A 57,671-nucleotide genomic window follows, 5' to 3' on the forward strand; every position below is an offset into this window, starting at 1 on the left:
AATCGCTTATTTAGACGTGCCATCGAGCGAATAAAAGACAAATCCGTAGCACTGGAGAAGAACAATTCTTCCACCAGTACTACGGATTATTTGTCAATATGCTTAAGTTAATGACATTGGAATCTCTTCCCCCACCCTCCTAGCCTCCTACGCTGGCGCATCAGTTAACACCCATGTTAAATCTGCCGTATAGCTTTGTGCTTCCAATCCGGCACGCGGTACGTGAAGCTTCACATTTTCATTTTGACCGTCTTTCCCTTCAAAGACTGCCGCAAAACCACCAGCACCTTGTCCTTTTTTCGCCAACATTACATCTTGATATTCATCACTCAATTCAAAGAAATCATTTGCCATTTCGGGCGCTACTGATTCATTGTCTTTTGTCACGACTTTTCCATTGGCTAACGACATTTTTGCTCCAGTTAGCTCTTTGCCATTTTCACCAACAAATGGAGAGATAGTTACACCAAGTGTCCAACCTTTTGCTCCACCTCGAGTATCGTTTACCTGCACGTGTGGCTTTTGATTCATTGCAAAGTAATCCGTATCTCCCTGTCTAATTTCTTGTTGACCAAATGTGATATTTGATGCAAACGGAATAGATAGAGCTCCGGTACCTCCTGTACTTGGATCATCATCATGAGTATCATCTGGAACAATTGGGTCCACATCTTCTCCTGAACCTGCAGTGAATGTTACATCTGTTTTGTTCGTATTTTCTGTAAGGTCAGCGGCAAAAACAGCCGTACTTGTCGCACTTAATGCTAATAACCCTAGTGCGGCAGTTGTAACTATTGCTTTCTTCATTTTATAATTCCTCCTAAATAATAATTAGTCTAATTCGACTAAATCAATTCTCGCATGGCCCCCTTACTATTTCTAGTTCGATAATTTTCCTAAATCTGGAAAAAAATTAAAAATACTCCTTTCATCAAATTAAAAAAGGCGCATCGACTTTTACGTCCATGCGTCTTTTTGATTGGCTATGTCATAGATAACTTTCCCTAATTGTCGCCAGTTTCTTTCGGTAGGGATGTTTTTCATTAATACTAGTGGTGTATTACCCGTATTGAAATAATAATTAGAAACGACTAAATCTACTTCCGAGGCGTTTGTTTTATAATCGTAAAATGCAAAGGTATATGTATGACCAAAGTGTACGTTGATTTTGTTCATCAACCATAAGCGATGTGTGTGATGCAGATCGTCTTGTACTAGTATTTTAAGCGGTTCATCTCGGCTCAAAAACAACCCATAATAGTCCAAAACAAAATAGTAATTTAAAAATAGCTGCTCCCAATTCTCTAAAATGTTGGAAATACTTTTATCTGCCATTTGATTCAATGTTTGATGAAAAGCTTCTATTATGTGATAGTGCTTTGGCTTCTCCACTTGAACCTCTTTCCTATAAGAACGATTGAAGAAGAGATCGGTATTTCCATAAAAAAGTAAACTTCTCTCGTGAAAAGCAATAAAATTAAACAATAGTTCTTGATCCTTTACGGCCAATTCAAAATTAAATGCCTGTTTCAAAGCAAGAGCTAGATTCTCCACTGCACGATAAGAATCGGTAGCAGCCTTTTGGTGTGCTGCGGCGTAGCTGTTCTCGTAGCATTTATTCCCATCAATAATACCGAAGGAGTAGATGACTTGGTAAAGAAAATACAGCTCATCGTTCTTTAATGCCATATCAGTCTTAAATTGCCAGTTTTTCAGTTGTTCAAATGAGGATCTAAGTCGATGACCGTTCTAACACTAGCCTTAATTGATATGTCGGCAATTTTGCTTCTTTCCATTATTATTGCCAACCAGTAAGAAAATATACGTTTCTGCAACGGTTCTAAAGAAATTCGATAGTCCTTTTCAAATCTTTCTATGTATGATTCTATTTTGTCCAGATTTGTAGAGAATGGCCAATTACCAAAATTTTCTCGTGTTGAATGCCAATAAAAGTAGTAATAAAAGCAGCGTATCCTTTCTTCCTTCGCCTGTAAATGGAGCTTATAGGGCTGAAATCCAATGCGATAACGCTGAAAAAACGGATCAAGCAATTTTGCATAACGAAAAACGGTCGATACGCTCGTATATTGCTTTTCTGAAAAATCCTTTAACGATTTTCCAGGATGCTGGAACATAAAATCAATCAGCTGATAATTATACGAAGCTTTATAAAAATGAAGATAAATCGCATAGATTGGAAAGTCTTCTTCCTTTTTGACGTAAAAACGTTTGTTTTCCTCATTCAACAGACAAATTCTTCCATCATAGATTTCAAACAATCCTGATAATTCTTCAATATAATGCAAGACAGATTTATTTGTAACTTTAAGCAAGCTTTTCAATTCTTTTATAGTGGACCAATCATTTTTTTCCAGTAAATGATCAAGTAAAACCACTTTTTTTACAGATGTTTTGGTTAAAAATGTTTGCATTTCTTCTAACTCCTAACCCTTTTTCCTTATCGCTTAATGACCAGCCAAAGAATAGACTCCCCTCAGATTCGAAGGAAGTCTGTTCTAATTATTACCAATCACTTATGAGATAATGCTTTTGTTTTATATAAATAAAGGAGGATGCCTAAAGTAAACACAACTAAGACAATTGTTGTTGACAGTGCTGCCTCCGCTCCAAACTGTCCTCCAGTTAGCAGCGAGTCACCTCCATGAATGATCGTTCTAAAGTATCCCGAATCGGTTGTTCCACTAACAGGAATTCCTAATAAAGCTCCCTGCACCCAATTCCAAGTAATATGAGCACCAATCGCCGTAAACAAGCTTCCAGTTAAATACATAAGCACGCCAAAAAAACACCCAGCAAGAAAAACATTCACTAAAGCTAATATGCTTACATTAGGATTTAACGCATGTACCAAAGCAAAAAGAAGTCCAGAGCCAAATAAAGCGATAATTGGACCAAATTTCATTAATCGATGTTGAATAAACCCACGGAAAAGTAACTCTTCACTCGTACCGACAGCTACGAAAATCACAAAATTAACGAGTAAATTATACAAATTCTGATCTCCTGTTTTCAACTGATAAAGCCCTGGTAAGTAGAGTGTTCCTGTAATTATCAGAAATGCACCGGTCCCTATCAACAGACCATAAAACAACTGACGTCCATCACCCTTAGCCCAGCTTATTCCATAAGTACTAAGTGTCGTACTCTCGACTTTACTAGCAAAATAAAACCCCAACAAGCAAACAAAAATATGCACCAATGTCCCCACCAAGGCACTTACTAAAAGCATATTCTTTGGAAATAGTCCGGCAGCTACGTTATTGCTTATCATACCTAATACGAAGCCAATTAGAGCGATAATTACTGCTATCCCATTCAAAAAATATTCTTTTACCATCTTAAATCCCCCTTTGCACTGTGCATATTAACATTTTTCACGATTTTCAGCCAGATTTATACTTTTTAAGCTAAAAATTAGTAATCTATCAAACGAGTCTTTTTCTCTCATATATCAGTTGGTCTACCCTTTCACTTCACGACAGCAGCCTAGCATATTTTTTATCTCGTATTTTATTGATAAAGGTCACCACTCGAATCCAATCGGAAAGATACTGTTTTTCGCCCCATTGAAAAAGATAGGGCAACTCGCGAGGGAAATACTTGGTTAAATCAATTGCATAATCGGAAATAACAACATCAGGATTTTGGCGGATACCGACAATGATAACCGGACGCGGACTGATTCGCACCAGTGTTTGTTTTTGCAGCTGCTCCTCTAGTCCTCTCCCCTTAGACTCAATTGCTACCCGAATTGGTAGATCGCGATCCATCAATACATGATACAGTAATTGCGAAACATAGTATTTAAAGGAATTTGAATTAAGTGTCTTCGTCCATTTTTCATCTGGGGCATCTACACTGTGGGCAATTCTTTCTAAAAGGTCAAAAAGGTAAAGATACTGTTCCTCAACCTCAGAAATAGTCATATAATCGCCAAAGGAATCGATTTGTTTGCCTAATCCAAATGTTAATAAAAACGAAAAAATGTAAGTGGTATTAATAAAGATGAAGCGTTTCTCATCCTGTCCGAAACGATATCGTAAATTTTCCTCAATTCGTAAGATACAATCATCGACCAAACGCCGATAATCACTTAAAAAAGCCGGTGATTGCAACTGAATCTGCTGCAATGTTTCTTGAGAATAGCTCTGTCCTACAGTAAACATATAGTAGATATACAGGAACTCATCATCAGGCAACTCCTTTTCAAAAAGTAGGTTAGCTTCAAAAAAAGGAACCAGTATCTCTTTTTCGAATAGTTCTTTAGACATAAAAGGATTATAAAACTTCCGCACCGTTTCTGGAATTGATTGAATCAAATATCCTTGCTTGATACGCATAACAGTCACCGCTAAAAAATTGATAAAACGTTCTTTGTCTGCATGTCTGAGAAAAGGAAAATATTCAGTTAATCGCTGATAAATCTCAGTTGCACTTTTTTGAACAATCGGTGGTCGATTGCTATCGATTTCGTCATAAATATGCCAGTAAAAACTATGAAAAAAATAACGAATGCGAAATTCATCACCTACTAAATATCCGTTCTTTTTTAAATTCAAACCGATCTGGTATTGAGCCAAAATGGGACTAAACTCACCAATTTGACGTTGAACCGTTCGACGACTAAGAAACTGGCTTTGACTGAAGGACTCCAATGACTTGAATTTCTGATGAAAAATCGCGTCCCAAATAATGAAGGGAAGTGTTGACTTAGTTAGATCCACGCGAATTTTATTTAGCAGAAATCTCTCTGAGAATACTATTTTAGCTTCCTTATTTTCTCGTTCGATCAAAAATTCAGGGTAGCTTTGTTGAATGGCTTCTATCTGATCCAATACTTGTTTTAACATCGAATATGAAATACTCAGCTCATCTGTTAGTTCCTTATAGCTGAAAACAGAGTTGTATGATCGATAACAATACGTGAAAAACTTCTGTACTAGCTGATCCTGTCCCTTTATAAAAGAATCTAGCACCTGAAAGCCTCCTTTGTTCTTTATTAATTTAAAAATATAACAACTTTTTTCTTGTCTAAATAAATCATTCAAGATTATTTAGACAAAAAAAGCAGTAAAAATTTTCGAAGGATAAAATCCGAAGATTTTTTACTGCTCTAATTGAAGTCTAAAAAATGATGACCTATGTTTTGACATTCCATCGACACATTCATTTTTATACATGGGTCATCACGCTTAATTTGTAAAAGAGGTCTTTTTTGAAACAATCTTTTTCAAGCAATAGCCGTTTCCCCAAGAGGTTTGCAACTGAGTCTCGTCTAAGCCATGCTCTGCCATTTTCTTCTTAAGCGACTTGATAATACCGGACAGACGACTTTCCTTCGCTCTTGAAGGTGTAGATTCCCATAGGAAATAGCACATTTCCGTTCGAGAAATACACTTTCCTATTGATTGCTTCAGCAAACGAAATACTCGATATTCTTGCTTTGTTAAGCGATAGTCGAAATTTTCCAAATCGAAATCTTTTTCATTTACCAGTGAAGGTTTGCTTTTTTGCTCCAATGGCTTTCGGACTGCCATCTGCTCGCGTAATTCTTCAAAGCTCACTTCCTGAGAAACAAATTGTTCGATTCCTCGTTTCCCCCACTGCTCACGAGTCTCTTCATCTAAATCTGTAATTGTTTTACGGATAAGTCTGCAACGAAATAGTTTCAATGTTTCTAGACAAGTTGCTACTTCCTGATCTGAAATCGTTTCGCTCAGAATAACTGTGTCAAAATAATCAAGCTCACTAGAAAATTCCTCTTTATCTGTGCTTTGCAAATCCAAAAGTACCTGATTACTGCACAACACCTCATACCCTAAATCATTCAGTTTCTTTACAAAATCCTGTTCGTATGAATAACTTTTTGTTAAAAGTAAAACTGTCATTAAATCCTCTCATTTCATGTTTTCTTAAATGCTCTTTTTTGTAACTTTTAATACAACAATTCCCAATAAAGTCAATAGCATTAAAACGCCCAAAGTGATCCAACCGCTGCTGTTTTGACTTCCTGTGCTTGGTAAGCGTTTAGAAGTCGTAGATGTGCTTCTCGTTGTAATTTGATGAGTCATCGCACTCTTCTTCGTTTTTTCTACCTCTGGCTCTGTTATTGGCGTATTTTCTTTGGTAACCTCTTTTACATTTGGTTGTTTGTTTTTTACGGAAAACTCAATTGGTGTGGCATCTAATTGATACCCTTTTGGTGCCTTAGTTTCGATCAGCTTATAGCTTCCATCAATCAATCCTTTAATAACTATCGTTCCATCCTTACCAGTAACGATCATTTCATGACCCTTCACTACCTTATCTTCACTAGTCATCAATTTGAATTCTGCATTTGCCAATCTCTTGCCAGTTTCACTATCTGTCTTTTTCAATAACAGTTCACCCGGTGGAATTTCTTTTTCAGGAGTAAAATGATTTGTGAAAATCGGCTGTCTTCCGGCTTCAACACCCTCGTAAACAACGGAAGTCTCAAGCTTTCCAGCTTTCTCCTCAACAGTCACAATCACATTGTACGTTGTCTCATCGTAGGTAATTCCTATTGCTTTTTCGGCTGGGATTACTTCAGAAATCGTATACTCGTAAGTTCCTGTTTTTCCATACTCGATCGTTTCAAATGTAATCTTTCCATCGGCTACATTTGTTTGGGTTTCATCCACCCCTTCGCCTTTCAATCGGAAACTAAACTCTTCAGCTTTTAGCTCTCGGCCTGTTAATTCCTTCTGAGCTTCTAAACGAATACTTCCCGGTGTCACTGCATAGGTGTTCTTGAATGTTGGAACTTCTCCGGCCTCGACATTTTCGTATTCGGCCGTTGCTTCTAGCTCGCCAGCTTTTTCTTCTACCGTCACAATCACATTGTATGTTGTCTCATCATAGGTAATACCTGCTTCTTTTTCGGCTGGGATTACCTCGGAAATCGTATACTCATAGGTTCCCGCTTTCGTGTAGTCAATTGCGTCAAATGTAACCGTTCCATCTGCTGCATTTTTCTGAGTTTGATCTACGCCTTCACCTTTCAGATTAAAGCTGAATTCTTCGGCTTCTAAAGATCGTCCGCTTAATTCTTTCTTCGCCGTTAATTCAATTTTTGAAGAAGCTTTTCGATTTTCTAAAGAGAATGTATGATTTATTCGTTCTCTAGAAATGACAAACTCATGCTCCTGAACGTCCTTCACATATCCTTCAGGTGCCTGGCTCTCAACAATGACATAGGTTCCATAGCGTAAATTAGACAGATGATCGACTTCCGCACCATTTTCAATGATTTTATCGCCTTTTACCTCAATATTTGAAAGCATCAGTGTTAGATTGCCTTCAGTATCCTTTCGATAAAGATCGAAAAAGGCTGAACTTGTAGTAATTAGCTGATCGTTCTCATCTAATTTCCGGAAGGTGATCGAGCCATTTTTTCCACTTGAAGTTCCTTCACCGTCTGTAGATTTCACCGTTACAGTTTTCCTTACTTCGTGGTATTGGATGTCTTTACCATAAAGTGCTGCCTCATTCGCAATCACCTCATTATTTTGAATCCCCGGATCCAATAATGTCTGATACTCAATGATGTAAACAGAGTCGATCGTCTCACCTAGATGAATGGTTAATGTTTGAGTTCCTACTGTAGAATCCGAAGTAACAACAGGGCTGTTTTCTTCTGTAAACGCAATAGCCTCGCCATCTTTAACAAATGTTCCAGAACCATTATTTTTTGCCTTAAAGACCTTCACCACTACATTTTTATCTGCATCATAAACAAATGACTGCTCACTGATATTTACAGTGTCTTTGATGACTGGATCGTGAATTGTATGCCCGTCCTTATTTAAAACAACAGACCAATTGACTTTGCGGTAGTCTTCACCCGTTCCTTGTTGACCGCCCTTAGAAATCCACGCGTCCTTCACACTTTTCTCAACAGTTCCTTCGACTGTTATTGGTTTATTATCTTTTACTGTCATCGTCGCAACGTTTTTGTAGGTTGGAACTTCATCCGCCGCTTTCGCCAAAACAAAAATGGCAAAGGTTGATTCTTTGTCTTTTAATAGGGTAATAGTTGGAACCCCAGCCTCATCAAGTTCATACGTATAATCAACGTTGACTACCCATTTCGCTCCTAATTGAGCAGTTTCTAGCTTACTAGCAGACACATCGACATCATAAATAACAAGTTCTTTAAGCGTTTGGCCTTCGCCTAATGCTTCTTTGATCGTTGTCTCTTTAGGAATGGTAGTTTTCCATGAATTAAACAACGCTGTCCAATACACACTATTTTCTGCTGCGGTCGTTTCTGCAAATGGATTATCATGGGTAAAGACCTTAGCTACCTCTGCCCCTTCTGTGAGATATTTCCCATATTTTGTTCCATTAAATGCGTACTGTGTACTCACCCATGTAGCAAGTTCCGCACCATCTGTATGATTTTTTCCATCTTCACCGATATAAGTAACCACTACGCTATTATCAAATCTCTGTGTAGTACCCGTATCATGATGAGGCTGTTTGTCCATGAAGAAGTGTGTGTCATAATTAAAGGTGATTTGATCGCTTGTTGTTGCATAATCCCCAATTAATCGGATATTAAATCCTAACGAGTAATCTTCATCGCCATCGACTTTTTCTAGGATGTAGTCGCTATCTTTAGTCAAAACCTTATCAGTCGTTCCATCGTTGGCTTTTACTACCAGCGATGATTCAATCAATTGAAGCGCACTCTTATTAATTCCAGAAAGAGTGGTATACCTATCTTTGATAATCGCATCTTTCATCAAAAGACGATTCTTGTTCAATACCACCTGCCAGCTAATTGTATTCGTCGCATAATTCTTACTCGACGCTGTTTTGGTGATGCCTAATGCTCCTTCAACATCTGGTGTTTCCCCCGCATTAATTTCTTCTCTTTCAGTTCCATCAATAATCAAAGCAGTATTCTGAAGCTCACTTCGTAATGGCGTTGGCACATCAAATGTTTGGGTCGAATACTTCACTTTGTAAATGCCTTTTTCTGCAAAATTTAACGTAAAGTGTACATACTCGCCGTTCTTTTCTTTATAATCAGCCGCTGCTTCCGAAAATGTCCATTTATCACTAGCGACTTCATTGCCGTTTTCGTCATACACTTTGATGCTGTCTTTTAATAAATAGTGTTTTGCTGTATTCGGATCTCCATATCTTGAATACATCCAGTCCTTAAGAGTTCCGCCATCAGTCATATATGTAGCTTTGATTTCCCAGTTAAAAATACCGGTATTTAAATCATAATCCGTACAATATTTGTAATTGTCTCTTTCATCAAAAGACACACTCGCTTCTGCCGAATTAGAAATAAAGTTATCTCCGCTAATTGTTGCCTTATTCAAAAATTCCTTCTCGCTTTCATCGGCCACCCGCATTTTAAGAACAATTTTTACTGGCTGATTCATCACATCAGAAGTAAATTTATAGACATAATCTGCGCCATCTCTCCATGAATTCATAAAGCCAGCAGGCGGTATTACCCATTCACCATTCTCATTCATCACATAATCCTGGGTATACCACACTGATAACCCTTCAGGCATTGTATCTCTTAAAACTGCGTTTCTTAGATCACGTCTTTCTTCATTCAAGATAATCGTCCATGTCACTGAATTATCGGTTTCAATTTCTCCGCTTTTACGACTGGAAGGATAATCTTAATTTCAACTCCAGCCTCGTCTGTGATCCCTGTAGGAATCTCAATGGTTTCACTCTCTGTGGTTATTTTTAATTCCGTTCTTAAATCAATCGTTCCTTGACGATCGCTTAAATTTTCAACTTTGTCATTAAAAGAGACGGTTAAAAGCCCATTCAAGTCTAAGGTGAATTCCCCTAAAACATCTCCATCCTGATTTTTCAGCACATCTGTTACGGCATTATGAATAGAAAAATAGTCTGGCAGCTGATACGTATAAAAGTCACCATCCTGAATGATTTCGGCGTCATCTAATACCCAATCAAAATGAATCTTGATATTGGCATCTTGTACAGCGGGATTTTCTGTAGTAAATTCTTGATCATTAAAATCCGTAATCTTAATATTGGTAAATAAATCCACACCACGAACATTCAGATTTGACTCATGATCAGCTCGAGTTTCCCTTTTAGCCATTATCTGATCCACTTCAGCTTGCTTAACTATATCGGCCGTTGGATCTGAAGCTTTGCTGTAATAGAGGCTAGCCGTCACATTATTCCCAAAATCAATTGTTTCTGCTTCTACATTTTCTGATGTAGCTTCTGCCGTTACCTCAATCAACCCTTCATAGAACTTTGCACTAGCGAAATCCGGTGCAAATCCATCCGCTGTTTTTTGATAATTCTGTTTGAATTGAAAGATCAATTGTTGATTTTTTACTTGATAATTCCCCATCTCACCTAAACTTCCTGATTGCTCTGGATAATGCAGGTTTGAAGGCAAGTCAATGATCGTTGTGGTGTTTTCTTCAACCAATGTCGGTTGGACAAGCGACCAATTCAATTTCATTTTAACCGTTGTTTTTGGGGCTATTCGATGACTATCTGAGATTTCCTGGTCATTACCATCAGTGAAGACCACCTGATTTACTACTACTCCTGTTTGATCAGTAGTTTCAGCAACAACTGACATTGGAAAAAGGCCAATCATCATGCCTACTATTGCAGATAATGACAAAATTTTTTTTAATTGTTTCATATTTCACGCCTCCCCCATAAACGCAAATAATTCGCCTAAATTTCTGGTTCTGTTTGTTAAGCAAACTTATCCATTAATTTATTTCTTCGCTTTTTATTATTTCCCAAACCTCCTTTATTACTTTTTCAGCATTTTCCACCCTCTTAACAGACGGACCTTCACTAAACTTCGCTGAGAAAAGCTTCGCCCATTTAAAGAATGGATAGACTCTTTCTCATCTATTATTATTAGTCAAATCAAGGCCTAGAAAATGACAAAAATAATAAAATAAGTCTATATTAACGTCCTATTCAAAATATAAATCTATATAAGGGTAAAAAATAAAGATCTGCTATCACAAACAGATCTCTCATTTCGTATTTTTTCTCTTTAAATACACGACGAATATTGCTTCTTGTTTTTCTATTCATTTATTTAATGCAGGTTAAAAAAAGATTATTTTCTGACCAACCGATATTTATATTTAATTTACAATTAAATATCTCATAATGACTTAAAGAAACGTTGTTATCTTAACGTTTTTACTGAAGAAGACATTTTCTGTTGCTGTCTGCTATTTTTTTGTCACATTAGAGCGTAAACAAACTATAGTTGATGATGTCTTATAAAATGGAGGCTTTTCTCAAGGAGCCCCCCATAGAATGCCTCTATGGGCTGCACAAAAAAAAACGAACTGCCAGTATAAAGGCAATTCGTTTTTCTCTGATATAACGTGTAAATTTTATAATGCTCTGACTGTATCCACGATACTTTCATGCTCAATATTTGTGACATCAAAATGCAGAATGTTGAAGGTCGCCTCTAAAATAAAGCTGATTCCAAAAACAGAAATGACCGTACCGATACCAACCTTGGCACCTAACAGCCAACCGATCAAAAGAACTGTTCCTTCAATAACTCCACGAACAATTCCGATCGGTACTTTTGGCAGCCGTTTTCCCAGAGCAACCATCAAGGCATCCCGTGGACCGCAACCAAGTGAAGCCCCAATGTAAAAATAACTTCCGACACAGATCGATACTTGTCCCAGCAAAAGCATGATTACGCCAGAGAAAAAATTGTCCATTTGCGGAATAAAATCAAATACTTGGATCATATCGACAAAGGTTCCAATCAAAATCGTGTTAAGAATCGTGCCAAAACCAATTTTTTCTTTTAATGCTACATCCACCACTAAGATGACAAATCCGCTGATGATCAAAATATTTCCATAGGTCTGATTTGTCAGATAGGCAATTCCCATACTAAATGCTTCCCAAGACGCTAACCCTATATTGGCTTGAATTGTTAAAAACGATCCCAAAGCAAATAGAAACAACCCAAATATCAATTTTACCAACCGTACACTATACCCTTTCATTTCAGCCCTTCTTTCTACTCTCTGAACATCAGCATCAAAATGCGTGTTTCTTTATCCATCGTATTTGCGTATTTGTGATTACAATTCGCTAAAAACTGGATAGCTTCACCTTCCTCCAGTTCAAAGCTCTTTTCCCCCACCTGAATGTCCAATACTCCTTGCGTACAAATAATGTATTCTCTGATTCCCGCTTCATGATACTCAGACAGCCGTTCGGAATGGGGGGCGATAACATGTCGCAAAATCTCAAATTTCTTATCGGGATCATATTCAAACAAATTATAGGTATCAAATCCCTCCGAAGTCGAATAATGCTTCGTTGTACTTTTTTTGATCACTGAGACTTCCGGCGTTTCCATATACGTCAGCTGAGCTAACGGAACATTGATCCCGGTACAAATTTTCTCCAGCATCGAGATCGTCGGACTTTTCGTACACCGTTCAATCTCGCTCAACATACTCTTACTAACTCCTGATAGCCGAGCCAGATCGTCTAATGTTAGATTTCTTTCCTGACGAATCCGCTTAATATTGCGACTGATCATTTCATTTGCTGAAATCATATACTCCTCCAAATCACTATATCGAATAAAATCCACTATAGTATACAATCTATAGCAGAAACTACTCTTTGTCAAGACCAATTAAATAAAACATGTTTTTTATGAATTGTTTTATTTTTGGGATCAAGAAAGTTGATTATTCGGGATTTAACTATATAAAAAATACTTCCCTCTTCCTCTTTCAAGCATATTTATTTAAAAAAAGTTATTTATCAATTAGACTTTCTTTATAACGAATATTATTTTATTAACAATTAGGAAAAATCAACTCTGTTTCCTACCGGTCTTTTAGCTAATAAAGAAGCATAAGAACACTTATAGTCTGTAGTAAATAACCTTTCTTTTATATGATTCGTTAAGCACTTTTTGCGTATTTTATTTATTTTACAATTCAATAAAAGCACTACCCAAAAATTAGTACATAGAGCCCTTATTGGCTCATGTAAATAAAAAACTAGGAGTGAATATTGAGATGTTTTTACACAAAAAAGAACTACAGTTTGAAGCAAAGCCAGATCGTCCAAATCCCGTAATTGCCAAATATCTGCAGGAACTGATTGGTGGACAATATGGTGAAATGAGCGTTGCCATGCAGTATTTATTTCAAGGTTGGAGTATGCGCGGAGAAGAAAAATATAAAGATATGCTGATGGATATCGCGACAGAAGAAATCGGACATGTAGAAATGTTAGCAACCATGGTGGCTCGTCTTTTAGAGGATGCCCCTGTCGAAGATCAAGAATCAGCGATGAAAAGTGATCCTGCTATCGGTGCAATCATTGCTGGGATGAATCCGCAGCAAGCCATCGTTGCTGGATTAGGACCACGCCCTGCTGACAGTATGGGAAATCCATGGAGCGGCGGCTACATCATAGCCAGTGGAAATTTGCTCGCTGATTTTAGAGCAAACTTAAATGCGGAATCACAAGGTCGACTACAAGTAGCTAGAATTTACGAAATGATTGAAGATAAAGGTGTGAAGGATTTATTATCCGTATTATTAGCCCGTGACAGCTATCACCAAAATTTATGGGCTACTGCCGTCAAAGAGCTAGAAGAAAAAGAAAAAAGCATTTTAGTCCCTAGTACTTTCCCAAGAGAGAATGAACGTCTAGATATTGCCTACGATTTCTACAATTTCTCTGAAGGAGAAGAAAGTAAAAAAGGCAGCTGGGCTAAAGGCAAAGCATTAGATGGTGAAGGTGAATACAATTACTTGAAGGAACCTAAAGTCGAAGGAAAAGCACCTAAGCTTGACCCTGTTACACCCAAAATGTACGGCACTCCGCCAACTAAATAATCGCTAATTACATGATTACAAAAGAGCCCTCAACAAATTTCTTCGTTGAGGGCTCTTTTGGGCTATTGATTTTTTAATTAGAAAATAGTCGGTACTAATCCACCATCTAAACGTAATGCCGCCCCTGAAAAAGATCGCGCATAAGGACTAGAGACAAAAGCCGCAAAGCGACCAATTTCTTCTGGACGAATTAATCGTTGAATTTGGGATAGCGGGCGATGATTTTTCATAAAGTCGCTTTCCCATTCACTTTCTGGTAAATCCGTGTCACTGTACATGTCCACTAACATTTGTTGAACGCCTTCAGTCAACGTTGAGCCTGGCATGATCGTATTAACGGTCACATTCGTTCCCTTTGTCAACTTAGACAAGCTCTTTGCCAAAGAAAGGTTCATTGTTTTCGTCAAACTGTACTGCGGCATTTCACCAGAAGGCATGATCGCTTCTTCACTCGCAATAAAGATCACTCGACCAAAATCAGCAGATAGCATTTTCGGTAAATAAAACTTCGCCAACGCATTTCCCGAATAGAAATTTACATCGATAAAATGCTGCCAAAGCTCATCTGAGATTTCAAAATAGTCCTTTGGCTGAAAAATCCCCATATTATTGATCAAAATATCCACATTCGGATAGGCTTCAAATAATTCTTGACGTTCGCTTTCCTCAGCTAGATCATAGGTTGCTGCCTGTGGTGCTGTTTGTGGAAACTGCGTTTGTATTTCCTTCACAACAGCTTCAACTTCCTGATTATGGCGACCATTGATAATGACATTCGCCCCTTCTTTTGCCAATTCCCAAGCAATCGCCTTCCCGATTCCTTTTGTTGAACCGGTGACCAATGCGGTTTTTCCTTTTAAATCTAATTCCATTTCTATCTCCTCCAGCTATTCTTTTAATGAAATAGTAGTAATATGCAAGCTTAATACTCGAATTCTAATAGTTATTAAGAGTAACTGTCAATTAGTTGAACCTTTCTCTGTTTTGTATTAGAAATAAATCATCTATTCAATGTTTTTCCTTCCCCTGTATTGTCCATCACATCCCGCAAACAGGAACCTCCTACAGATATTTCTTCGGCGTCTTCAGCATTCTCAACGCATTTAGAATAACTAAAATCGTACTGCCTTCATGCATAATCACACCGATGGTAATATCCATTTTCCCTAGAAAGTTTAGTGTGACCAAGGTTAGAACAACCAGCATTGAAAAAGCGATATTCTGCCAAGTAATTTTATTCATCTTTTTGCTTAGCTTGTGAGCATAAACAAGCTTGGACAGATCGTTCTTCATCAAAACCAGATCGGCGACATCCATAGCGACATCGGTTCCGTCGCCCATCGCAATCCCGACATCTGCGGTAACAAGTGCAGGGGCATCATTGATCCCATCGCCCAGCATACCGGTTGAGCCGTATTTTCGCTGTTGTTCTTTGATGATCGCTGCTTTATCTTCGGGCATGACATTCGCTACAACTTCATCCACTCCGATTTGTTTTCCAACAGCTTCACCTGTTAATTTTGCGTCACCAGTGATCATGGTAGTATGCAGTCCTGCTTCTTTGAAATATGTGATTGCCGCTTTTGCATGCTGATTCGGCACATCCATTAAAGCGATCAGGCCAATAACTTGTTCGTTCTTTCCAATATAAACGACTGTCTTTCCTTCAGAGGCAAGCTCTTTCGCTTTCTCTTTATAAATGAAAGAAACTTTCTCAAAAGAAGCGGGTTTTCCGATCCGATACTGATAATCCTTGTAGGTCGTTGACAGTCCGCGACCGATTTCATTTTCGCTTTCAATCTCAAGAGTTTTTCTATCAGGAAATTGATTGATGATCGCTGTCGCCAGTGGATGATTTGATTGTTTTTCCATAGCAACGACTAAATCAATCAATTCGTTTTGATCGAGCTCATTTTCAAAGGAATAGTCCGTAACCACTGGTCGTCCATTAGTCAACGTACCGGTTTTATCAAACGAAATTGCTTTGAGTTCTTGCAGTTTTGATAGGTAGGCGCCACCTTTAATCAGCACGCCTTTTTTAGATAAATTTGAAATCGTTGCTAAGGTCGTTGGAACCGCACTGGCTGCCAAGGCACAGGGTGAAACTGAAATCAAATAAACAATACTTCGATACAAACTCAATTCCCAACTCCAGCCAAACACCGCTGGACCTGCTAGAAGAACAAACGGAAATAGTGCCAAAACGATCGTCACGTATTTGGGTTCTAGACGTTGAATTAAGGTTGCGGTTTTAGTCAAGCTTTTTTGCGACTGATCCACTAGCTGTAAAATTTTCGAAAAAACTGTTTCTGAGCTATCCTTCGTAACCTTCATCGTGATAGTACCGGAGCCATTGATCGTACTGCCGAATACCTCGTCACCAACCGTTTTTTCTTTTGGAATACTTTCTCCATTAATAGAGGATTCATCAATGGCAGTCGTCCCTGTTAACACGATACCATCGGTAGGAACTTGAGCGCCATTAAGAACTTGAAGGGTATCACCGATCTTCACTTCTTCGACTGGAACTACTTTGGTACTGCCATCTGGAGCGATGATTCTAGCTTCAGTCGGATTCAAGTTTAATAAATTCGTGATCTCTCTCTTGCTCTTTCCATATACATAATCTTCTAAAAAATGCGCGCTGGCGAAAATGACGATCAGCATTGCGGCTTCTTCATACTTACCGATAATAATTGCTCCAGCAGCGGCCAACGCCATCAAAAAATGGACGTTTGGCTGGAATTTTTTCGCAGTGTTGGAATTTCTGATCGTATCGCCGATCCCTTCAAGAATAATATGATAACCCGCAGTAACAACTGAAAGGATGAATGCTAAATTAGAATAAAAACTACTACTGCTCTCCAAAATAAAACCAACCAGAAATGCCGCAAGTCCTACAAAGAAGAACCCGATCATCACTTTTCCTCCATGGCTGTGTTCATGGTCGTGGTCGTGCTTGGTTTTCTGATCATGCAGATGCATGTTTGTTTTTTCCATAATACTCTCCTCTTTTCATTATTCGAATTACATATGAACAATCATTCATATATTTGAATCAATTATATATGAATGCATATTCATATGTCAAGTGTAGTCTTAGGCTTAACCAAAGAAAAAACTCTTTATCAGATAATCTATCCGATAAAGAGTTCTATTTAACATTTATTGAGTTGAGTGGATTTCATTTAATCCACTGATTTCAAGGCCTCTAACATATCGACATTTTTCAAACGGCGATTGATGACAAATCCAAGAATGGTCGTCACAATAACAATGATTACTGTCGGTACAATAAAGCTGATACTGGACAACGCTGGATTAAACATCGCATCATTTGGTGGAACCGAGGTAAGAATAAACTGGTGCAGCCATTCACCTAACCCGAAACCAACGACGATCCCGATTGCTGTCAGCAAAATTGTTTCACGATAAATGTACAGTGTGACCTCTTTGTCATAAAATCCCAATACCTTAATGGTAGAAAGCTCACGAATTCGTTCAGATACATTGATGTTCGTTAAATTATACAGGATCACGACCGCTATCAGCACAGCAATAAAGACAAGGACCTCCATGATTTTATTCAGCGATGTAACAATCATATCAATTTGACTAGTCATCGTCGTATTTTGAACGACACCGGCGACTCCTGCCAGATTAATAAATTTCGCCGCTTGTTTTTTGGTATTCGCTTTGGACGGGTTCTTTAGATTGACCAATGAAGCATTGGATTGGAAATCCTCCTTAAAGACAGACTGATACTCCGTTTTGTTCATAAACATGAAATGACCCATGTACATTTCAGTGATTCCGTCCACCTTCATCGTTCGGTTTTGGTTTTCTGCATCCTTGACCTTGATCTGATCGCCAACCTCCACATTCAACAAATTCGCTAATCGTTCAGTAATGATCACGCCGTCATCACTCAGCTGCAACGTTTTTTTGGTTTTTCGTTCATTTAAATGAATATAGTCGTCAAAATTTTGTGTTTTCTCAGGTACGATCAATTTGATTTCTTGGCTGTCGTGATTCGCTCCGGCAGCTTTTGTCATGGTTTCATAATGAACAGGCGCGTATTCCTGTATCGCAGGATCCGATAGCTGCTGCTTAATTTCGTCCTTTTTGTCAGGTGTCAGCGTGTCTGATTCAGCCACGATCATATCATAGCGGATCAGCTCGCCAAATTGCCGTTCATTGATTCCTTCAATCGAGTGCTGCACACTAAAGCCGGCAAATAATAAAGTGACCGAACCGGCAACCCCGAAAATCGTCATCAGCATCCGTTTTTTATAACGGAAAAGATTTCGAGCCGTTACTTTATGGGTAAAGCTCAGGTGATTCCAAATAAAAGGAATTCTTTCCAATAAAATCCTTGAGCCTTCTGCAGGGGCTTTAGGCAGCAGTAGATCCGCTGGTCGTTCGCGCAATTCCTTTTTCGCTGAGATCAGTGCAGGGATCACCGCGCTGATAAAGGCTAGAACACATGCCAATACTGAGATCCCCCAGTGAAACTTCAGCGTTAGTTCAGGAAGGATGAAGCCATCTTGATAGGTGCTATAGACAATCATCGGCAGCAAAGTGTGGCCTAATACAATTCCGATGATCGATCCGATCATACTGGAGCTCAACCCATAAACCACAAATTTCTTGTAAATATCTCTATCAGTATAGCCTAAAGCTTTCAGCGCTCCAGAATTTTTCCGCTCCTCATCCACAAAGCGCCCCATGGTGGTAAACGTCACAAGGGCAGCTACTAGAAATAGGAAAACCGGAAAAACATTTGCTAAAGCATCTACGATCGACGAAATACTGTTATAGATTCTGTACCCTTCGGAGCCGGGTAATTCCCGACGATTGTTGACTGAATACACTGGTTTTTTTAATTGGTCTACCGTCGTTTGTGCTTCTGAAAGCTGGCTTTCACTTGTGTTCAACTTCTTCTGCACATCATTTTTCTTTGCTTCAAACTGATTCAGCTGTGTTTGATACTCGGCTTCTTTTTGTGCCAATTCCTGTTCACTAGTAGCTAATTGTGTTTTAAGTTGTTCAGGAACATTTTCCGACCCACCCATTTGCTGCTTTTTCAGTTCTAGCTCTTGGCGGGCAGCAGTCAGCTGTTCTTTTCCCGCATCTAGTTGCTGTTGACCATCAGATAACTGTACGCGGGCAGCGTTCATTTGTCTTTTTGCATCATTCATTTTCGTTTGATAGTCCGCTTTAATCGCCGTTAACCGTTTTTCCGGTTGCTCCTCCAATTGCTCATTTAAATCGTCTTTGTGCTTTTGGACCTTCTTTGTATAGTTGTCCGAATAGGGATCTAGATTTTTCGTATCCTTAAAGGTCATGCGAACGATCATATAATACGGCGAATCAAAGTTCGAGGCGCTCACCACACCAAAGCTTTTCAATTCACCAGTACCAGCCGTTGACTGACCGCGATTGAGGGATGATACGACCTCAGAGGTGTTGACAAAGCCGACGATTTTGAAAGAATTCTTTTTCAAGATCTTGGAATTTGTGATATCGGCTTTTTCAGTAAAGCTGATCGTATCCCCTAGCTTGTAGTTATCTGCACATTTCGCATCCAATGCAATCTCCGTGTCTTTTTTTGGCATTCGCCCTTTCTCTATTTGATAAGTAGAAATGTCCTTCGTCTTAGAAAAAAGCCGAAAGCTCTCGGTCGTATCTTTCTTGGTGACATCCTTCAAATAGCCATACTCAATTTGACGTACGCCATCCGTTTTTTCTATTGCCTCGCGGTCAGAGTCATCGATCCCATAGCTGCCAATCACCGAGACATCCGCCATATTCAACTCAGAAAAATAGTTTTTCCCCGTTTCCCGCATATCTGGTCCAGTTACCTTTAAACCTACTAGAGCAAAGGAGCTGATCATCATCAATAGTAAAATTGAAACGAATCGGCCCTTCGAATATCTAAATGAACGGAAAATATCTTTCCATAACGTTTTCTTTTTCCTCATCGTTTCCACCTACCATTCAATCTCTGAAATTTTCTTAGGATTTTGATTTACCATAATTTCCTTTACCTGAGCATCGTGCATACGAATCACCCGGTCAGCGATTGGCGCCAGCGCTGCATTATGTGTCACGATGATTACCGTTGAGCCTTTTTCTCGGCTCATGTCCTGCAAAATTTGCAGAACCTGCTTCCCCGTTTGGTAATCTAATGCCCCTGTCGGCTCATCACATAGCAATATTTTTGGATTTTTCGCGACCGCTCGAGCAATCGCGACCCGTTGTTGTTCCCCGCCTGATAATTGGGCAGGAAAATTATTCATCCGATTCTTCAAGCCCACCTCTTCCAAAACCTGTTCAGGATCGGTAGCCTCTTCGACGATCTCAGAGGCAAGCTCAACATTTTCTTTCGCTGTCAAATTGGGAACCAAATTATAAAATTGGAAGACAAATCCGACGCTTTCCCGCCGATATTCGGTAAGCTGCTTAGCTGTATAATCCGCGATATTATTGCCATCGATGATTACTTGCCCTTTGGTATTTTTATCCATTCCTCCAAGAATATTCAAGACTGTCGATTTTCCAGCGCCAGAAGGGCCTAATACGATGGCTAGTTCCCCCTTTTCTACTTTAAAATTGACATTTTTGTTTGCCAAGATCTCCGTTTCACCTGTTTGATAGCTTTTGTAATTGTGGACCATTTCGATGTAACTCATAAAACTTCCTCCTTAATTGAACAACGTGTTGATTAAATAATGGAATTAGTATAGAATTAATAAATGAACAATGCAATAAACACTTTGTCCAGTTCTGTTCAATTAGGAGGATAACGATGGGAAATAAAAGAAAAACTGCGAGTAAACAAGAAATTAAACGTGCCTTCACTCGATTGATACATGAAAAGGGATTTGAAGGACTGACGGTGATGGAGATTGCTCGCGAAGCTGGGATCAATCGGGGGACCTTTTATACACACTATATTGATAAGTATGATTTGATGGATAAATTAGAGATGGAAACAATCAATGATTTGAAGGCTATTTTACTGCGGCCAAATGTTGGAGATGTCAATGACCCATTGGAGCTGATTCCTTACCCTTTGATTTTGGAAGCTTTGATTTACGTCAAACAGGATTTTGATTTTATCAGTGCTCTGGCAGGACCAGGCGGCGATCCACAATTTGTCGCGATGATCAAAGGCATTTTATCCGAATTGATTGAATCGAAAATCAGTCAATCCACAGAATTAGAATTTAAAAAAGAAAATCTTCCAGAGGATTATGCCTTGGAGATTCTCCTATCAAGCATCGTAGCGATTATTTTATTATGGATCAAAAAGGGCGGAACAGAATCTCCTGAAGATATCGCCACCATGGTTTTTAAGGCCAGACAGATATCTCCATACGAATTATTGATCTAGAAAAAACGCTCCTTTTACTATCTAAATTGCTAGTAAAAGGAGCGTTCACGTTCATTTATAGAGTTTTTTAATAAACTTTCTCTCTCATCATCATTCAATTTCTATTATTGAACCAAGAAACTTACTTTTCTAAGGCTAAAAATGCCTGCTTTGCCCAATTGGAGTCTTTAAAAATCGCTCGTCCAACACCAATCATATCGGCTTTTTCTTCTCGTAAAAGCTTTTCAGCCACAGTCGCCTCTACGATACCACCTGTCAAAATAACAGGAATTTCCACACTTCGTTTGATTGCTTCTGTCATATCACTAAAATACCCTTGTTCAGTACTATTTGGACTTACATAGGAGCTGAATCCACCGGAAATATCTAGTAAATCGATTCCGGCTTTTTCAAAAGCTTTAACAGCTATAAGGCTGTCTTCAATTGTCGTGCCGCCAGTTGTATGATCACTTGCTCCCAATCGAATGGCAATTGGAAAATCAGAGCCTACTACTTCACGAACTGCGTGAATTATCTCTAGATGCAGTTTGATCCTTCCTTCGATCGAGTACCCATTGTATTGATCTTCGCGTTTATTCGTCAAAGGTGAATAGAACTGAGTCAGTAAATAGGCATGGGCAGCATGAATTTCGACCCCATCATAACCCGCTTTTTTCGCTCTTATAGCTGCTGCCGCAAAATCAGCGATAACCTTTTGAATATCATCGTAGGTCATCTCAAGTGGTAAAGATTCATTTTTAGCGAATTTCGGATGACCTATAGAGCTAGCACTTTTTGGTAAACAGCCAATGATTTCCTGTTTCGCTCGTGCGCCAGCATGATTGATCTGAGCGAACGTTTTAGTATTCGCTTGATGAATCGTAGAGACTAGTCTTTCCAATCCTGCTATATCACTGTCTTTTGCAATCGACATTTGACCCTTACCAGCCTTCCCTTCCGGACTGATATAGCTGTGCTCCGTAATCAATAAACCGATATGACCACCTGCAGATTTTTCTGCATAGTATTGACAGAGCTCCTCAGTAATCTCCCCGTTTTCTTGAGATTTTGATGTTGCAATTGGCGGCAGAACAAGACGATTTGGTACGTCCAATGTTCCTATTTTGATTGGCATTCCCAACAAACTCATACTTAATCCTCCTCTGATTTCTTCTCTAAAAGACTGATTACTATATGCTATTAGTTTATCAGGTTGGCAATGATCAGAATAGTCGATTTGTACATATTGATTGATAATTTTCCCGATTTATTTTAACTATAAATTTTTCACCATCTACACTAAGATTGGCTATCAAAGAGTTAATCCGATTTAGCACTCAACGTTGCCAAACCATTAACAAAAATCTCCAATCCCCATAAAAAAGTCTCATCACTTCCTAAAGATTCTAACGTGTTCGTATGGATCATTCGAACAATCGGTTCATTCTCTCCGTAGCCAACCAGTAGTTGATCTAGCCAGCCCTCAGGTTTTTGATCTATTTTTTCATAATTATCCTTTTGAGCCAAATAATCGATCTCAAAGGAAATAATATAGTTGAGAAAGGAGGTCATACTGGCAAACTTCTGATTGTCTTTAAGCGGTAAGATTTCGATCACCTTCAGCAACTCGTTATTTATCTTCAATAAGTCAACATTATCCGGCGTGATACGTAAAAGTAGATGGGCCGAATAAGGATACTGACGCAGTTTTTGAGAAATTATTTCGCCGTAAAGAATGAGCTGCTCTCGCCAATCGTCTGTTACCAAGACCTCTGCTAAGATTTCTTGAATTACTTGTGAAGCTAATTTGTTAAATATTTCTTCTTTACTTTTTACATACCAATAAAGCGAGGGCGCTTTGATATTTAATAATTGAGACAGCTTCCTCATGCTGAAATTCTCGATGCCTTCTTGAGCTAGCAGTTTCCATGCTGCTTCAAGTATCTCTACCTCGCCAATTTTATTTTTCATCATTTAATACCCTCCTGATTAATAGTATTATACCAGAAAACTAACGGTGTTAGTTTATTCTTGCATTCTCTTTTCAATCATGTTAATCTAACACCGTTAGATTCAGACTAACAGTGTTAGATCAAATTGGAGAGAGGTTTTATTATGGATATGGAACAGATGATTGATGAATCAAATGAATATATATTGAAGGAAGCACCTGTGCGCAGGGCTGTGCTGAATTTATCAGTGCCCATGATGATTGGGACATCTGTCGGCGCGATCTATAGTGTGGTCAATGCGTACTTTATCGGACTGTTACACAACACTAATATGATGTCGGCCATCACCATTGGTATGCCAGTGTTTATTTTTTTAATGGCGATTGGAAATATGTTTGGCGTGGGCTCAAGCACTTATATCACTCGTCTGATTGCCGTTGGTGAGAATAAAAAGGCAAAAAAAGTTGCAGGCTATGCCTTCTATATGAGTTTGATCGCTGCGATTATCTTGGGTGGTCTGGGAATTTTGTTTATTAATCCCTTATTACGGCTATTAGGAGTTGATGCGGAAATCCACAATTTTGCGATGCAATACGTGGTTGCTCTACTTTTGACAGGTTTCACCACTACGGTAAATTTCACTTTGGAACAAGTTGTCCGCTCAGAAGGTGCAGCGAAAGAATCGATGTACGGAATGATCATCAATGTAGTGATCAACCTGATTTTTGATCCACTACTGATCTTATTTCTTCATCTTCATGTGATTGGTGCGACATTAGCTATCGGTGCAGCAAATTTGGCTTCGTTGCTTTACTACCTGTATTATCTATCCCAAAAGAGCGAACATTTGAAGGGGTTTGCCAATCACTTTATGATCTCCCTTATGGATCAATTGGAAGTGTTAAAAATCGGTGTTTCTGAATTAATGAATTCTGGTTTCATGATTGTATCAACATTATTGTTGAACATTTTTGCAATTCATTATGGTGATGATGTAATCGCCGGTTTTGGAATCGCGACTCGTTTCGTTCAGGTCCCTCAATTTTTAGTTATGGGTATTTTCTTCGGTGTCGTTCCATTGTTTGCATATAATTATTCTAGTAAAAATAAGAAACGATTGAATGAGAGCTTCAAAACAGCCGCCTTCTTTATTGCATTGATTGTATTTGTCTTTGTTTCACTAACTTATGTTTTTCGTTATAGTATTCTTGGATTATTTACAAACAGTCGTAGTTTGATTCGTATTGGAGAGTATATTTTGACGGCTTCGTTAGCAACAACGATTTTCAATGGCTTTGCTGGATTGATTTTAGGAATGTTTCAAGGAACTGGTAAAGGACTACCTACGATCGTTATCTCGATCGTACAAAGTTTACTGATCGTTCCGATCATTCTAATGATGAATCATCAGTTTGGGTTGCATGGATTGGTTTGGGCTTCAACAGTTACAGAATTCATCGCCTTCTTGATTGGTATCGGCTTCTATCTCTACTATCGAAAAGATTTTCGGGCTTAGCAAAAATACCTCTTGATCACAAAAAATGATCAAGAGGTATTTTTTATTCCTTTATTAAATCACGCATGAAAAAGACCGTATCCACATCCATCAAATGATAATCCTTTGGCATTTCTGATTTATCAATCAACTGAAAATCATGCTTCTTATAAAATTTCTGCGCTGCTTTCAGCACATCAACGGTGCCCAAATACAAACGTACATACCCTTGATTCTTACAGTAAGTGACCAGTGTATTCAGAAGCTTCTTTCCTACCTGCTTTTCGCCCCGAAATTCCTTTGCAGCAAACATTTTTTTGATGGCACCGCAATGATTTTCCAGCTTAACTAAGGCAATCGTTCCAATAACTCGACTACAAGAAAGCGCTATCCAAAAATTCCCACCTGTATCGATATATTCTTCTTGAATGCTTAAAAGATCTGGCTGATCTTCGATACTGATATCAATATTAAATTCATCCCGTTGAATCGGAAGAATCAAATCAACGACTTGCTGTGTATATTTCTCTTCAAATGGGACAATCTCTATTTCGTTCATCCAAAACACTCCTTTATAAGTAATGAATCAGTTCTAACCTTGCTTTCTACTTTCCAACTCATTTGGTACAACCTGATATAAAATCTTCTCGATAGTTTTCATGGCAGTGACTAGCTCCTGATAGCTTGCCTCATCCAAAGGCGCTAATAGCTCCAGTACTTTTTGATCCGATTGTTCCTCGACATATTTGTTTAGTTCAAGACCCTTTTCACTGAGAAAAAGATGCATACTCCTGCTATCATCAGGATTTTTCTTTTTTAAAATGTAGTTCACTCGTTCTAGTTTACTTAGTTTTCGACTAAGATAACTCTTTTTGATATTCAAACATTTTGTCAAATCATTTGCGGTAATACTGGGGTGACGACCAATTTCCCCTAAGATGCGCATTTCTATCATCGAATAATCCAGATCAAAGACTTTTTGATCAAACACTCCGAGAATTCTTGTGTAATATCGATTAAACCTTCTGACGTCACGGGTATCCAAAAAGGGACACCTCCTTTTGCGAAAATAGTTTACTTTGTCAACCTTATTAACTTTACCAAAGTATAAGACATTTAGTTTACTTTATCAACTATATTGCGCTAAAAAAGAAAAATCCCCCAAATTATCTGTTTATCAGAAGAAAAGACTTGTAGAAACGCGAAGAATGATTTATTCTATCGAATGTACGCAACATGCAACATTAGGAGGAGATCATGATGACCCATTCATCTTGTATCGTACGCTCAAAGAACTATCCTACTTATTAAACGATTAGTTCTTTGACGGAAAAGTAATTTTCCTCAAAGAGAGAAATGAGGAAAATCAACAATGAATACAGAAAATAACGTTTTAACCCCTTATGAATATTGGTACTGCAAGCAGCAGGTCAGCGAACTTGTCAGCGCCTACCATTCAGTCAACGACAAACAGACTATCGTCACTTTACAGACATTGATTCAAGGAAGGACCGAAGAATTTTTTGGTCGCAATCCTTTACTAGCAACATACTGGGAACAATTTCTTGATACCGGACTCACGCGGGATAAATTTGAAAAGCTGTTTGAAGAAATGAAGCAGTTTGTCATTGCGATGGATGTGCCTTCAACAAAACAAATCGAAAAAAGCTTCCGTAAAGTCAAGAAAATGCAGTTTCCTGACCTGGAAGCGAAAGATTTTCGAGAATTAAGCTATTTAGGCTGGAACGACAGCGGAACGAATCGCAAATACTTGCTTCGTAAAATAGACGGACGTTTTGTCGGTGCCTACGGTAGCTTTAGTACCGATGTGCAAAAAGGGCATTGTGCCATCTGCAATCAAATCAGCACCGTGGCTTTCTTTTTAGCAACCACTAAATCCGCAGGAGACGGCACGTATACTAAAAAGGGCAACTATATTTGTACCGATAGCGATCAATGCAATCGCCAACTGACACAATTAGAAACCTTAGACCGCTTCTGGGACACAGTGACAAAATAATTAAATTAAGAGAGGAAACATACAAATGACTGTATGTCTCCTCTCTTTTCTGTTGTTTCAATTTTCTTTTACTTCACGAGCATATTCTTTACTGGCCTCATAAGCTGAAATTGCGCGTTTTCGTCGTTCTTTATGATCCACAATTGGTCTTGGATAGTCTTTATCAAAAATCACCCCATATTCTTCTTGCTCTGCCTGCGTCATTTTTTCTGGTTGATGAATCAGCTTTTCGGGAACATTTTTCAATTCCTTCACATATTTCTTGATAAATTTTCCTTCTTTATCGAATTTTTGTGATTGCGTCGCAGGGTTGAACACGCGAAAATACGGTACAGCATCGGTTCCAGTTGAAGCGGCCCACTGCCAGCCACCGATATTGCTGGCAGGATCATAATCGATCAATTGTTGCTGGAAATACTGCTCACCCCAGCGCCAATCAATCAGCAGATCCTTCGTCAAAAAAGAAGCGGTGATCATCCGCAGACGATTGTGCATCCACCCTGTTTCATTCAGCTGACGCATTGCTGCATCAACGATCGGAAAGCCGGTTTTGCCTTCTTGCCACTTTTTGAACTTTTCTTTATCTTTTTCCCATTGAATGAAGCGAAATTGTGTTTGGATCGGTTCATTTTGTTGACGAGGATGATTCGTAAAGATCATATTGTAGAAATCCCGCCAACACAATTCTTTTTGAAAGGTATTGCGTCCTTGAGAGATCTTCTCCTCCTGTAATGCCTGCCAAACCGTTCGAATCGAGAGTTCTCCCGTTCGCAAATACTGAGACAAATGACTGGTTTGATCTAAGCTCGGGATATCACGAGCCTTCTCATAATTTTCCACTGAATTTTTGACAAAGTTCTTTAATTGACGCTGCGCCGCCTCTTCGCCAAGATTTTTAAACTTCGGCAATTTAGCAACTAACTCCTCAAACTTTTCCTTGTCAGCAGGAAATAGCGCCTTTGAATAAACCGCTTCGGCCTGAAAATTAACCTTAATCGGTGTTTCCTTCACGCGTTCCTTCCATTGATTGTAGTAAGGAGTAAATACTTTGTAGGCTTCACCCTGTTGATTTTTGATCTCATTTGCTCCATGAAGGTAGTGATCTTGAAAACGAAAATAATCAATCGCGTTTTGTCGGAAAAATTTCTTTGCTTCATCATCTCGCTTAGCACCAAATCCGGTGGTATCCTCATTGAAATAGATTTTATTCCAATCCGGCAAAGCTTTTTTTAGTTGTTTAAACAATTCAATCGGTTCTCCGTATTGAACTTGTAGCTGCGCCTTCTCATCGATTTTTTCTTTAAAATAAGCCAGACTTGCAAAGAAAGCGTGATGATTGTGACTGTCTTCTAGAAATTGCGCTGGATTAACTTGAAATAATAAAATCAACTCATCTTCATCAGTTAAATCTTGAAACGCATGAAAAAGCGCTTTATTGTCCTGTATTCTCAAATCCCGACGAAACCACATAACCGTTTGCATCGAATCAACCTCCTTAGTAAAATAACCATTCTTTATTCGAAATTACCATAGATTCTGAGAAAACGCATGCTATTGGTTTAATAAAAATAAAAACACCTTATTGCCCTTCAACTGAATTCAAGGCAACAAAGCGTTTTTTACATCATTTTATTTTTAGCCATATACGCATAAACCGCCCCATAGATTCCGGCTTCATTCCCAAGCTGCGCTTTCTTTACGGAGAAATGTGCTTTGATTTGCGGAAATACATACTGCTCTAGCTTTTCCTTCAATGGCAGCAACAATTGGTCGCCAGCTTCAGATAGTCCGCCACCAATCACTATTTCTTCTACATCAATTGTGTTCATGATTCCAGCTAAGGCTTGTCCTAAGATATCAGTAAATTCCGCCAATACTGCCTGTGCGTGGACATTCTTTTGGGCCGCTTTCTCGAAAACGATTGGCGGCGTGATTTCCGGCCAAGTTTCATTGACTTCTTTCAGCTTCTTTCGCATGCTTAACGCCAATCCATTTGCAGATGCAAAGGTTTCTAAACAATTTCTACCACCACAGCCGCACAAGCGCTGTTCGTCAGAGCGAATCGGGATATGCCCGATTTCCCCACCAGAAGAATGACAGCCATTCAAGACTTCACCATTTAAGACGATGCCGCCGCCAACGCCTGTCCCTAAGGTGACGAACAGCAAATTCGCGTTGCCCTGAGCAGCGCCCTTCCACATTTCGCCAAGTGCAGCTGCATTTGCGTCATTTAATAAGCACACGCCAATTCCTAAATCGGTTTCGATTATTTCTTTTAACGGGATATCCTTCCAATCCAAATTCACCGCTTGAACGACCGTTTTCCCGTCTGGCGAGATCGGACCCGGTACACCGATCCCGATTCCTTTTACAGTTGCTAGTCTAGCATCTTCAAGTGTCGTTCGAATGGAGTCACAAATCTCCTTGGGAATGTCTTTCCCTTTTTCTGCAATATTTGTTGGGATCGACCACTTCTTCTCGATCGTTCCTACATCGTCCATCATGGCAAGCTTGATGGAAGTTCCACCAATGTCGATCCCGATTAGTCTATTCTTTTGTGTTTTCATCCCATCACCTAGACAAAGTTCCGTAAGTAGTGGGCACTTTGCTTGATCGAACGTTTGACATCTTCATAATCAGACTCATACGCCCGATCCTCTACTTCAATACAGGTATAGCCGCTATAACCAACATCGGTTAAAGCCGAAACATATTTGCCCCAATCAACGTCGCCTAAGCCTGGTAATTTTGGTGACATATATTCTAACGGTGTTGCCATTACGCCGACCTCTTGGAGTTTGTTCCAATAAACCTTGATGTCCTTATAATGAACATGGAATAGCTTGTCCTTGAATTCATAGATCGGAGCCAAATAATCCATTTGCTGCCAAACAAAATGCGATGGATCAAAGTTCAATCCAAGATACTCACTATCTAAAAGGTCAAAGATTTTTCTGAATAAAGCAGGAGTCGTCATCAAATTTTGACCGCCTGGCCATTCATCTTCGGTAAAGAGCATCGGACAATTCTCAATCGCGATCTTGACTTTTTGCTTCTCCGCATATGCTAAGATCGGCTTCCAAACCTTTTCAACCTCCTTTAAATTTTCAGAGATCGTTTTTGAAGGCATCCGTCCAATAAAGGTCGTCACCAAATTAATCTCCATTAATTTCGCTGCATCAATGACTGAATAAATATGATCAATCACTAGCTGACGTTTTTCCAAATCTTCATCCAACGGATTCGGATAATAGGCCAAGGCCGAGATCGCAACCTTCTTCTCAGCAGCGTAGGCTTGATATTTCTCTGCTTGTTTCTTTGTCAGATTTTCTGTGTCAATGTGTGAAACGCCGGCATAACGACGCTCTGCTTTTCCAGCAGGCCAGCAGGCAACCTCCACACAATCCAATCCATTTTCAGCAACGATATCGATCATTTCATAAAAATCACTTTGATCTAAAATCGCTGAAACCAATCCTAATTGCATGTTCCTTCCCTCTTTCTATTCAAAATCGACCGAACGGTGTTCCTTCGCCGAGACACGAATCGCATCCAATAGCTTCATTAAGCGTAATATTTCTGTTGGTTTAACCACTAATTCGCCTTCGCCCTCAACGTAGTTTCTGTACTGTTCAAAGAACATCTCATGATTGACTGAAACCTCAGGAAGCTCTTCGGTGACTAGGCGACCTTCTGGTGGCGGACCAAACGAGCGGGTCGGACCGGCTGCTGTCATAGTAATCTTACCTGGAACATTCGTTAACAATTCACTTGTTCGAACGATTTTCCCCTGCGGATTAAATCCGTCCACATAAGCACTGCCCTTATTTCCCCCAACAAACCAATGGCGTTCAAACCATGAAGCTTCGTCTTTTAGGAAATACGTTCCTAATTCTACCTGACCAGTGATTCCACTATCAAAATAAAGCTGGATATTGAAGTAATCATCGACGTTTTCATTAATGACATTTCGCACATCCGCATAAACCGTCTTCAATTTCCCTAGAATCATCCACAGCATTTGATCCAGCAAATGCACGCCCCAATCGTAAAGCATTCCGCCACCAAACTCCGGATATACATGCCAATCGTGCATGTTTCCGTTAAAGCCATAGAGACAATTTTTAATTGTATAAATATCGCCCAGCGTCTGACTGTCGACCACTTCCTTCATCAAGCGATAATCCTTATCCCAACGACGTTGATGGTGAATCGTAAAGCGCACTCCTGCTTCTTCGGTGACTGCCATCATTTCTTGAAATTCTGTGCCGTTCATCGCCGCTGGTTTTTCTAAAATAATATCTTTTTTAGCCGCAGCCGCTTTTTTAACCATTTCTAAATGCAGATGATTCGGCACCGCAATGATGACTGTGTCAATATCTTTTTCTGCTAATAATTGATCGGCCTTCAAAAAGGTTTTTACGCCTTCGTTTACTTCCTTTAGCTGGTCCTTATTGATATCGCAGACGGCGATCAAGGTCGCATAATCTAATTTTTTGATGGTTTGCGCATGAGTCTGACCCATGAAACCATGTCCAATAATTCCAAAATTCAACATCTTTCTAACCCCTTCTCTTAAATCGTCACCGTTCGTTCTTTCACGCCGACTAACGGCACCGGAATATACGCCGTTCTAGTAGCTACGGTCAATTTCACTTGATGATCGCCTTGTGATAATCCGCCTGGTTTTAGGACGCGAATATATAAGGGCTCACCATATTCCCATTTATAAGTGGTAACAGTCGTTGCTTCTTTTAAAGAAAACCAATCTTGCTGGTCGATTGAAATTTTGATCGCGTCAGCAGCGACTTCCGCATCATCCACCGCTACTTTAATAAATTCCACCATGGAAAGAGGGACACCACGATAATACGTAATCAGCGTTTGTAATTCGAAACCGATCACTTCGCCCTTTTCTTCAATATTTTTGCAGGTAGCTTCTTTAAACACATTATTGTCAAACATTCTCTACATCCTCCTATCCTTGGATCTCTTTCAAACACGCCTGCAAGTATTTTTGGTTTGCGGCTACTTGTTCTTTTTCCTGCATTGGTTTGCCTGGCAGTGTGAAGCGATTGCCTTCATACTCTGTTGCCACGTAACCATCATAGTCTTTTTCATGGAGATATTCTAAAAGTCCTTTATAATCCATCGAGTATTCTGGGCCTTCTGGGGTCATTTCAAACATTTTGATGTGGAAATGTTTGATGTACGGCATATACTCGTCCATCACGGTAAACGGATAATTTTCATAGCCATCGCAAAGCGGCGCAAACATTTGATCCTCTTTGGTTTTAATGACTTTTTTGAAGTCTTCTGGATATTCGCCATTATTTTCCTTTACGACACAGTGAAGGTCTGTTCCCTGTGCAAAAATCTCATCTAAGTAAGCAAACATTTCAGGGCTTGCGCCATTATTGACTTCATAGTTCACTACTACTTGTGGGAATTTTTTACAGAAAATTCCTGTATCAATCACTAACCCAATATATGGAGAATCCAAGCGTTTCATTTCTTCAATAAAATGAAGCGTCTCAGGTTCATCAAAGGCCATGCCGGCATGAATTTCTAAAGCAATCGTTACATCATATTCTTTGCAATAAGGCAGCAAGGGTTCGCAAACCCAATAAGGCACCATTGATACCAAACGAATTAATTTAATTCCCAAACGATTGGCTTGTTTGATTTCTTCGATCAATAAATCAATACACTCGCGTTTTGTCAGGCTGCGATTGTTATAGAGATTGGTGTTTAAAAAAACATCCGCGATAACCGGCTTAATTCCTGTTTCTTCTAAAAGCTGATGCCAATGGGCAACGTCCTCTTGTGTCGGATGAGGCGCGTTTTTGATCATTTGATCTGGTAAAATTTCCACTCCTTCAACCTTGTGTTCCTGCAAAAAGTGCATCAAATCATCCAAATCCATGCGATGATTTAAATATTCATCCTGTAAACTATATAAACTTACAGCCGTTTTGATTTTCGTCATTTGTATTCCTCCTACGAATAATTAATAAAGATGATGGGACGAGCGACTGCTTTCAATTGCGCTCGTCCGCCTCATTAAATTACAGTTCCACAACTTTTCCAGTTTCAGCAGATTTGTAAATGGCTTCTAAAATTTGTGTCACCACAATTGCTTGTTCTGGTTTTACCAACGGCTCTGTATCATTCAAAATCGCTTCAACCCATTGCTTCGCTTCCGCATCCTTTTGCTCCAAGCTACTGCCTTCAAAGCCAAAGACGCCGCCAGCATCGGAAGGTTGTGTTTGCTCCAATTGGTTGTGAGCCGCTTTGTTAAAGACCACATATCCTTGATCCAAGAAGGCTTTCCCGAACATTTCCGCGCCGCCTTCTGTCCCGCAAAGTGTGACCTGCGCTTCCTTCGGATTGATCATATTCAAGGCCCAAGCCGCTTCCAAGAAGATCGTTGCCCCATTTTCCATTTTGATTAAACCGAATGCGGAATCTTCTGTTTCAAAGGATTCCGGTTCCCACGGTCCAAACATATTCGCCATTGGATTATCCTTCAATTTTTGGTAGGTCGAGCCTAAAACCATTTTTGGTTTGTAATTACTCATGTACCAAAGGGTTAAATCTAACGCATGGGTACCGATATCGATCAACGGTCCGCCGCCTTGTTTTTCCTTATCAGGAAACACGCCCCAGGTTGGAACACCTTTTCTACGAACGGCATGGGCTTTTGCAAAGTAGATTTCGCCAAGCTCACCGTTACTACAAGCGTCATAGGTCGCTAATGAATCGGCACGGAAACGATTTTGATAGCCGATCGTTAATTTTTTGCCTGTGCGTTCTGCCGCATCCAGCATTTTTTTCGCTTCTTCATAGTTGATTGCCATTGGTTTTTCACACATCACGTGCTTACCGCTTTCTAAGGCATCAACCGTAATAAATGAGTGAGAAATATTTGGTGTCAATACATGTATCACGTCAATATCAGCTTGCTTCACCACTTCTTTGTAGTCTTCTGTAACTAATGCATCGGCAACACCATATTCTGCCGCTGCTGCTTCCGCCCGCTCAACGATCGTGTCGCAAAAGGCCGCCAATTCTACTTGATCCGCTAATTTCGCTAACGCTGGTAGATGCTTTTGATTGGCGATTCCGCCGCACCCGATAATACCGAATTTTAATTTTTTCACGTTGTTTTCCTCCTTGTTCGTTTTTACACTGACATCCATACACTATTAGCCAGCCGTAATCATTTTATTGACTGGCTAAATGGATATCGCTTACAAAATCTAGTTTACTGAATGATGCCTCTTCGTACTCTTCAAATCGTACGTTTAAAGATCAAACATTTTTGCACTATATCTTCATTCTTTTTATAATGCACAAATTTATACCATACTTTTATGCTCAATCATTGATATTCTCGCGTTTTTTATCTAGTTGGGCACGAATATCATCCGTATCCTTGTCGCTTAAGTTCCATAACAGACAAGCCAATGCAGCAGTGAAAAATAGGATTGCTGGAATCAAATTAACCACTAGATTGATGCCATTTTTAGTCGCCATTGATTGTTCCATATTGGCCCGATAGCCGAATGAATGCAGCAGCATGATTCCCACCGATGCTCCGATAGCGTTACCAATTTTTGTCGCTAATCCATAAGTCGCATAAGCAGTCCCGTCTGTTCGAACCCCTGATTTCAATTCTTGGTAATCTACAGAATCCGCCACTAATGAAAGTGAAATCGGAAAGCCCATATTGAACAATCCAAAAATTACATGACCGGCAATAATCATTGGCAAGTTGTCAAAATCAGCAAAGTATACGACGAGTAAACCAATCCCTTGAAGAATCAAGGAAACCATCAACACATTACGTTTCCCAAAACGTTTAACCAAAGGAACAATTGCTAATGAACAAAGCGCTCCGCCAATGGATGGAATCGTCATGAGTAAGGCAATCAAGGTAAACGCACCTAAACAATAAATGACATAAAAAGTTGTTACAGCGATTCTTCCCATAAAAGCAGTCATTTGCAAAATCATGATAAGAAAAACGATCATTAAGTATTTATTACCAATCACATTTTTAATCGTGGTACGAAACGGTACTTTATTTTCATTTCTCATCGGTTGAACAACTTCTCGAGATGTCGCGAATACCGCGAAAAACAACGGGATCGAAATTACCGCATAGATCAACGCTGTCATAAAATAGCCTCGACCAGTTGCTACCTGCGAACCATCTGAAAATGCCAGCATAATAAACGAAGACAATGAGTTCACAATAATCATTCCGACATTCATCCCAACCGAGCGCCATGCATTTAACTGATTTCGTTCATTGGCATCTTCACTCATCACCGCCGCCAAAGCCCCGTAAGGAATATTCACTAATGTGTAGATCATTCCAGCGATGATATAAATAACCGCTGCCCAAATGATACCTGCCGTTCCATTTCCAAACGGACCGGTGAAAGTCAAAACTGAAAACAGGGCTAAAAATGGTGAGCCAAAAGCAATATAAGGGCGGAAACGGCCTAACTTGCTTCTTGTACGTTCAGCGATCATCCCCATCATCGGATCATTGATCCCATCCCATAAACGGGCAATTAGCATGATCATCGAAACTGCAACCGGAGCCAAACCAACAATATCCGTATAAAAAACAGTCAAATAAGTGCCGACAAATGTCCAGACAAACTGGCTAGCCAAGTCACCCAATCCATAAGCAATCATAGAAAATTTCGTTAAACCCTTTTTCTCCATCTTCATTCCATTTTCAAAGACATCTTTTTCCATGTGAACCTCCTAGAATAGTTGTATTTGCAAACGTTTACAATGAATAGTTTAATCTGTCAGCCAAAACATTACTCTGCTTTTTTCATTCTTTCTATTGATACTTTCCTAGGATGATGGCTTTGAAATCCACAAAAAAACAAGATTGTATTACACAATCTTGTTAACGAGAGACTTTTTGAATCTCAATCAATTGAATGTCCTGCGGAAAAAGCTCTAGCTCGATTTTTAACTGATGGTTTCTAGACTGCCCTTCCCTTATTTCTAGCTGTGGCTCACAACGATGCTTCAAGTAAGTGATCATCTCATCATCTAACCGATCAGAGCTGCTGATCTGATTAATTTCCTCCAGAATATTGCCGGTCTTTTGACCTATACGATAATACTTGATACGATAATGACTTTCTTCTTCCTTCAAATCTTTCAACAACACCTGTTTCGTCTGAACATTTCCAGAAGCAAACAGAGCGGCTGCATTTCTCCTAGTAAAGACACTGCTATGGTCATAATAATAAGTAGAATTTAAATGACTATAAGAATAGCACAAAATTTGTATCTTGTTGGGATCATCCTTCGTAATCAATAGATCCTCTGATTGATACACGACCTGATTACCTAATCGATTTAAGAAACGGTAGGCATAGTAGCCAATCTTCGGTATACCGCTTTTAGAAATCAAACCAGAACCGCCAAAAATCTCTTTATTGGCCGTATCAAAGGTCGTCACCGATAAATCCGTTAGCTGCCAGTAGCCGATCAAATCACAATAAGGCATCGCCCCTAAAGCATTTTTCAAGATATAGCTGCCCTTGAAGGCCGTATCATTGATAATATCGCGACTTAAAATGGTCACATTAAATTCCGTAATGAATGTTTTTCCCTGATAATTGATTTCCGTCAAAAGCTCTTTGAAATCCTTTATGCGATGAAGCATGTAATCAGAATTCGGTGAAATCGGCTCATGATGCTGCTTTTTCTGGTTCAGCTGCTGCTTTACCGCATCCATTGGATAAATCGACAAACTGAGAAAATCCGGTGCGCCTTTACTCATTGTCCACTGTGTCAGAAACATGCTTAAATCGCGCGTTTCAATATCTAAGCTTAAGCCACAGCCGCCGATCTGAATCATTGGTACGATTTGTTTTACAGCTTTTTTTATTTTCGAGAAGACATCAATATAGGTTTTTTCTTTAGCTAAATTCAGTTGTACCCCATCCTGATCAATTCGCATCAAATCCTCACAGCCAATTGTCTTCAAAACTAAAGGATTAGGCTTCCAAATCTCGATCATCCAGGTAGAAACTTCCTCTAAACCAAATACATCCACACAATGATGGAAAAAAACTTGGAATCGTTGGATCAAGTCAGATAGCTTATAGGATTTTCGGATAAAAGGATGACTTTTAACAATCTGCGTATGGGATTCATGAATCAACTTCCCTTTGAAGCCGAGTTCTAAAAATGGTTTGATTCCCGCCTTTAGCATGATTCGTAAAATTTCATCAACTGTGGAAAAATCGTAAGCCTCGCCTACCTGCTCCAGAATTTCTTCGCTTAACAATCCCCATATACGTCCATAATTAAAAGGATTATTTTCCTGCAAATAGTGAATTTGTTCCGCAAATGAAGCATGAGTCAAATCACCGGCGTAGCCAAGATTAATCATATTCTTTTGAAAGTTTTGCTTTGACGATATTTGCATGGAAACTTGAATCGTCTCATCACTAATCTTCGCATCCTTTTCTTTAAAGTAAATTTCCAAATTTCGAAGGTCTTTTTCTTCAAGGCTATTTTGCTTCGAGGAAACCTTAGCCATCGCTTTTGTTTCCTTACGAAATTCACTCGGCGTCAAGCCTTGATACTTCTTAAATAAACGATTAAATGAGTTAATATTCGAAAAGCCCGCTGAAAAGGCTATGTCGGTAATTGATTTCTCCGTTTCCAGCAAATCCTTCCGAACCTTTTCCAACCGTTTACGAATCAGGTATTCATTCATTGGCATCCCGATCTCGTTAGAAAAACTGCGAGACAAATATTGATCGGAAACATACAGCTTATTGGCAATATCGACCAATCGAATATCCTTATCGAAGTTATTATCAATATAAAATTTCAGTTCATAGACTTTTTGCTTCATGCTTCGCTCTTCTTCTATAGTAGAAGGTTTCGTGTATTCCTTTTCCAATATCTGAAGAATATGAAAATACTCCTCAAACACTTCTGAAACTGTATGCTTTTCTTGTAAGACGTATAGCTTTAGCAAGCGTTCAATCGACTGAATGACTTGATTATCTGCTCTTTTATTCTCTGTGACCGAGTTTCCTTCAAACACTTGGTTCTCTTGCTCTTCAAAATAATACTCTAAAACAATCTCAAATGCCCGCGCATTTTTTGTATAAACAGTATGTACCAATGATTTTGACAAAATATAAAAATCATTTTTTTGCAATGAAATGATTGTTCCTTCTTTTTCAATCGTCACTTCGCCTGCCAACACATAGATTAAATGGATATTTAAATCAAAATGCTGCATGATTCGATCTTCTGCTAATACATTTATCTCAATATTTTCCCACGGTTCAATCAAACGCATAATGTCCCTCCTTGTATCGCTTTCTAATAAACAATAAATCATTATAGCGCCTTTACTATTTTAGAGAAAGCGTTTTTCTATCCTCATCATACATGAGAACAGTCTGAAGATTCTAGCTTACTTAAAAAATTTACGCCCGATTCCCCTTTTTTACGCACTTCAAAGCTGCTAATACACAATATTCTTCTTTCACACACTAAAAAATCTGTACTGCTCCTTTTGCCAAAATTACAAGGCCTGTCAGAAACAGTACAGATCGATTACCTATTTTTATAAAAGAACTTACGCATTTGTAGATGGTAAAATTGTTTCTACTTCTGAATGCGGACGTGGGATCACATGAACAGATAATAGTTCACCTACACGCTGAGCCGCTGCTGCTCCTGCATCAGTTGCCGCTTTTACTGCGCCAACATCACCGCGAACCAAAACGGTCACAATCCCGCCGCCTACACGTTCTTTTCCTACTAATGTAACATTGGCTGCCTTCACCATTGCGTCGGCCGCTTCGATTGAACCGATCAATCCTTTTGTTTCGATCATTCCTAATGCATCTGATTTCATTTTTGTATTCCTCCTAAATTAATTTCTGATTTTTATTGTTGTTCCTGGCGTAACACCAAGAGCATTGGCTTCTTCCGTATCAATATGACACTCTAAGCCTGAATTCGCAGTCGCGCGAATTACTACATTGTTTAAGCTTCCGCCGCGTTCACCAGCAAAATCGATCGTCACGACTTGACCATCAGTCACGCCAAAACGTTCTGCCTCTTCCGGCAGCATATGAATATGACGTTTGGCGATAATTACCCCTTTAGCCATTTCAAACGCGCCATTGGGACCAATCAATGTTAAGCCAGGTGTACCATCTAAATCACCAGATAACCGTAACGCACCCTTTACTCCAAGTTTGAACGTATCGCTTTGTAAAATTTCTACTTGCGTTTCTGCTCTCACAGGACCTAAAATCCGGACCTTTTCAATTACTCCTTTAGGACCAGCGAGCGTGACACATTCTTTGCAAGCATATTGTCCCGGTTGCGAGAGATCCTTTAGCTTAGTTAATTGATAGTGATTGCCAAACAGCTTATCTAATGCAGCTTGACTTAAATGGATATGACGATTTGAAATCCCTACTGGAATCGAATCATCATTTGGGACATCTTCAGGATTTAAATGCGCCATAATGGCATTTAAAATCACTTCATAATCTTCCATTCCTACTCCTTCAATTCTTTATTTGATTAAATTTAAGCATTCATTTGGGTTAAAACTTTCCGCACGACTTCTGCCAACTCTGACAATTCTGCTGCCGAAAAATCCTTCATACTTGAATTGTCCGTTTTTCCCTCTGATGGCTGGCTCGCTTTTACTGGCTTTTCGGTCAAACAGGCATCTAGTGGCTCTTCCAGTTCTGGATGAGAAAAACTAGTATCCTCAGCCAATAAAGTCGTCACGTCCTTTAAGCCGTATGCGACTTTTTTAATGTTTAATAAATGCTTCGGACTAACATTTTCAGAAACAGAGCTGCCGCCAAAGGTTCCACAACCTAGCGTGAAGGAAATTGGCAACCCAGTACTAATTCCTGTTCCTCCTTGGCTGCCTCCTGTATTCACTAAAATGCGTGAAGCCGGCTTCGCCGCAAATTTCAAAACAATGTCGCGATTATTCGTATGAATACTCATGGTATGCCCGATGCCGTTTTGTAATAATTCGATGCTCAAGTGACAGGCTTCCTCCCAATCCCTGACGGTATAAAAGGCTAAAACAGTCGTTAATTTTTCAAATGACAACGGATTTCCCGCTCCGACACCGTTTTGGCGACCAATCAAAACAGTCGTTGAATGAGGAACAGTAAAACCGGCTGCTTCTGCGATCACTTGCGGCTTACGCCCGACAAATTTCGCATTCATCGCATGACCCCCGCCTTTGAAAAGCAGCCCGCAGACTTTTGCGGTCTCCTCTTCAGACATAAAGTAACCACCTTGAGCTTTCAATTCAGCAGTAACCTCAGCTTCATTGATCTCTTCACAAATAATCGACTGCTCAGAGGCACAGATCGTTCCATTATCAAAGGTTTTACTTGCAATAATTTGTGAAACAGCCTTTTTGACATCAGCGCTTCTCTCAATATAAGCAGGAGAATTCCCCGCTCCGACACCGATAGCAGGTTTTCCTGAACTATAGGCAGCCTTTACCATTCCCGGCCCGCCAGTAGCGATAATCAAGCTTACTTCATCAGCATGCATTAATTCATTTGTTGACGCCATCGTTGGCGTCGAGACACAGCTAATAATGCCTTTGGGTGCTCCGACTGCTTCTGCAGCACGACTCATCATGCCCGCAGCCTTCTTCGTACATTCTGCAGCCGCAGGATGCGGAGCAAACACGATAGCATTCCGTGATTTCAATGCCACCATTGCCTTGAAAATAACCGTTGATGTGGGGTTGGTTGAAGGGATAATTCCTAAGACTAGCCCCACTGGTTCCGCCACATCAAGGGTCCCTTTAGTCGTATCTTCAGCGATAATCCCAACAGTTTTTTCATCTTTGATTTCTTCGTATAGTAACGTTCCGGCTGCATGGTTCTTGTAAGCCTTATCCGCTACTGTTCCAAAACCAGTCTCCTCCACAGCAGCTTTAGCTAAACAAACAGAAAATTTTTCTGCTGCTTCCTTCATGCTTTTTAGAATTGCATCGACTTGCTCTTGACTAAAGGTCGCAAATTCTTGAGCAGCCCTTTCTCCAGCTCGGGCTAAGTCTCGCGCTTCCTGTACGGAACATAAATCTTTGTCAAACTTGTTCATTTTTATGTGACTCCTTTAGCGCTAAAATTTTTAAACAGAATTCTTCTCATCAGTTTGGCGGAAATACAGCTTCTGAAGACAGTCACTAGACTTTTTGAAAATGTAAGCTCAATGCAGAAACAAGCTGTTCCTTATTGGCTTTATGCACATCTTTTTTACTGATAGCAAAATTAGTTTGCTTTTTCGCAAGTTTTCGCAGGTCAATAACCTTCATTTCAGTTAATGCTGCTTCCATTTCCGCTATTTTTCCAGTCTTTCCCCATTGTGAAAGTGTAGCCCCTGAAATTATTGGGCTTAATGCGGCTTCTGATTCCTGACTACCTTCAATAATTGTCTCTTCATGATTTTCATTTGAGATTAACACTTCTTCCGCATCCTGAGGTGCCTCCTCAACAATAGATACTGATTCATCACTAGACTCCTGAATCTCTTCCTTTCTTTCAAAAAGGCTTAAGCTTTTATCAGGACGTGGAATAACGTGAGTTGTTACGAGTAAAGTTGCCTCGAGCTTTGTCACAGCGGAAGCCGCAGCATCCACTGCCGTTTTGACTGCTCCCACATCGCCTGAGACCATTACCGTCACTAGTCCACCGCCGACAATTTCTTTTTGCGTTAAGCTCACTTCCGCTGTTTTCAGCATGACATCACTGGCCTCGATCGCAGCCAATAAGCCCTTTGTTTCAACTAATCCTAATGCGTTCATTGTCTACTCCTTCATCGTACACGTTGTCGGCACAATTTTTTTTACAGCAAATCTGACCAGTTCGCTGGATACGTTGCGTAAAACAGCTTCACTTTATCATTAGAACCCCAAGTGACTTTGCTGCCTTTTGGTACGAAAACAACATCTCCTGGACATGCTGTAAATTTTTGACCTTCGATCGTAATTTCTAAATTTCCACTAATCACATAATCAATCTCTTCGTAGCTGAGTTCCCAATCAAAACGTGAATGATCAATTTCCAAAAAGCCTGCACTGATTTTCGCCTCTTCTTTACTGATGAGTTCTTGATAAAAAACCTGCGCTTCAGGATTGCCCGTTTCAAAGGGTTTCATTTCCACAGTGCTGCCTTTTACAACTTTTAATCCACTGGCATGTTTTTCACATTGAAAGGGGCTCGTTTCACCCGCTAAAATCATTTTTAATAGCTGCAACAAGGTCTCCTGATTCAGTTCATTAGGTAAATTGAGCTCTTTTGATTGCGTTTCACAGGATTCGTTTAACGGAACATGCAGTTCTTCGATTAAATCCTGTGCAGCGGGTGTAATGATCGTGTTTTGATTAACACAAAGAGGTTCACCCGCTTCATGCGCTTTTGTTACATCCTCCAGACATATCAATTCCTTCATTGCACCTGATCCTCTCTATACAGATTCACAGCCTTCATCGATAATACCGATCACCGCCGCATCCACTGGAATCGCATCATCTTCCAGCATTCTTCTCGCAGCACTGCCGCAGGTAACAATCACTCGATCACCAATCCCTGCACCAATCACATCACAAACGATCATCTGCTCGCCATCACGCGATCCGCCGATGATTTCTGCAATCATTAGCTTCAGGCCATTCAGTTGCTCTGATTTTCGTGTTGCCCAAATATTATCGATTAATCGTGCTGTTACCATTTTCGTTCCTTCTCTTTTCGTTTGATTTCCTCGATTGCTGCTTCAACAGATGCGGTATCACCAAAAATCGCTAACAAGATCATATTCTGCGGACAACTTCCGCGAATATCCTCCACGGTGACGCCCACTGCCTTTTCTGCAACATCAGCCGCACAGACCATTTCAATCAATTTCCCTTGAACCAATCCTACTGCATCAGGTATCTCCAGTGCTGCTTTAGGACCAGAGCCTTTCCGACGATTTAAGATAGCTAGCGTTCCTTCACCGGGAGATTTAATCATTCGACAATCCATTTGCTGTCCCTCCTTTATTTCACCAAACGTTTTCTTCTTTCTGGCAATAGGTTAAACGCATAAATCGATTACTTTAAGACTTTTAACCTACTGCCAAAGCTTCATCTGTACAACTCAACGCGATGCCTAACGGAGTAACAAACATCGGATTCAATGGCTTGAACGTTTTGATTTTGGTTTTTGCTTCAATGATTTTCTCAATCCCTGTTAAACAAGCCGTTCCGCCAACCAAATACAGACCATTGATCTCAAAACCGGCAATTTGTTCGGTAATGATCGTTGCGATTTTTTCTACTACTGGCTTCAAAACAGCAATCAACTCTTGATGATTATCTTGATTTCGTTTATAAAGCTCCGCTTCTGAAAAAGAAACCTTGTATGCACCTGCCGTTACAAGTGTTAAGTGAGTACCGCCAGTCGCCTCATCCACGACTTTTACAACTTCACCATTTTTGATAATGGAGATACCTGTCGTTCCGCCACCGATATCGACGACGGCACCGTTTTGAATCGCTAAGACCTGATTTGCCGCAGTAGGTTCATCCAGCACATTCGTCAATTCAAAACCGGCTCCTTGAACAACATTCTTGATCGCGCCGCCATCTAACGCATCTGTTCCTGGAGGAATTGCCGCCGCTGCATAAATTAGTTCTGTATCCAGTTTTTCTTCTAATTCAGCCTTCAGCTCTTTCACGATGGTAATCGCGCCAATGTAGTCCACGACCATCCCATCTCGCACGACATCTGCATAGCGATAAGCCCCTGCCACTGGTTGATAGTTTTCATCCATAACAGCTAAAACGATACAGGCTGTCCCAAGATCGACACCGGTATAAAGTGTACGTGTTGAATTTTTCTTTGGTTTGTTTATCACTGCTTCAAATTCTGCGACTAAGTGGTCACAGGCAGATATATCGTTCATAGTCATCACAGGCGATTCCTCCAAGTTTTAACATTTTAAAGCTTTTCTAGCTGTTCGATTTCTTTTGCAATTAAATAGATCAATTGCTCTAAAGCTGCTTGTTGTTCGAGTGTGACACAGGTTTGAATCGTTTTCGCATAGATGATTGCGCGTCTCAATTTTAAAGCGATCTTACCTCCAGGCTGAAAAATCTGAACCTCACTGATTTCAGAAAGTTCAATCGGTTGATCTTTTTCATTTTCACTGCAAGGAAGCTCTTCAAGGTTTTGCGTTACAATTTTTTTTACAAGTTGAGTCAAAGCAGTTATTCGTTCACAGCTAGCTGAACAAACATTTCTCGCCTCTAACGCTGCTTCCCACAGTTCGACTTCTAATAACGGAAAAAAAGTCTTATGCTTGGACACTAAAGCCAGATTTTTCATCATTTCATCGGACGATCCTCCAGCAGTATCCGTTTCATCATGCGTGACAATCGGAATCTGATGATCCGTCAAAAACTGTTTTGCTCCAGGAGTTAAACGCTCATTTTTTGTTAACAAAAAACGTTCTATTGATTTCTGTCGATTTTTTAACTGTAATTCCTGCTCAGTAATAAAACGCATCAGCACTCACCTCGACAAATTCTGGCGTAAATACCTGCCAGATCCGCCACCGTAACCTGCCGCGGATTGGTTAATGTACATTTGTCCTTCAATGCTGCTTCTGCCATCTCTGGAATTGCAGCGATAAACGCATCTTCATTAATTCCTAGATCTGTTACGAACTTCGGAATATCGAGTTTTCGGGTTAATTTTTGGATACCTGCAATCAAAAGATTGACCGTCGTTCTTTCTGTTGTTGAGCATATTCCCAATAGGTTCGCCGCTTCAGCATACTTACTCAAAGCAGGCAGATCTTGATTGCTTTCAATTCCCGCATTAAAGCTAATAACATGTGGCAATAATATGGCATTAGCTCGACCATGAGGAATATGAAAACGTCCCCCCAGCGCATGAGCCAAGCTGTGGCAAATTCCTAACGAGGCTTCGCTAAAGGCCATTCCCGCTAAACATGAAGCGTTATGAATTCTCTCTCGCCGTTGTGCATCTTCACCATCAGCCACTGCCTTAGCTAGATCCTGCCAAACAATCCTCATCGCTTTTTCCCCACAAGCATCCGTAAAGTCCGTGGCATTTGTTGAAACATATGCCTCTAAGGTGTGAGTCAAAACATCGATACCGGTATCCGCAGTCACACTGCTAGGAACCGTTAGGGTAAAAACTGGATCTAAAATTGCAATATCAGGAATCATCGCATCATCCACCAAAGCATATTTGCCATTAACGGATGGATCGGAAATAACCGCAAAAGATGTGACCTCACTACCAGTACCACTCGTTGTTGGTATACAGATTAATTGCACAGCTGATTCGATCCCTGCCTGTTGATAGATTTGTCGAACCGCTTTTGCCGTATCTAAGGCAGAACCACCACCTAAAGCAATAATTGTATCCGGTTGAAAATCTGCCGCATAGGCAACCCCTTTGGTTACTACTTCAATCGTAGGATCAGGAACGATTTCAGAAAAAATTTGATACGAGCTGTTCGCTTCCGACAAAATGGCTGTGACCTTTTTTACCATTCCGCTTATTACCATGAAAGGGTCACAAATAACTAAGGCCCGTTGGCATCGGCAATCTTTCAGATAAGTTGTGGCGTTGCTGCCGGAATATATTTTTGTTGCCATTTTAAAACTCCCCATTCTCTCGCCCCCTTCCTAAAATTATTTGTTCTATTTGATGCAGCTCTTCTTTTTCCAAGTCAAGAACCAGATCAACCTGCTCAAGTCCACAAGCCAGAAGTTGCGCTTTGGCTTGCTGCAAGGCAGACCCTTCATAAGATTTGTGATAGGTGACGATTCCATAAATAGGAATTCGAAAAACCTTCGCAAAATTTGGCGGATAGCTGCGGCGTTTTGCAGTAACTGGCTGTAAAAAGATTCCACAAGACGCCGTTTGCTGTAAAGCAATCACATGCTTATGCATCCAAGGACTTTCCAAATAGCTGTCTGGAACAAGGATTGTCCGTCGATAATACATGATATTGGCGACTTTCTTTAATGGTTGCGCGTTTGTTTTTTCCAGATAATTCGCGATTTTCAGCTTGCCGCTTTCTCTTGGTCCAACCAAAAGGATTCTCACGTTCGAGTCACATCCACTACGCTGAAGTGCAATACCTCTTTAAAAACCCGCAGCACTTCAGTCAAGCTTGTTTCAACACTTTCGACATCTCCTGTAATAACCACCGAACCAGTAAAGCGATCTAGAAATCCAATTTCAACATCTGCTACTTTCGCTGCTGTATCTGCTGCGATCATTGCAGTTTCAAAAGGAGACAAGGTCAAGATACCAATCGCTCCTGCTGCGTCGATTCCTAATGATTGATAAACACTCGCGATGGGTGCTGCTATGACATGCGCCAACGTAATCTGTTTTCCAGGCACAGACTCTTCAATCACTCGCTGAGCTAATAATTCTGACATTGTTCCGCCTCCTTAATGCCGCACCACTCGTACTGGAAAATCATACTCAGCAATCCAAGACTCAATCTGATCCAAATCAGCATCAGACAAGCTCGGATCGCCTTCTACCGGATATTCCATGCCTAATTGTCCGTATTTGTTGACACCCAATTTGTGGTAAGGCAGTAAATCGATCCCTTTAAAATTCGAAAAATCTTTGTACGGTAGCAGGAACTCCACGATTTCTTTGATTTCTTCATGACTGTCATTGATCAGCTTCAGCATCGGCATCCTGATCTGGACCTTATAGCCCCGTACCAACAATTCCTTTAAATTAGCTAGGATTTTCTCATTGCTGATACCGGTTAATTCATTGTGGCGCACAGGGTCCATGTGCTTCATGTCGTATAGAAAGAGATCGATATAATCAGCCATTTCTAGCAGTTTATTCATGTGACTATGGCCGCAGGTTTCAATCGCAGTATTTAATCCATCCGCTTTGCATGCTTTTAAAAGCGCCAACGCTGCTTCAGGCTGCGCGGTACATTCCCCACCGCTAAAGGTTACCCCGCCACCAGACATTTCATAAAAGGCATCATCTTCATGAATCACTTCCATTAACTCTGAGATCGTCATAATGGAACCTGTGATATTGAGTGCTTTCATGGGACAGGCATTTACACATTCTTGACAGCCATTACAGGAAATATCGCGTCGCACCTGATGTTTCCCATGTTCATCAATGTAGTGGATACCTAAAGGACAGGCATCCACACATGCACCACAATTCGTACAAACACTTTCCTTAAACATGACTTCAAACCGACGCTTGATCCCTTCTGGATTGGCGCACCACTGACAGCGCAATGGACATCCCTTGAAGAAGACGATAGTTCTGATCCCAGGACCGTCATACAGGCTGTATTTTTGTACATTGAAAATCATCGCTTGCCGTTCTATCCGTTCCTCTTTCACATTTACCATCCATTCCAAGCTCCAGCTTTTTTTAAATTTTTGTCAGCATTGTTCGTGAGATAATCTCATCCTGAACATCCTTACATAACTCTACGAAGAAAGCACTGTAACCAGCTACCCGAACAATCAAATCGCGGTATTGCTCTGGATGTTTTTGTGCTTCAATTAAGGTATTGTTGTCTAAATAGTTAAACTGCATTTCTCCATTACCTAAATGACAAGCCGTTTTAAGCAACGTAATCAGACTTTCTTCACCCTCTGGTGTATCCAATAAACCAGACATGATCTTAAAGTTATGCACCATCCCGATGTTCATGCTGTCGTTGGACATTTTCGAGATTGATTTGATAATTGCAGTCGGTCCTTTGAAATCGGCGCCTTGCGTTGGGCTGATTCCATCAGATAGCGGAGTCCAAGCTTTACGTCCATTCGCAGAAGCTCCAGTCATTTGTCCAAACGGTGTATTATTGGAAATTGACAAGGTTCCGTGACTCAACACTGAATACAATGTTTTATACTTACGGTGCTCAGCTTCAGTAAAGTTGATCAGATCTGCCGCGATCAAATCGGCATAATCATCGTCATTTCCATATTTCGGCGCGTTCAAACAATCCGTTCTCATACGATCATTATTCGCAAAATCAGCTTTTAATCCTTCATTTAATTCCTGCAATGTGTATTTTTTCTCATCAAAGACCAGTTTCTTAATTGCAGCCATTGAATCAGCATAAGTTGCTAGGCCAGACCAAACAACACCCGGTCCAAAATTGTACATTGCACCACCAGAAGAAACGTCTTTTCCGTTCTCCATACAGCCCTCGTACATGATTGACATCAATGGTTTTGGCGCTAGATCACGATGAACACGTTGGGAAATAACGGTAGCTACATCTGTCCATTTCGTAATGTATTTGATTTCTTCCTTAACCGCTGCCTCAAACTCTTCGTAGGTCTTGAAGCGAGACAAATCACCCATATCTGGGCAAACCTGCTTGCCGTACCACAGAGGAACGCCATGATTCAAGACTAGTTCAATACAAATCGGCCATTGCGTATAGGCAGTAGAGGTCCATTGATACAAACGACCTGATTTTTGCGGCTCCACACAACCCATCAAACAATAATCCCTCGCATCTTCAATTGAGACACCCTTTGCCAGCATCATCTTGATGTGTGTATCATCAAAATGACAAGCAGGAAAACCCATACCGGCTCTAACAACATCCACGATTTTTTTCAGATATTCTCTTGGTGAGTGGTTGTGAATGCGGCAGGCAAGCGAAGGTTGATACACCTTGACATGACGAACAGCATCCATCAATAAATAGGTCAATTCATTGGTAGCATCGCGCCCTTGACGAGTCACCCCGCCGACACACATGTTTACAAACGGCTGATAGCCAGCGAAGAATTTCGAACCGCCTTCACTAGTGATCCACATCATTTCAGACATCTTAATCAACATACAGCCAGCTAATTCAAAGGCTTGGAATTCATTCATCCGACCTTCTTCTAGGTCAGCCTTAAAGTATGGATACATGTATTGATCCACACGTCCAATTGACATCCCTGTTTGGTTCTCTTCAACGACTAACAATGATTCAATTGTCCAAACGGCTTGAATCGCTTCCCAGAAGGTATCCGGTTTATGGGCAGGGACTTTACGGTTCACTTCAGAGATTTTCAAAAGCTCGGCTTTGCGTTTTGGATTGGTTTCCTTCGCAGCCAGCTCCGCAGCATAATCCGCCATCCGACGGGCATAAATCATGACGCCTTCGGTTGTATCAATGATTGATTTATAGAAATAGATTTTTTCAATATCCTCAGGATTTTCATAATCTAATTCTTCCAAATGTGCCTTGGCTTCATTCTGAATATCGATCATGCCTTTTTTCATCAAAATGACATCATACCCAGGATTGGAATCGCCACCGCCATTTAGTGCATGATACGAACAATCGGAAACGAAAGATTCACCAGATAATTCCCAAACACCTGCTTCACGGTATTGATCCTCACAATATTCATCGACAGATTTGCCTTTCCAGAATGGGAAAAGCTCTTCACGCATGATTTTTTTGTCTTCATCAGAAATGTAGAACGGGTCCTGTGGACGGCTGCCGATCGTATCGATCTCATCCTCCATCCAGCGCCATGCGATATCTGGAGAGAATGCGCCTGCACGCGGCTTACCGTTGGGTGCTCCAACAATCAGTTCGTGATCTTGTATCACCAGCGGCGCTGTTTCACAGCAATAACGGAAGCATTTTGCCCGCAAAACAATCTTTGGCATGCCTGGATTTTCCTTGGCAATTTTTGTAATCGCTCGGGCACGATAAGTAGTAATTGACGGTACTTGCTCTAAATAGTTGTCCTTCAATGCCTGCAAACGTTTCGTAATTCCATTAGGAATCTCTGTTCCCTCATCCGAGACCAGTAATTCTGTTACGACGTCGTCCTTTTTGACCTCGTCTGAAACAGAAGCAAACATTTTCATCAAGGCCTGTCTTTCTTCTGAGCTTAATTCTTTTGTCGCTTCAGCTAATTTTGCTGAAAATTCTTTGATGTCCATCTGTTTCCCTCACTTTACTGCTCAATTATTTTTTGTAAAAATTTCTCAATAAGTAATTGTTCATCTGAAACTCGCTTGTTAACTCCTTTACTCGGCTCCTTAACCGACGTGTAGCCAATTTCACGAACATAGGTTAAATCCTTTGCTGTAATATTCTTGGCTTTGAACCCGCGTCCCGTTGTCATTCCACCCAAAATCAGCGAGACTGGTAAACTGGAATCGATTCCAATTCCCGCTAAACTTGCTCCTGCATTTACAATCATGCGGCCAACAGGTTTCTTCAAAGCGAATTCTTTGATAATACATTGATTATTCGAATGGATCGCTAACGTATGTCCGTTACGCTTTTCCTTTAACAACTGAATACATTTATCACAGGCATGAATCCAATCAGACTCTAAATAAAAGGTTAGGATCGGACATTTTAGTGCTGTGGTAAAGGGATTCTCGTCAAAAATATACGGTTGCTCCGATACTAAGACCTTCGTCTTCTCTGACACAGTAAATCCAGCGATTCCAGCAATCGTTTGTGCATCTTTTCCGACGATGCTGGGATTTATTTCATTGCTTAAAAATAATTTAGTCAAAAGCTGTTTTTCTTCCGCAACACTCATGAAATGAGCACCAGCCTCGATCATCTGCTCTTTTACTTCCTTTGCAATCACACTTTCAGCAATAACAAATTGCTCTGCTGAGGGCAATAAGCCATTATCAAAAGCACGACTAGAAACAATCGCTTGAGCAGCCTGGCTGACATTGGCTGTTCGCTCGACAAAAACCGGTACTGAACCACAGCCGCCATAGATAATCGGTTTAGGATACGCCCGTAAATCAAAATAATCCGCCATTCCAATATTAATCACTAAATCGACAGCTTCTTGCTCTATTAATGCTTTGACTCCTTCGATTGTAGTATTTTCCATATGGCTGAAACTGGATTTTGGCAAGCCAGAATTAGCCTGATTAAGAATTTCGACTAATTTAGCCGCTGCCTCTTCCGTTTTATTCGGCGGAATAAGAATCACTGTATTTCCTGCTTTTAAGGCACTTAATGTAGCAAATAACGCATTTAAAACAATATTTTCTGCTGGTAAAATAACTGCAACAACACCAAATGGTATCCCGATTTTACTCAAGGGAGCTCCATTAGTATTCAAAACACCGATCACCTGCTCTTGAAACGAATCATTAAACTGAGCTAAAAAGCTTTGGTATAGCTGTGTCTTATCTTGTTCATTGCCTTTTCCCGTAACTGATACTTCGAAAGCAGCTAGCTCTGACAATAGCTGTTGCACCTCAGTGATCATTCGTTGAATCATGCGATCAAGTGTTTCTTGGTCATATTCCCTTAGTAAAAAATGTGCATCGCGAGCGGATTCAACCAAGATGCGGGCTTCTTGGATCGATTTTAGATCTTTATCCACAAACTGCATGACTTCCACTCCCTTATGCTGGTAGTAATTGCTCCAACGAATACCGATCAATGATCTTTCCTAAATCAATATGCGGACTTGGAATCACAACGGAGCTGTATACCTCCGCACCCATTTCTTCAACTGCCGCAATACCTGTTTCAACAGCTGTCTTACATGCTGCAACATCTCCTCTTACGATGACGGAAATGTAACCAGAGGCCACATTTTCATAACCGACCAACTCAACGTCCGCCGCTTTACACATAGCATCAGCTGCTTCCAAAACAAAAACTAATCCAAATGTTTCGATTGCCCCGATCGCTTCGTATCTTTCCATTTTGTCCCTCCTAAACTACTGGTCAATATCATGAACAGAAACAATGTCACCTACAGCCCGAATTGGCCTGGGCATAACATTTTGTGCGGTCAGAGTACCGATTCCTTCTGCTGCCTTAGCTCCTGCAGCCACAGAAGCTTCGACAGCTGCAACATCTCCTTTGATCATGATCGTCACCAGTGTTGATCCAATATTTTCATACGAGATCAGCTCAACATTGGCCGCCTTTAGCATTTCATCACAAGCTTTTAATGCTGGAACCAGTCCGACTGTCTCGACCAATCCTAGTGCTTCTTCACCTCTGTATCTCACTAACAGACCTCCTTAGCTTTTGCGATAAGCAGCATCTACATACTTAGAAACAGTTTGCCGCCCATCTTCCGTGATCATATAGCGCATCACTAATTCACTATTCTTATCCAAATCGTAACTCGTCATTTCACATAAGCCATTTGCTTCAAGGGCCAACAAATGATCGAGATACATTTTATCGTTGAACTGTTTTTCACTGCCATAATCCTTTTTCAAAGCGGACATGACTTCTTTTACATCTACTTCGTTATGATCAAACATGTAGTTCAAAACAGCCATTCTGGTTGGTAGCGCCATTCTATGCATCTCCTTTTCTGAATAAATCTAAAGGATTCATCGTTACAATGATGGCTCCTAATACGATTACAATTGATCCAATAACAATTGTTGATGTCAGGGTTTGACCTAAGAACAGAACGCAGAATAATACGCCCCAGAAAGCGTAGGTCACGTTTAGAGACATCCCGATTGCACAACCCACCATTGAGTTGGCTTTATACCAACAAACAAATGATGCCGCAGCACTTAATCCAGATAAAACCAGCCACAGAATCGGAATACCTGCTGTCAATGTTCCACCAAGCAGTTTCAATCCGCCAACAAGCGGTACAATCAAAATCAAGACAACTAAGCCAGAAATTAACTCGCGTAAGTTCACTGCAACATCGGTATCAATCATTGCCCCGCCGAAACTTGAAAAGACACCTTCAAGCCCCCAGCAAACTGCTGCAATCAATGCACAAATAATTCCTAGTGTAAAATTCGGTGCCCCCTCAGGTTTTGCCCAGTTGATGACGATTGCTCCTGCAACACATAGCAACATCCCAAAAACAACACGCTTTGTAGGGCGTTGCTTTAAGAAAATCCAAGCAAATAAAGAACCGAATAGACTACACGTTGCCGAGATTGGAATTGCGTAAGCTCCTGCCATTGCTAAACCGATCAGGTAGGCTCCATTGGCCACAGGACCACCTAGAAGAAAGCCAACTACCAGCATTTGTCCAGGTTTTGTCTTCAATGTCCGCGATAATTCCTTCAATCGTCCATGTTTTGCGTTATAAAATAATAACCAGATCCCAGCAAATAAATCGTTTAAGCCCGAGCTAACAAAAGGAGCTGCTAAGAACCCCGCTGCACTGACTAAAGGATCATATCCGCTAGCCACCATAACCAAAGTTGAATAAATCCCATAAGTCAACCCAGAAAACAAACCATTTCCGAGTCCAGCGATTCGAAATTTTTTCCCAACCGCTTTCATTTTCGATTCTGCAGAAACCGTTGTTTGCATGACACTCTTTTCACTATTCATACTGATTCCCCTTACTCATTCGTTGTATGTGGGAGAATAGTTTCTACTTCACCATGCGGACGCGGAATGACATGCACAGATAATAGTTCACCCACTCGTTGAGCTGCTGCTGCTCCAGCATCGGTAGCTGCTTTTACTGCACCAACATCCCCACGTACCATTACAGTGACGATCCCACCGCCAACGAGTTCTTTTCCGATCAAGGAAACATTTGCGGCTTTCACCATTGCGTCGGCTGCTTCGATTGATCCTACTAGACCCTTTGTTTCTACCATTCCTAATGCATCGTACTTCACTATTGTTCCTCCTATTCGCGATTGAATCGCATACATTTTTTATGCATTTTCACTGTAGATTGTTCCCTTACGGTAGGAGTCAACCCCAAATTTTTAAAAAATTGTGAAGTATAACACAATCACATTGTTATAAAACAGTTTTAATTCTCAATTAACTGTATTAATCGAGAATCTTCAGAATAAAATCTTTTAATCGCTTGATTCTATTTAAGTAATATCTCTTTTTAAATTAAAATAATTTCATAGAAGTGCCGCTGCTATTTTCTTTCCGATTAATACAGAATTAAAAAAAATTGAATGAAAATAAAAAGAACTATCACATTTTTTACCTCGAAACAAGTGAAAATTGTTAGAATGACAAGGTAAGAAAATTTTTCAATTATTGATGAAGAAAGAATAAATGCCCTTTTAACAATGAAAATCTTTCCTTTTTCAAACCTTCCCCTTAAAGACAAGGATCATTTCTCTTACACATTTTTCAGAATAATTACATTATCATTTTCATTTTTGCACAAAAAAAAGCTAAGCGACTTAAGTGGCTTAGCTCTATCATGTTACAATTTCGTAGCTGGTATCATAATTTCGGTGACAAATTTATTTGTATCTTGTGTAGACCAATAATCTATGACATAGCGCTCATAACAATTTGGTCCAATCTCATAATTATGTTCTTTCGCCCATTTTTCCAATAACGGATACTTATCAGCACTGTCTTTTTGATCTCCAAAATGATACATGCAAACAAACATTTGTCCGCCAAATGCTTGCCTCGGTAATAGAAACTTGCTGTTTCGTACAGGCTTTTGAGTGACCGTTGCCTGCTTAATCATTCCTTGAGCTTTTGCTTTATAATCCGCAAAACCCAAGATGACAGGTCCGGTAATCTCACTTTCTGTAGTTTCCAATAAGTTTGTCCATTCAATATTGATGATGGATTTTTTGTAATCGTATTCAAAACCCTGTTCTAAAAAATAATACTGATCGCGATCGATGTACTTCAGGCTGATACTGGTGATGTTATTTTCTATCGCCATTGTGCCTTCATTTAAAAGCCCTACCCAATCAGAAACCGATTCATGACAATTCTGAATTCGCTCCTCTTCCCTTTTGAGCTCATCAAGCTTACTAAGAAAGTTCCTTTGGTGGTAGAAATAATCCGTTGTATTCGAAACTTTTGTCATTTCCTGTAAACGAAACCCTATTTGCTTATAATACTTCAAAACTGGAATCAACATAACTGTATCTTCGCTGTAATAGCGATAACCATTTTTAGGACTTACATGGTCAGGAACAAGCAATCCTAGCTCTTCATAAAAGCGTAATGTCTTTCTAGAAACATGACAAATCTCAGCCGCTTCACCAATACTATGCAGTTTCTTCGTATCTATTCTCGTCACCATCATTCCACCTCCCGATAATTCTCCAAAAATTATGAGGTGTTCTGTTATAGTTGTCAAGGTAATTTCTGACCTGGTATCTAACGAAATAACCACAAATTGTGAAAAAAAGTGTTAATATCAATGGAATTCACCTTAAACTTTTTTATTTATTTCTTATAATAATTTTGAATAAAATTAGCTATTCACCAAGAGACAACCAGCTTATTTTGTTATTTTTTAGCAAAGAAGGATTTCTCTTCACTTTCAGATGTTATCTAAAAGAAAATCTGTTATTTTATTTTCCCTTCATTGATATTCTATCTTGGTTTTAATCCTCCAAAGTCAAAAATTACTGCATCTAATACTAAATATAATCTAGAATTTTTATCAAATTAGCGTACGCTATATTTGCAAATAATAATCTACGAGACATTCTCACTTTTCTGTTTATCTCCGACCAACATCCCGAATAAGCGAAAGCTTTTTCGTGTTATACTATTTAAAGTATGCAAACCTATCTTCCCATTTTTCGCTTAAACAGCTTGGCAAACATTTTGGAGGGAAAATGAACTCTTATAAAGGTAAACTATTATTTCTTTTATCGTTATTTTTCATTTATTTTATCATCTGTTTTTCAGTGAGAGAATTGAATGATGTAATGCAAAAAAACAACATATCCGATCAGCAGGTTACTGATAATCAAGCTTTTTTGAATACCTTCTCTGGCGAATGGAAAACGGCAGACGCGGCCAATAAACTAACGTTCAGTGAGCATAAGCAAATTATCACGATTTCATTTCCTACTGAGAACAGAAAGGTTAACGTAAGTGTTTCAAGTCAACAATCTGCAAGAAAACGTTGGCTTCTGTCACCCATGAATAGTGAAGAAACACAATATAGTGTGATCTTACTTTCTGACGATGAACTCAGCTTTCAAATGTCAACAACTAAACCCAATGCTGAAGGTACATCAAAGCCTGAACATTTTTATCGCATAAAATAACTTAAAAAGGAAAACCGAAAGATCATGGCTATCAATATTAATAACCATGACTTTCGGATTTCTTTGTTTTTTTATTTGTAAGCAAAGTCACACATGAACGATAAGGTTTGTTTTTCTAAAATTTATCCATCGGAAAAACAATTCCCGATTGTCTTCTCATTTCAGTCAGCGTCTCATGGATAGCCAAGCTCACATCAAAAGGAACTTTTGTTGATTCGATTTCATTCTTCTTGATTTGATTGATCATTTCAGCAATTTCGTAAGAGAAATTCTCTTTTGGTGCAACGCCTAGTTCTGTGCGCTTGCCGGTTTTTCTTTCAATGAAACTGATTCTTTGCGGCTGACTTGGCTGATCAATCAATAGCTGACCCAGTTCTCCGCAAATTTCACAAGTGTTGACTGTATCACTGGCTTTCGAATAGTTAAGAGTCACATTAAAATCATCGTAGCTTAGAATACTGGAGCCTGCAACATCTGTACCTATATCCAGTAATGAAGCTGTACTGAGAATTTTATTGGGTTTGCCGAATAGTCCCACACAATCAGCGACGACATATACGCCTAAATCCATCGTGGCCCCATTCGCTAGCTCATTTCTGAAAGTTGTAGGGTTTTCACCGCTTAAATATGCATCGTATCTAGAGGAATACTTAGAAAAATTCAAGTTTACTTGGCGAATCCTTCCGACTAGGTTCAGATTGTCTCGCAAAATTTGAAAATTAGGATTGTATAATGGGATTAGTCCTTCTTGTAAATAGGTGTGATTTTTTTTCGCACAATCAATCAGCTCTTTTACTTGTTCATGGTTGGCAGCTAAAGGTTTTTCACAAAAAGTTGGAATACCTTTTTCTAAAAAATAAGTCGTGATCGGGTGATGCAAACTGTTAGGGACAGCGATATAGACTGCCTCGATCAATTGAGATTCAGACATCTCCTGATAAGAATTAAAAGCATGAGGAATTCCATATTTTTCGCCAAAACCTTTCGCTTTTTCTAACGAGGTTCCGCACACCGCGACAACTTCACATTCCGCTACTTGAGCAGCGCCCGCCATAAAAAAGTCTGTCACAAAGTTCGTTCCAATTACACCAAATTTCACGCTAAATCCTCCTTTTTATTCCAATCAATAATAACCCCTGTGTACTCATTTTTCTTATTCATCAATCCGTCATATGCTTCCATTAGATTTTCTTCGGTGGGAGCGATCACATGGCTGATAAAACGATCGACATCAATGATTTTTTTGTTTAATAGGGATTCAATATATTTTAAGCTTCTGTGGATAGAGAGTCTCGAGCCTTCTTTTTCTTGATAAGGGTACCTGCGATTAAATGCCCCGATCACCGTTAACATTTTTGTATGAATCGCGTTAAAGGAATTTGTAACATTCGTTGTATAATCGGTTCGCGGAGAGCCCATCAAGATTACTTGTCCATATTTGCCTGCAATTTTAATAGCTGTCTCAATACTCTCTGATAAACCGGTCGCATCAACAACAATATCCACACCCTTCTTCTCAGTAATCTCCATGACTGACTCATATTGATCATTTGGTGCACAATTAATTACATGGTCAACTCCAATAGATTTTGCCAATTCTGCACGATCGGTAATAGGTTCCAAAGCAATCACCTCAACACCCATTTGCTGATAATAAATCGATAGAATCAAGCCTAAAGTTCCCATACCCAAAATCGCAACAGTGTCTCCCAACTTGACATCTGCTGGTAAAATCCCGTTCATTGCGATCCAACACATCATCAGAAAAGAGCCTT

At 39.9% G+C, this 57,671-nt stretch carries 53 protein-coding genes and 1 pseudogene (1 of these 54 running past the window's edge); 5 read left to right on the top strand and 49 right to left on the bottom strand.

Going from position 1 to position 57,671, the window contains the following annotated elements; translation table 11 throughout:
- Positions 1-147: 147 nt before the first annotated feature.
- The 9 genes and pseudogenes from KQI58_RS05100 to KQI58_RS05145 all read right to left on the bottom strand — a co-directional run bounded on the left by KQI58_RS05100 (position 148) and on the right by KQI58_RS05145 (position 12,637).
- Positions 148-807: a WxL domain-containing protein gene (locus tag KQI58_RS05100; protein WP_216407073.1), complete on the bottom strand. Its 660-nt coding sequence runs from the start codon at positions 805-807 to the stop codon at positions 148-150.
- A gap of 150 nt (positions 808-957) precedes the next feature.
- Positions 958-2,432, bottom strand: a pseudogene (locus tag KQI58_RS05105) (helix-turn-helix domain-containing protein).
- Positions 2,433-2,530: 98 nt separating this feature from the next.
- Positions 2,531-3,358: a CPBP family intramembrane glutamic endopeptidase gene (locus tag KQI58_RS05110; protein ID WP_216407075.1), complete on the bottom strand. Its 828-nt coding sequence runs from the start codon at positions 3,356-3,358 to the stop codon at positions 2,531-2,533.
- A gap of 136 nt (positions 3,359-3,494) precedes the next feature.
- A complete protein-coding gene (locus KQI58_RS05115; RefSeq protein WP_216407077.1) occupies positions 3,495-4,997 on the bottom strand; it encodes a helix-turn-helix domain-containing protein in 1,503 nt (500 codons plus the stop codon).
- Between the two features lie 216 nt (positions 4,998-5,213).
- The gene (locus KQI58_RS05120; RefSeq protein WP_216407079.1) at positions 5,214-5,909 is read right to left on the bottom strand and encodes a helix-turn-helix domain-containing protein; all 696 of its coding nucleotides are present in this window, start codon (positions 5,907-5,909) and stop codon (positions 5,214-5,216) included.
- A 24-nt stretch (positions 5,910-5,933) separates the two neighbouring features.
- Positions 5,934-9,629: a Spy0128 family protein gene (locus KQI58_RS22570; RefSeq protein ID WP_253295792.1), complete on the bottom strand. Its 3,696-nt coding sequence runs from the start codon at positions 9,627-9,629 to the stop codon at positions 5,934-5,936.
- Positions 9,630-9,643: 14 nt separating this feature from the next.
- On the bottom strand, positions 9,644-10,714 hold the full coding sequence (locus KQI58_RS22575) for an Ig-like domain-containing protein (protein WP_253295793.1): 1,071 nt from the start codon (positions 10,712-10,714) through the stop codon (positions 9,644-9,646).
- A 721-nt stretch (positions 10,715-11,435) separates the two neighbouring features.
- Entirely contained in the window at positions 11,436-12,074 is a 639-nt protein-coding gene (locus KQI58_RS05140; RefSeq protein WP_216407081.1) for a YczE/YyaS/YitT family protein, read from the bottom strand.
- Positions 12,075-12,088: 14 nt separating this feature from the next.
- A complete protein-coding gene (locus KQI58_RS05145) occupies positions 12,089-12,637 on the bottom strand; it encodes a helix-turn-helix domain-containing protein (RefSeq protein WP_216407083.1) in 549 nt (182 codons plus the stop codon).
- A 472-nt stretch (positions 12,638-13,109) separates the two neighbouring features.
- Between KQI58_RS05145 and KQI58_RS05150 the strand changes: the two genes are divergently transcribed.
- Positions 13,110-13,937 (top strand): manganese catalase family protein, encoded by an 828-nt coding sequence (locus KQI58_RS05150; RefSeq protein ID WP_216407085.1) that lies wholly within the window; start codon positions 13,110-13,112, stop codon positions 13,935-13,937.
- Between the two features lie 77 nt (positions 13,938-14,014).
- Here KQI58_RS05150 and KQI58_RS05155 read toward each other — a convergent pair whose 3' ends face one another.
- The 4 genes from KQI58_RS05155 to KQI58_RS05170 all read right to left on the bottom strand — a co-directional run bounded on the left by KQI58_RS05155 (position 14,015) and on the right by KQI58_RS05170 (position 20,632).
- The gene (locus tag KQI58_RS05155; RefSeq protein WP_216407087.1) at positions 14,015-14,809 is read right to left on the bottom strand and encodes an SDR family NAD(P)-dependent oxidoreductase; all 795 of its coding nucleotides are present in this window, start codon (positions 14,807-14,809) and stop codon (positions 14,015-14,017) included.
- A 190-nt stretch (positions 14,810-14,999) separates the two neighbouring features.
- On the bottom strand, positions 15,000-16,937 hold the full coding sequence (locus tag KQI58_RS05160; RefSeq protein ID WP_216407088.1) for a heavy metal translocating P-type ATPase: 1,938 nt from the start codon (positions 16,935-16,937) through the stop codon (positions 15,000-15,002).
- Positions 16,938-17,125: 188 nt separating this feature from the next.
- Positions 17,126-19,921 carry an FtsX-like permease family protein gene (locus tag KQI58_RS05165; protein WP_216407090.1) on the bottom strand — a complete coding sequence of 932 codons (2,796 nt, stop codon included), beginning with the start codon at positions 19,919-19,921 and terminating at the stop codon, positions 17,126-17,128.
- A gap of 9 nt (positions 19,922-19,930) precedes the next feature.
- Positions 19,931-20,632: an ABC transporter ATP-binding protein gene (locus tag KQI58_RS05170; protein WP_016178611.1), complete on the bottom strand. Its 702-nt coding sequence runs from the start codon at positions 20,630-20,632 to the stop codon at positions 19,931-19,933.
- Positions 20,633-20,748: 116 nt separating this feature from the next.
- Between KQI58_RS05170 and KQI58_RS05175 the strand changes: the two genes are divergently transcribed.
- Positions 20,749-21,336, top strand: coding sequence for a TetR/AcrR family transcriptional regulator (locus tag KQI58_RS05175; protein WP_016178612.1), 588 nt, complete (start codon positions 20,749-20,751; stop codon positions 21,334-21,336).
- Between the two features lie 121 nt (positions 21,337-21,457).
- Here KQI58_RS05175 and KQI58_RS05180 read toward each other — a convergent pair whose 3' ends face one another.
- The gene (locus KQI58_RS05180) at positions 21,458-22,465 is read right to left on the bottom strand and encodes an NADH:flavin oxidoreductase (RefSeq protein ID WP_216407092.1); all 1,008 of its coding nucleotides are present in this window, start codon (positions 22,463-22,465) and stop codon (positions 21,458-21,460) included.
- A 170-nt stretch (positions 22,466-22,635) separates the two neighbouring features.
- Complete coding sequence (locus tag KQI58_RS05185) at positions 22,636-23,289, bottom strand: TetR/AcrR family transcriptional regulator (protein WP_216407094.1); 654 nt, start codon at positions 23,287-23,289, stop codon at positions 22,636-22,638.
- Positions 23,290-23,430: 141 nt separating this feature from the next.
- On the opposite strand from KQI58_RS05185, the gene KQI58_RS05190 reads away from it, so the two are divergent.
- Positions 23,431-24,783, top strand: a complete 1,353-nt coding sequence (locus KQI58_RS05190; RefSeq protein ID WP_216407096.1) for an MATE family efflux transporter — start codon at positions 23,431-23,433, stop codon at positions 24,781-24,783.
- A 43-nt stretch (positions 24,784-24,826) separates the two neighbouring features.
- Here KQI58_RS05190 and KQI58_RS05195 read toward each other — a convergent pair whose 3' ends face one another.
- On the bottom strand, positions 24,827-25,321 hold the full coding sequence (locus tag KQI58_RS05195) for a GNAT family N-acetyltransferase (RefSeq protein ID WP_216407098.1): 495 nt from the start codon (positions 25,319-25,321) through the stop codon (positions 24,827-24,829).
- 33 nt (positions 25,322-25,354) lie between these two features.
- Complete coding sequence (locus tag KQI58_RS05200; protein WP_216407100.1) at positions 25,355-25,807, bottom strand: MarR family winged helix-turn-helix transcriptional regulator; 453 nt, start codon at positions 25,805-25,807, stop codon at positions 25,355-25,357.
- Positions 25,808-26,134: 327 nt separating this feature from the next.
- On the opposite strand from KQI58_RS05200, the gene KQI58_RS05205 reads away from it, so the two are divergent.
- Positions 26,135-26,782: a FusB/FusC family EF-G-binding protein gene (locus tag KQI58_RS05205; RefSeq protein ID WP_216407103.1), complete on the top strand. Its 648-nt coding sequence runs from the start codon at positions 26,135-26,137 to the stop codon at positions 26,780-26,782.
- Positions 26,783-26,839: 57 nt separating this feature from the next.
- Here KQI58_RS05205 and KQI58_RS05210 read toward each other — a convergent pair whose 3' ends face one another.
- The 30 genes from KQI58_RS05210 to KQI58_RS05355 form a co-directional block, all read right to left on the bottom strand.
- The gene (locus tag KQI58_RS05210) at positions 26,840-28,264 is read right to left on the bottom strand and encodes a cryptochrome/photolyase family protein (protein ID WP_216407105.1); all 1,425 of its coding nucleotides are present in this window, start codon (positions 28,262-28,264) and stop codon (positions 26,840-26,842) included.
- A gap of 137 nt (positions 28,265-28,401) precedes the next feature.
- Positions 28,402-29,349 (bottom strand): ROK family protein, encoded by a 948-nt coding sequence (locus KQI58_RS05215; RefSeq protein WP_216407107.1) that lies wholly within the window; start codon positions 29,347-29,349, stop codon positions 28,402-28,404.
- Between the two features lie 8 nt (positions 29,350-29,357).
- Positions 29,358-30,269, bottom strand: coding sequence for a sugar phosphate isomerase/epimerase family protein (locus KQI58_RS05220; protein WP_216407109.1), 912 nt, complete (start codon positions 30,267-30,269; stop codon positions 29,358-29,360).
- A 15-nt stretch (positions 30,270-30,284) separates the two neighbouring features.
- A complete protein-coding gene (locus KQI58_RS05225; protein WP_216407111.1) occupies positions 30,285-31,340 on the bottom strand; it encodes a Gfo/Idh/MocA family protein in 1,056 nt (351 codons plus the stop codon).
- 17 nt (positions 31,341-31,357) lie between these two features.
- Positions 31,358-31,747, bottom strand: coding sequence for a C-glycoside deglycosidase beta subunit domain-containing protein (locus KQI58_RS05230; protein ID WP_216407113.1), 390 nt, complete (start codon positions 31,745-31,747; stop codon positions 31,358-31,360).
- Positions 31,748-31,760: 13 nt separating this feature from the next.
- Positions 31,761-32,771 carry a sugar phosphate isomerase/epimerase family protein gene (locus tag KQI58_RS05235; RefSeq protein WP_216407115.1) on the bottom strand — a complete coding sequence of 337 codons (1,011 nt, stop codon included), beginning with the start codon at positions 32,769-32,771 and terminating at the stop codon, positions 31,761-31,763.
- A gap of 79 nt (positions 32,772-32,850) precedes the next feature.
- The gene (locus KQI58_RS05240) at positions 32,851-33,945 is read right to left on the bottom strand and encodes a Gfo/Idh/MocA family protein (RefSeq protein ID WP_216407117.1); all 1,095 of its coding nucleotides are present in this window, start codon (positions 33,943-33,945) and stop codon (positions 32,851-32,853) included.
- Between the two features lie 217 nt (positions 33,946-34,162).
- Complete coding sequence (locus KQI58_RS05245) at positions 34,163-35,557, bottom strand: MFS transporter (RefSeq protein ID WP_216407119.1); 1,395 nt, start codon at positions 35,555-35,557, stop codon at positions 34,163-34,165.
- A gap of 160 nt (positions 35,558-35,717) precedes the next feature.
- The gene (locus KQI58_RS05250; RefSeq protein WP_216407120.1) at positions 35,718-38,147 is read right to left on the bottom strand and encodes a GH39 family glycosyl hydrolase; all 2,430 of its coding nucleotides are present in this window, start codon (positions 38,145-38,147) and stop codon (positions 35,718-35,720) included.
- 282 nt (positions 38,148-38,429) lie between these two features.
- On the bottom strand, positions 38,430-38,711 hold the full coding sequence (locus KQI58_RS05255; RefSeq protein ID WP_016178630.1) for a BMC domain-containing protein: 282 nt from the start codon (positions 38,709-38,711) through the stop codon (positions 38,430-38,432).
- Positions 38,712-38,729: 18 nt separating this feature from the next.
- Positions 38,730-39,365 carry a phosphate propanoyltransferase gene (locus KQI58_RS05260; protein WP_102866486.1) on the bottom strand — a complete coding sequence of 212 codons (636 nt, stop codon included), beginning with the start codon at positions 39,363-39,365 and terminating at the stop codon, positions 38,730-38,732.
- A 32-nt stretch (positions 39,366-39,397) separates the two neighbouring features.
- Positions 39,398-40,954 carry an acetaldehyde dehydrogenase (acetylating) gene (locus KQI58_RS05265; protein ID WP_216407121.1) on the bottom strand — a complete coding sequence of 519 codons (1,557 nt, stop codon included), beginning with the start codon at positions 40,952-40,954 and terminating at the stop codon, positions 39,398-39,400.
- A gap of 85 nt (positions 40,955-41,039) precedes the next feature.
- Positions 41,040-41,657: a BMC domain-containing protein gene (locus KQI58_RS22950; RefSeq protein WP_216407122.1), complete on the bottom strand. Its 618-nt coding sequence runs from the start codon at positions 41,655-41,657 to the stop codon at positions 41,040-41,042.
- 41 nt (positions 41,658-41,698) lie between these two features.
- Positions 41,699-42,304, bottom strand: a complete 606-nt coding sequence (locus tag KQI58_RS05275) for a cupin domain-containing protein (protein ID WP_102872959.1) — start codon at positions 42,302-42,304, stop codon at positions 41,699-41,701.
- A 15-nt stretch (positions 42,305-42,319) separates the two neighbouring features.
- A complete protein-coding gene (locus KQI58_RS05280; protein ID WP_016178635.1) occupies positions 42,320-42,583 on the bottom strand; it encodes a EutN/CcmL family microcompartment protein in 264 nt (87 codons plus the stop codon).
- Positions 42,577-42,876: a BMC domain-containing protein gene (locus KQI58_RS05285; RefSeq protein ID WP_016178636.1), complete on the bottom strand. Its 300-nt coding sequence runs from the start codon at positions 42,874-42,876 to the stop codon at positions 42,577-42,579. Before KQI58_RS05285 ends, KQI58_RS05280 begins: the two co-directional genes overlap by 7 nt.
- Positions 42,877-42,958: 82 nt before the next feature.
- Entirely contained in the window at positions 42,959-43,804 is an 846-nt protein-coding gene (eutJ, locus tag KQI58_RS05290; RefSeq protein WP_216407328.1) for an ethanolamine utilization protein EutJ, read from the bottom strand.
- 29 nt (positions 43,805-43,833) lie between these two features.
- Positions 43,834-44,400 carry a hypothetical protein gene (locus KQI58_RS05295; protein ID WP_137439044.1) on the bottom strand — a complete coding sequence of 189 codons (567 nt, stop codon included), beginning with the start codon at positions 44,398-44,400 and terminating at the stop codon, positions 43,834-43,836.
- Positions 44,400-45,539, bottom strand: a complete 1,140-nt coding sequence (locus tag KQI58_RS05300; protein ID WP_016178639.1) for a 1-propanol dehydrogenase PduQ — start codon at positions 45,537-45,539, stop codon at positions 44,400-44,402. The genes KQI58_RS05295 and KQI58_RS05300 overlap by 1 nt, the downstream gene beginning before the upstream one ends.
- Positions 45,526-45,978 (bottom strand): EutP/PduV family microcompartment system protein, encoded by a 453-nt coding sequence (locus tag KQI58_RS05305; protein ID WP_216407123.1) that lies wholly within the window; start codon positions 45,976-45,978, stop codon positions 45,526-45,528. The genes KQI58_RS05300 and KQI58_RS05305 overlap by 14 nt, the downstream gene beginning before the upstream one ends.
- On the bottom strand, positions 45,975-46,319 hold the full coding sequence (locus KQI58_RS05310; protein WP_016178641.1) for a BMC domain-containing protein: 345 nt from the start codon (positions 46,317-46,319) through the stop codon (positions 45,975-45,977). Before KQI58_RS05310 ends, KQI58_RS05305 begins: the two co-directional genes overlap by 4 nt.
- A 12-nt stretch (positions 46,320-46,331) precedes the next feature.
- On the bottom strand, positions 46,332-47,282 hold the full coding sequence (gene cutD / locus KQI58_RS05315; RefSeq protein WP_216407124.1) for a choline TMA-lyase-activating enzyme: 951 nt from the start codon (positions 47,280-47,282) through the stop codon (positions 46,332-46,334).
- A gap of 22 nt (positions 47,283-47,304) precedes the next feature.
- Positions 47,305-49,845 (bottom strand): choline trimethylamine-lyase, encoded by a 2,541-nt coding sequence (cutC, locus tag KQI58_RS05320; protein WP_216407125.1) that lies wholly within the window; start codon positions 49,843-49,845, stop codon positions 47,305-47,307.
- Positions 49,846-49,859: 14 nt separating this feature from the next.
- Positions 49,860-51,278, bottom strand: coding sequence for an aldehyde dehydrogenase family protein (locus tag KQI58_RS05325; protein WP_216407127.1), 1,419 nt, complete (start codon positions 51,276-51,278; stop codon positions 49,860-49,862).
- Positions 51,279-51,291: 13 nt separating this feature from the next.
- The gene (locus tag KQI58_RS05330) at positions 51,292-51,597 is read right to left on the bottom strand and encodes a BMC domain-containing protein (RefSeq protein ID WP_102866474.1); all 306 of its coding nucleotides are present in this window, start codon (positions 51,595-51,597) and stop codon (positions 51,292-51,294) included.
- A 15-nt stretch (positions 51,598-51,612) separates the two neighbouring features.
- On the bottom strand, positions 51,613-51,909 hold the full coding sequence (locus tag KQI58_RS05335) for a BMC domain-containing protein (protein ID WP_016178646.1): 297 nt from the start codon (positions 51,907-51,909) through the stop codon (positions 51,613-51,615).
- 12 nt (positions 51,910-51,921) lie between these two features.
- Entirely contained in the window at positions 51,922-52,206 is a 285-nt protein-coding gene (locus KQI58_RS05340) for a hypothetical protein (protein ID WP_016178647.1), read from the bottom strand.
- Between the two features lies 1 nt (position 52,207).
- Entirely contained in the window at positions 52,208-53,218 is a 1,011-nt protein-coding gene (locus KQI58_RS05345; RefSeq protein WP_102866471.1) for a DMT family transporter, read from the bottom strand.
- A gap of 11 nt (positions 53,219-53,229) precedes the next feature.
- Positions 53,230-53,514, bottom strand: a complete 285-nt coding sequence (eutM, locus tag KQI58_RS05350) for an ethanolamine utilization microcompartment protein EutM (protein ID WP_016178649.1) — start codon at positions 53,512-53,514, stop codon at positions 53,230-53,232.
- 554 nt (positions 53,515-54,068) lie between these two features.
- Positions 54,069-54,914, bottom strand: a complete 846-nt coding sequence (locus KQI58_RS05355) for a MerR family transcriptional regulator (protein ID WP_216407129.1) — start codon at positions 54,912-54,914, stop codon at positions 54,069-54,071.
- A gap of 544 nt (positions 54,915-55,458) precedes the next feature.
- On the opposite strand from KQI58_RS05355, the gene KQI58_RS05360 reads away from it, so the two are divergent.
- A complete protein-coding gene (locus KQI58_RS05360) occupies positions 55,459-55,896 on the top strand; it encodes a hypothetical protein (protein ID WP_216407131.1) in 438 nt (145 codons plus the stop codon).
- A 115-nt stretch (positions 55,897-56,011) separates the two neighbouring features.
- Here KQI58_RS05360 and KQI58_RS05365 read toward each other — a convergent pair whose 3' ends face one another.
- Both KQI58_RS05365 and KQI58_RS05370 read right to left on the bottom strand, forming a co-directional pair.
- Positions 56,012-56,995 (bottom strand): Gfo/Idh/MocA family protein, encoded by a 984-nt coding sequence (locus KQI58_RS05365; RefSeq protein ID WP_216407134.1) that lies wholly within the window; start codon positions 56,993-56,995, stop codon positions 56,012-56,014.
- Positions 56,992-57,671, bottom strand: the 3' portion of a protein-coding gene (locus tag KQI58_RS05370) for a zinc-dependent alcohol dehydrogenase (protein WP_244299405.1). The gene runs 364 nt beyond the window's last position; the window shows 680 of its 1,044 coding nt (coding positions 365-1,044); its start codon lies beyond the right edge, outside the window; the stop codon is at positions 56,992-56,994. The genes KQI58_RS05365 and KQI58_RS05370 overlap by 4 nt, the downstream gene beginning before the upstream one ends.

The sequence above is a fragment of the Enterococcus raffinosus genome (genome assembly GCF_018917525.1).
GTDB lineage: Bacteria > Bacillota > Bacilli > Lactobacillales > Enterococcaceae > Enterococcus_A > Enterococcus_A raffinosus_A.

Bases quoted from the DNA above. Each gene is read 5' to 3' on its own strand.
- KQI58_RS05155 (WP_216407087.1), bottom strand. From the start codon at position 14,809: ATGGAATTAGATTTAAAAGGAAAAACCGCATTGGTCACCGGTTCAACA.
- cutD (WP_216407124.1), bottom strand. From the start codon at position 47,282: ATGGTAAATGTGAAAGAGGAACGGATAGAACGGCAAGCGATGATTTTC.
- KQI58_RS05180 (WP_216407092.1), bottom strand. From the start codon at position 22,465: ATGAGTTTGTTGGGAATGCCAATCAAAATAGGAACATTGGACGTACCA.
- KQI58_RS05225 (WP_216407111.1), bottom strand. From the start codon at position 31,340: ATGTTGAATTTTGGAATTATTGGACATGGTTTCATGGGTCAGACTCAT.
- KQI58_RS05310 (WP_016178641.1), bottom strand. From the start codon at position 46,319: ATGTCAGAATTATTAGCTCAGCGAGTGATTGAAGAGTCTGTGCCTGGA.
- KQI58_RS05345 (WP_102866471.1), bottom strand. From the start codon at position 53,218: ATGAATAGTGAAAAGAGTGTCATGCAAACAACGGTTTCTGCAGAATCG.
- KQI58_RS05120 (WP_216407079.1), bottom strand. From the start codon at position 5,909: ATGACAGTTTTACTTTTAACAAAAAGTTATTCATACGAACAGGATTTT.
- KQI58_RS05275 (WP_102872959.1), bottom strand. From the start codon at position 42,304: ATGAAGGAATTGATATGTCTGGAGGATGTAACAAAAGCGCATGAAGCG.
- KQI58_RS05170 (WP_016178611.1), bottom strand. From the start codon at position 20,632: ATGAGTTACATCGAAATGGTCCACAATTACAAAAGCTATCAAACAGGT.
- KQI58_RS05185 (WP_216407094.1), bottom strand. From the start codon at position 23,289: ATGATGAAAAATAAAATTGGCGAGGTAGAGATACTTGAAGCAGCATGG.
- KQI58_RS05110 (WP_216407075.1), bottom strand. From the start codon at position 3,358: ATGGTAAAAGAATATTTTTTGAATGGGATAGCAGTAATTATCGCTCTA.
- KQI58_RS05230 (WP_216407113.1), bottom strand. From the start codon at position 31,747: ATGTTTGACAATAATGTGTTTAAAGAAGCTACCTGCAAAAATATTGAA.
- KQI58_RS22575 (WP_253295793.1), bottom strand. From the start codon at position 10,714: ATGAAACAATTAAAAAAAATTTTGTCATTATCTGCAATAGTAGGCATG.
- eutJ (WP_216407328.1), bottom strand. From the start codon at position 43,804: ATGACTATGAACGATATATCTGCCTGTGACCACTTAGTCGCAGAATTT.
- KQI58_RS05340 (WP_016178647.1), bottom strand. From the start codon at position 52,206: ATGGCGCTACCAACCAGAATGGCTGTTTTGAACTACATGTTTGATCAT.
- KQI58_RS05195 (WP_216407098.1), bottom strand. From the start codon at position 25,321: ATGAACGAAATAGAGATTGTCCCATTTGAAGAGAAATATACACAGCAA.
- KQI58_RS05145 (WP_216407083.1), bottom strand. From the start codon at position 12,637: ATGATTTCAGCAAATGAAATGATCAGTCGCAATATTAAGCGGATTCGT.
- KQI58_RS05280 (WP_016178635.1), bottom strand. From the start codon at position 42,583: ATGGTAACAGCACGATTAATCGATAATATTTGGGCAACACGAAAATCA.
- KQI58_RS05260 (WP_102866486.1), bottom strand. From the start codon at position 39,365: ATGGAAGATTATGAAGTGATTTTAAATGCCATTATGGCGCATTTAAAT.
- KQI58_RS05220 (WP_216407109.1), bottom strand. From the start codon at position 30,269: ATGCAATTAGGATTGGTTTCAGCGATTTTAGATCAAAGTGATTTTTAT.
- KQI58_RS05100 (WP_216407073.1), bottom strand. From the start codon at position 807: ATGAAGAAAGCAATAGTTACAACTGCCGCACTAGGGTTATTAGCATTA.
- KQI58_RS05165 (WP_216407090.1), bottom strand. From the start codon at position 19,921: ATGAGGAAAAAGAAAACGTTATGGAAAGATATTTTCCGTTCATTTAGA.
- KQI58_RS05205 (WP_216407103.1), top strand. From the start codon at position 26,135: ATGAATACAGAAAATAACGTTTTAACCCCTTATGAATATTGGTACTGC.
- KQI58_RS05235 (WP_216407115.1), bottom strand. From the start codon at position 32,771: ATGACGAAAATCAAAACGGCTGTAAGTTTATATAGTTTACAGGATGAA.
- KQI58_RS05140 (WP_216407081.1), bottom strand. From the start codon at position 12,074: ATGAAAGGGTATAGTGTACGGTTGGTAAAATTGATATTTGGGTTGTTT.
- cutC (WP_216407125.1), bottom strand. From the start codon at position 49,845: ATGGACATCAAAGAATTTTCAGCAAAATTAGCTGAAGCGACAAAAGAA.
- KQI58_RS05215 (WP_216407107.1), bottom strand. From the start codon at position 29,349: ATGAAAACACAAAAGAATAGACTAATCGGGATCGACATTGGTGGAACT.
- KQI58_RS05250 (WP_216407120.1), bottom strand. From the start codon at position 38,147: ATGCGTTTGATTGAACCGTGGGAAAATATTGAGATAAATGTATTAGCA.
- KQI58_RS05360 (WP_216407131.1), top strand. From the start codon at position 55,459: ATGAACTCTTATAAAGGTAAACTATTATTTCTTTTATCGTTATTTTTC.
- KQI58_RS05295 (WP_137439044.1), bottom strand. From the start codon at position 44,400: ATGCGTTTTATTACTGAGCAGGAATTACAGTTAAAAAATCGACAGAAA.
- KQI58_RS05325 (WP_216407127.1), bottom strand. From the start codon at position 51,278: ATGCAGTTTGTGGATAAAGATCTAAAATCGATCCAAGAAGCCCGCATC.
- KQI58_RS05355 (WP_216407129.1), bottom strand. From the start codon at position 54,914: ATGGTGACGAGAATAGATACGAAGAAACTGCATAGTATTGGTGAAGCG.
- KQI58_RS05255 (WP_016178630.1), bottom strand. From the start codon at position 38,711: ATGAAATCAGATGCATTAGGAATGATCGAAACAAAAGGATTGATCGGT.
- KQI58_RS05175 (WP_016178612.1), top strand. From the start codon at position 20,749: ATGGGAAATAAAAGAAAAACTGCGAGTAAACAAGAAATTAAACGTGCC.
- KQI58_RS22950 (WP_216407122.1), bottom strand. From the start codon at position 41,657: ATGAACGCATTAGGATTAGTTGAAACAAAGGGCTTATTGGCTGCGATC.
- KQI58_RS05190 (WP_216407096.1), top strand. From the start codon at position 23,431: ATGGATATGGAACAGATGATTGATGAATCAAATGAATATATATTGAAG.
- KQI58_RS05245 (WP_216407119.1), bottom strand. From the start codon at position 35,557: ATGGAAAAAGATGTCTTTGAAAATGGAATGAAGATGGAGAAAAAGGGT.
- KQI58_RS05330 (WP_102866474.1), bottom strand. From the start codon at position 51,597: ATGGAAAGATACGAAGCGATCGGGGCAATCGAAACATTTGGATTAGTT.
- KQI58_RS05300 (WP_016178639.1), bottom strand. From the start codon at position 45,539: ATGGGGAGTTTTAAAATGGCAACAAAAATATATTCCGGCAGCAACGCC.
- KQI58_RS05285 (WP_016178636.1), bottom strand. From the start codon at position 42,876: ATGGATTGTCGAATGATTAAATCTCCCGGTGAAGGAACGCTAGCTATC.
- KQI58_RS05150 (WP_216407085.1), top strand. From the start codon at position 13,110: ATGTTTTTACACAAAAAAGAACTACAGTTTGAAGCAAAGCCAGATCGT.
- KQI58_RS05160 (WP_216407088.1), bottom strand. From the start codon at position 16,937: ATGGAAAAAACAAACATGCATCTGCATGATCAGAAAACCAAGCACGAC.
- KQI58_RS05265 (WP_216407121.1), bottom strand. From the start codon at position 40,954: ATGAACAAGTTTGACAAAGATTTATGTTCCGTACAGGAAGCGCGAGAC.
- KQI58_RS05210 (WP_216407105.1), bottom strand. From the start codon at position 28,264: ATGCAAACGGTTATGTGGTTTCGTCGGGATTTGAGAATACAGGACAAT.